The organism is Dokdonella ginsengisoli (genome assembly GCF_042652785.1).
Lineage (GTDB): Bacteria > Pseudomonadota > Gammaproteobacteria > Xanthomonadales > Rhodanobacteraceae > Dokdonella_A > Dokdonella_A ginsengisoli.
In genome coordinates this window covers 173,015-229,671 of the sequence record NZ_JBHSHD010000005.1, presented here as the reverse complement: position 1 = coordinate 229,671, position 56,657 = coordinate 173,015, and the positions used below count along the sequence as shown (strand labels likewise).

49 protein-coding genes (2 of these 49 running past the window's edge) are annotated in these 56,657 nt (G+C 70.1%); 30 read left to right on the top strand and 19 right to left on the bottom strand.

The genetic code is table 11. The annotated features are described in order from the left end of the window. A protein-coding gene (locus ACFO6Q_RS05535; RefSeq protein ID WP_380019568.1) for a hypothetical protein crosses the window boundary here: on the bottom strand, window positions 1–313 show its 5' portion. 395 nt of this gene lie to the left of the window's left edge; the window shows 313 of its 708 coding nt (coding positions 1–313); the start codon lies at window positions 311–313; its stop codon lies off the left edge, out of view. Window positions 314–435: 122 nt separating this feature from the next. Further along, entirely contained in the window at window positions 436–987 is a 552-nt protein-coding gene (locus tag ACFO6Q_RS05530; RefSeq protein WP_380019567.1) for a DUF4124 domain-containing protein, read from the bottom strand. A 157-nt stretch (window positions 988–1,144) separates the two neighbouring features. On the opposite strand from ACFO6Q_RS05530, the gene dinB reads away from it, so the two are divergent. Both dinB and ACFO6Q_RS05520 read left to right on the top strand, forming a co-directional pair. Next, entirely contained in the window at window positions 1,145–2,224 is a 1,080-nt protein-coding gene (dinB, locus tag ACFO6Q_RS05525; protein WP_380019566.1) for a DNA polymerase IV, read from the top strand. Between the two features lie 195 nt (window positions 2,225–2,419). Then, window positions 2,420–3,001, top strand: coding sequence for a hypothetical protein (locus ACFO6Q_RS05520; protein WP_380019565.1), 582 nt, complete (start codon window positions 2,420–2,422; stop codon window positions 2,999–3,001). Window positions 3,002–3,076: 75 nt separating this feature from the next. Here the strand turns inward: ACFO6Q_RS05520 and ACFO6Q_RS05515 are convergent, their stop codons facing one another. The 3 genes from ACFO6Q_RS05515 to ACFO6Q_RS05505 form a co-directional block, all read right to left on the bottom strand. Beyond that, a complete protein-coding gene (locus ACFO6Q_RS05515; RefSeq protein ID WP_380019564.1) occupies window positions 3,077–3,676 on the bottom strand; it encodes a gamma carbonic anhydrase family protein in 600 nt (199 codons plus the stop codon). A gap of 157 nt (window positions 3,677–3,833) precedes the next feature. Then, window positions 3,834–4,766 carry a DMT family transporter gene (locus ACFO6Q_RS05510; protein WP_380019563.1) on the bottom strand — a complete coding sequence of 311 codons (933 nt, stop codon included), beginning with the start codon at window positions 4,764–4,766 and terminating at the stop codon, window positions 3,834–3,836. Window positions 4,767–4,779: 13 nt separating this feature from the next. Beyond that, on the bottom strand, window positions 4,780–4,992 hold the full coding sequence (locus tag ACFO6Q_RS05505; protein WP_380019562.1) for a hypothetical protein: 213 nt from the start codon (window positions 4,990–4,992) through the stop codon (window positions 4,780–4,782). A 108-nt stretch (window positions 4,993–5,100) separates the two neighbouring features. Between ACFO6Q_RS05505 and ACFO6Q_RS05500 the strand changes: the two genes are divergently transcribed. Both ACFO6Q_RS05500 and ACFO6Q_RS05495 read left to right on the top strand, forming a co-directional pair. Then, complete coding sequence (locus ACFO6Q_RS05500; RefSeq protein ID WP_380019561.1) at window positions 5,101–6,084, top strand: LysR substrate-binding domain-containing protein; 984 nt, start codon at window positions 5,101–5,103, stop codon at window positions 6,082–6,084. A gap of 108 nt (window positions 6,085–6,192) precedes the next feature. After that, complete coding sequence (locus tag ACFO6Q_RS05495; RefSeq protein WP_380019560.1) at window positions 6,193–7,818, top strand: pyrroloquinoline quinone-dependent dehydrogenase; 1,626 nt, start codon at window positions 6,193–6,195, stop codon at window positions 7,816–7,818. A gap of 29 nt (window positions 7,819–7,847) precedes the next feature. Here the strand turns inward: ACFO6Q_RS05495 and ACFO6Q_RS05490 are convergent, their stop codons facing one another. The 11 genes from ACFO6Q_RS05490 to ACFO6Q_RS05440 form a co-directional block, all read right to left on the bottom strand. Continuing rightward, window positions 7,848–9,650: a hypothetical protein gene (locus ACFO6Q_RS05490; RefSeq protein ID WP_380019559.1), complete on the bottom strand. Its 1,803-nt coding sequence runs from the start codon at window positions 9,648–9,650 to the stop codon at window positions 7,848–7,850. A 120-nt stretch (window positions 9,651–9,770) separates the two neighbouring features. Next, window positions 9,771–11,594 (bottom strand): DUF885 domain-containing protein, encoded by a 1,824-nt coding sequence (locus ACFO6Q_RS05485; protein WP_380019558.1) that lies wholly within the window; start codon window positions 11,592–11,594, stop codon window positions 9,771–9,773. A 137-nt stretch (window positions 11,595–11,731) separates the two neighbouring features. Next, on the bottom strand, window positions 11,732–13,459 hold the full coding sequence (locus ACFO6Q_RS05480; RefSeq protein WP_380019557.1) for a carboxypeptidase regulatory-like domain-containing protein: 1,728 nt from the start codon (window positions 13,457–13,459) through the stop codon (window positions 11,732–11,734). Beyond that, the gene (locus ACFO6Q_RS05475) at window positions 13,456–15,639 is read right to left on the bottom strand and encodes a hypothetical protein (RefSeq protein ID WP_380019556.1); all 2,184 of its coding nucleotides are present in this window, start codon (window positions 15,637–15,639) and stop codon (window positions 13,456–13,458) included. The genes ACFO6Q_RS05480 and ACFO6Q_RS05475 overlap by 4 nt, the downstream gene beginning before the upstream one ends. Continuing rightward, window positions 15,636–16,847, bottom strand: a complete 1,212-nt coding sequence (locus ACFO6Q_RS05470) for a BatA domain-containing protein (protein WP_380019555.1) — start codon at window positions 16,845–16,847, stop codon at window positions 15,636–15,638. The genes ACFO6Q_RS05475 and ACFO6Q_RS05470 overlap by 4 nt, the downstream gene beginning before the upstream one ends. After that, window positions 16,844–17,737: a DUF58 domain-containing protein gene (locus tag ACFO6Q_RS05465; protein ID WP_380019554.1), complete on the bottom strand. Its 894-nt coding sequence runs from the start codon at window positions 17,735–17,737 to the stop codon at window positions 16,844–16,846. The genes ACFO6Q_RS05470 and ACFO6Q_RS05465 overlap by 4 nt, the downstream gene beginning before the upstream one ends. Window positions 17,738–17,748: 11 nt before the next feature. Then, window positions 17,749–18,744: an AAA family ATPase gene (locus ACFO6Q_RS05460; RefSeq protein WP_380019553.1), complete on the bottom strand. Its 996-nt coding sequence runs from the start codon at window positions 18,742–18,744 to the stop codon at window positions 17,749–17,751. A gap of 133 nt (window positions 18,745–18,877) precedes the next feature. Further along, a complete protein-coding gene (locus ACFO6Q_RS05455) occupies window positions 18,878–19,594 on the bottom strand; it encodes a DUF4159 domain-containing protein (protein WP_380019552.1) in 717 nt (238 codons plus the stop codon). 96 nt (window positions 19,595–19,690) lie between these two features. Continuing rightward, complete coding sequence (locus ACFO6Q_RS05450) at window positions 19,691–21,031, bottom strand: TldD/PmbA family protein (protein WP_380019551.1); 1,341 nt, start codon at window positions 21,029–21,031, stop codon at window positions 19,691–19,693. A 40-nt stretch (window positions 21,032–21,071) separates the two neighbouring features. Then, window positions 21,072–22,406 carry a TldD/PmbA family protein gene (locus ACFO6Q_RS05445; protein ID WP_380019550.1) on the bottom strand — a complete coding sequence of 445 codons (1,335 nt, stop codon included), beginning with the start codon at window positions 22,404–22,406 and terminating at the stop codon, window positions 21,072–21,074. Between the two features lie 123 nt (window positions 22,407–22,529). Then, a complete protein-coding gene (locus tag ACFO6Q_RS05440; RefSeq protein WP_380019549.1) occupies window positions 22,530–24,164 on the bottom strand; it encodes a TldD/PmbA family protein in 1,635 nt (544 codons plus the stop codon). A 496-nt stretch (window positions 24,165–24,660) separates the two neighbouring features. Here ACFO6Q_RS05440 and queD point away from each other — a divergent pair, with 496 nt between their 5' ends. The 13 genes from queD to ACFO6Q_RS05375 all read left to right on the top strand — a co-directional run bounded on the left by queD (window position 24,661) and on the right by ACFO6Q_RS05375 (window position 36,196). Continuing rightward, a complete protein-coding gene (gene queD / locus ACFO6Q_RS05435) occupies window positions 24,661–25,026 on the top strand; it encodes a 6-carboxytetrahydropterin synthase QueD (protein WP_380019548.1) in 366 nt (121 codons plus the stop codon). 236 nt (window positions 25,027–25,262) lie between these two features. Then, window positions 25,263–25,655, top strand: coding sequence for a phasin family protein (locus ACFO6Q_RS05430; protein ID WP_380019547.1), 393 nt, complete (start codon window positions 25,263–25,265; stop codon window positions 25,653–25,655). Window positions 25,656–26,115: 460 nt separating this feature from the next. Then, window positions 26,116–26,484, top strand: a complete 369-nt coding sequence (locus ACFO6Q_RS05425; RefSeq protein ID WP_380019546.1) for an ATP synthase subunit I — start codon at window positions 26,116–26,118, stop codon at window positions 26,482–26,484. Window positions 26,485–26,488: 4 nt separating this feature from the next. Next, the gene (atpB, locus tag ACFO6Q_RS05420) at window positions 26,489–27,337 is read left to right on the top strand and encodes a F0F1 ATP synthase subunit A (protein ID WP_380019545.1); all 849 of its coding nucleotides are present in this window, start codon (window positions 26,489–26,491) and stop codon (window positions 27,335–27,337) included. Window positions 27,338–27,505: 168 nt separating this feature from the next. Continuing rightward, window positions 27,506–27,784, top strand: a complete 279-nt coding sequence (gene atpE, locus ACFO6Q_RS05415; protein ID WP_380019544.1) for a F0F1 ATP synthase subunit C — start codon at window positions 27,506–27,508, stop codon at window positions 27,782–27,784. Window positions 27,785–27,847: 63 nt separating this feature from the next. Beyond that, entirely contained in the window at window positions 27,848–28,318 is a 471-nt protein-coding gene (locus ACFO6Q_RS05410) for a F0F1 ATP synthase subunit B (RefSeq protein ID WP_380019543.1), read from the top strand. Window position 28,319: 1 nt separating this feature from the next. Next, entirely contained in the window at window positions 28,320–28,853 is a 534-nt protein-coding gene (locus ACFO6Q_RS05405) for a F0F1 ATP synthase subunit delta (protein ID WP_380019542.1), read from the top strand. 177 nt (window positions 28,854–29,030) lie between these two features. Further along, window positions 29,031–30,578: a F0F1 ATP synthase subunit alpha gene (gene atpA / locus ACFO6Q_RS05400; RefSeq protein ID WP_380019541.1), complete on the top strand. Its 1,548-nt coding sequence runs from the start codon at window positions 29,031–29,033 to the stop codon at window positions 30,576–30,578. A gap of 110 nt (window positions 30,579–30,688) precedes the next feature. Further along, on the top strand, window positions 30,689–31,552 hold the full coding sequence (gene atpG, locus ACFO6Q_RS05395) for a F0F1 ATP synthase subunit gamma (RefSeq protein ID WP_380019540.1): 864 nt from the start codon (window positions 30,689–30,691) through the stop codon (window positions 31,550–31,552). A 2-nt stretch (window positions 31,553–31,554) separates the two neighbouring features. Further along, window positions 31,555–32,070: a hypothetical protein gene (locus ACFO6Q_RS05390; protein ID WP_380019539.1), complete on the top strand. Its 516-nt coding sequence runs from the start codon at window positions 31,555–31,557 to the stop codon at window positions 32,068–32,070. A 51-nt stretch (window positions 32,071–32,121) separates the two neighbouring features. Further along, on the top strand, window positions 32,122–33,558 hold the full coding sequence (atpD, locus tag ACFO6Q_RS05385; protein ID WP_380019538.1) for a F0F1 ATP synthase subunit beta: 1,437 nt from the start codon (window positions 32,122–32,124) through the stop codon (window positions 33,556–33,558). A gap of 132 nt (window positions 33,559–33,690) precedes the next feature. Continuing rightward, on the top strand, window positions 33,691–34,113 hold the full coding sequence (locus ACFO6Q_RS05380) for a F0F1 ATP synthase subunit epsilon (protein ID WP_380019537.1): 423 nt from the start codon (window positions 33,691–33,693) through the stop codon (window positions 34,111–34,113). Window positions 34,114–34,246: 133 nt separating this feature from the next. Then, window positions 34,247–36,196 (top strand): right-handed parallel beta-helix repeat-containing protein, encoded by a 1,950-nt coding sequence (locus tag ACFO6Q_RS05375; RefSeq protein ID WP_380019536.1) that lies wholly within the window; start codon window positions 34,247–34,249, stop codon window positions 36,194–36,196. A 33-nt stretch (window positions 36,197–36,229) separates the two neighbouring features. On the opposite strand, the gene ACFO6Q_RS05370 is transcribed toward ACFO6Q_RS05375, so the two are convergent. Together ACFO6Q_RS05370 and ACFO6Q_RS05365 are read right to left on the bottom strand one after the other, a co-directional pair. Then, the gene (locus tag ACFO6Q_RS05370) at window positions 36,230–36,763 is read right to left on the bottom strand and encodes a hypothetical protein (RefSeq protein WP_380019535.1); all 534 of its coding nucleotides are present in this window, start codon (window positions 36,761–36,763) and stop codon (window positions 36,230–36,232) included. 86 nt (window positions 36,764–36,849) lie between these two features. Then, a complete protein-coding gene (locus ACFO6Q_RS05365) occupies window positions 36,850–38,475 on the bottom strand; it encodes a hypothetical protein (protein ID WP_380019534.1) in 1,626 nt (541 codons plus the stop codon). Between the two features lie 207 nt (window positions 38,476–38,682). Here ACFO6Q_RS05365 and asnB point away from each other — a divergent pair, with 207 nt between their 5' ends. Beyond that, the gene (gene asnB / locus ACFO6Q_RS05360) at window positions 38,683–40,377 is read left to right on the top strand and encodes an asparagine synthase B (protein WP_380019533.1); all 1,695 of its coding nucleotides are present in this window, start codon (window positions 38,683–38,685) and stop codon (window positions 40,375–40,377) included. 313 nt (window positions 40,378–40,690) lie between these two features. Here the strand turns inward: asnB and ACFO6Q_RS05355 are convergent, their stop codons facing one another. Continuing rightward, window positions 40,691–42,286 (bottom strand): tetratricopeptide repeat-containing sulfotransferase family protein, encoded by a 1,596-nt coding sequence (locus tag ACFO6Q_RS05355; RefSeq protein WP_380019532.1) that lies wholly within the window; start codon window positions 42,284–42,286, stop codon window positions 40,691–40,693. A 167-nt stretch (window positions 42,287–42,453) separates the two neighbouring features. Here ACFO6Q_RS05355 and glmU point away from each other — a divergent pair, with 167 nt between their 5' ends. From glmU to ACFO6Q_RS05295, 12 genes are all read left to right on the top strand, one after another. After that, entirely contained in the window at window positions 42,454–43,818 is a 1,365-nt protein-coding gene (gene glmU / locus ACFO6Q_RS05350) for a bifunctional UDP-N-acetylglucosamine diphosphorylase/glucosamine-1-phosphate N-acetyltransferase GlmU (protein WP_380019531.1), read from the top strand. Between the two features lie 145 nt (window positions 43,819–43,963). Then, window positions 43,964–45,256: a Vi polysaccharide biosynthesis UDP-N-acetylglucosamine C-6 dehydrogenase TviB gene (tviB, locus tag ACFO6Q_RS05345; protein ID WP_380019530.1), complete on the top strand. Its 1,293-nt coding sequence runs from the start codon at window positions 43,964–43,966 to the stop codon at window positions 45,254–45,256. 144 nt (window positions 45,257–45,400) lie between these two features. After that, on the top strand, window positions 45,401–46,408 hold the full coding sequence (locus tag ACFO6Q_RS05340; protein ID WP_380019529.1) for an NAD-dependent epimerase: 1,008 nt from the start codon (window positions 45,401–45,403) through the stop codon (window positions 46,406–46,408). Between the two features lie 105 nt (window positions 46,409–46,513). After that, the gene (locus ACFO6Q_RS05335) at window positions 46,514–47,140 is read left to right on the top strand and encodes an XrtA/PEP-CTERM system exopolysaccharide export protein (protein WP_380019528.1); all 627 of its coding nucleotides are present in this window, start codon (window positions 46,514–46,516) and stop codon (window positions 47,138–47,140) included. Window positions 47,141–47,182: 42 nt separating this feature from the next. Continuing rightward, on the top strand, window positions 47,183–48,736 hold the full coding sequence (locus ACFO6Q_RS05330) for an XrtA system polysaccharide chain length determinant (RefSeq protein WP_380019527.1): 1,554 nt from the start codon (window positions 47,183–47,185) through the stop codon (window positions 48,734–48,736). Continuing rightward, window positions 48,733–49,497, top strand: a complete 765-nt coding sequence (locus ACFO6Q_RS05325; protein WP_380019526.1) for a P-loop NTPase family protein — start codon at window positions 48,733–48,735, stop codon at window positions 49,495–49,497. Before ACFO6Q_RS05330 ends, ACFO6Q_RS05325 begins: the two co-directional genes overlap by 4 nt. A 71-nt stretch (window positions 49,498–49,568) precedes the next feature. Continuing rightward, window positions 49,569–50,879, top strand: coding sequence for an outer membrane beta-barrel protein (locus tag ACFO6Q_RS05320; protein WP_380019525.1), 1,311 nt, complete (start codon window positions 49,569–49,571; stop codon window positions 50,877–50,879). Between the two features lie 12 nt (window positions 50,880–50,891). Beyond that, window positions 50,892–51,683 carry a polysaccharide deacetylase family protein gene (locus ACFO6Q_RS05315; RefSeq protein ID WP_380019524.1) on the top strand — a complete coding sequence of 264 codons (792 nt, stop codon included), beginning with the start codon at window positions 50,892–50,894 and terminating at the stop codon, window positions 51,681–51,683. Next, the gene (locus tag ACFO6Q_RS05310) at window positions 51,680–52,837 is read left to right on the top strand and encodes a glycosyltransferase (protein WP_380019523.1); all 1,158 of its coding nucleotides are present in this window, start codon (window positions 51,680–51,682) and stop codon (window positions 52,835–52,837) included. The genes ACFO6Q_RS05315 and ACFO6Q_RS05310 overlap by 4 nt, the downstream gene beginning before the upstream one ends. Beyond that, entirely contained in the window at window positions 52,834–54,063 is a 1,230-nt protein-coding gene (locus tag ACFO6Q_RS05305; RefSeq protein ID WP_380019522.1) for a glycosyltransferase, read from the top strand. The genes ACFO6Q_RS05310 and ACFO6Q_RS05305 overlap by 4 nt, the downstream gene beginning before the upstream one ends. Further along, complete coding sequence (locus ACFO6Q_RS05300) at window positions 54,053–55,237, top strand: glycosyltransferase family 4 protein (RefSeq protein WP_380019521.1); 1,185 nt, start codon at window positions 54,053–54,055, stop codon at window positions 55,235–55,237. The genes ACFO6Q_RS05305 and ACFO6Q_RS05300 overlap by 11 nt, the downstream gene beginning before the upstream one ends. A gap of 67 nt (window positions 55,238–55,304) precedes the next feature. Continuing rightward, window positions 55,305–56,657, top strand: partial view of an asparagine synthetase B family protein gene (locus tag ACFO6Q_RS05295; protein ID WP_380019520.1) — the 5' portion only. It continues 456 nt past the right edge of the window; 1,353 of the gene's 1,809 nt are visible here — the first part of the coding sequence; it begins with the start codon at window positions 55,305–55,307; the stop codon falls past the right edge of the window.

Below are 56,657 nucleotides of genomic sequence, written 5' to 3'. Positions count from 1 at the left end.
ACGACCACAGCCTTTCCAGCCGCCGTCGCGTCGTCAGCGCGGTGGCCTTGGCAGTGGTGTCGGCGAGCGTTTCCTGGACTTCCTTGGCGGCCTGGCTCTGCGGATATTTCGCCACGATCTCGGCGCCGATCGGCGCGGCCAGCTCGTAGGATTTTTCCTGCTGCAACTGGCGGTACAGCCCCAGTTCCTTCTGACCCTGCGTCTGCGCCGCAGGCACGCTCGGCGCGGCCGGTGCCGGCGGCGTCGACTGCGAGCACGCGGCGGGCAAGGCGGCGGCGAGGATCAGCGCCAGGGCGCGATGAATCGGATGCATCGGCACGCTCCACGGAAAAGCCGCGGAATCCTAAACGCCGGCGCGTTACATATCCGCAAAACAGCCCGCGGATTCGGCCGAAAGCCGAACGCGACGGCCCGGCGCCGTCCGCGCCCGGCCCCTCACCGGCACGGATCGCGGCCGGCGTTGCGCTCGTAGGTGGTCACGTTCTCGTCGCGATCGCGCCCGCGGCGCCCGATCGAGCCGGCCGCGGTGAGCCGCCGGCAGGCTTCCGCGCGCGTCAGCGGCGCCGCCGTCACGGCGACCGAGGAGGCCTCGCCGCTGCGTCGGCGACCGCCGGCGCCGGGCGCCGGTATCGACTTCGGACAGGCCCAATGCCGGTAGAACACCTCGCCGTTCGCACCGCGGCATTCGTAGGAGGAAGACTCCCCACGTGCCCCGGCGCGACCGGCCGTGCGCGAACCGCGCGACGGCGACTTCGGCCGTGCGGCCGCCGTCAAGGCGTAGTCCGGCGAGGCGGCCGGCGCTGGCGGCGTGGCCAGCTCGATCCGCGTCTGCTGCTGCGCGCCGGTGCAGGGGCGATCCTGGTAGGCGACGTGGCCGTCCGTGCCGCCGCAGCGGTAGACCGATCCGGCCTGTGCGGAAGCGGCCGCGAGCAGCAGCCATCCACTGAGCACCACCGTCAGAAATCGCCTGGCTGCTCCACTGCGCATGATCGTGCTCCGGACGAAGATGTCGCAGGGTCGCCGTTCGCTCGCGCAGTGACGATGCGCGATCGCCGCATCGTCGCGTAGGAAAACGCCGTTCCCGTGCCTGCCGGCGCGCGGCCGGGCGGAGTACGATTCCGGCGATCGCCCCCCTCGCCCCCGCATGCGCAAGATCATCCACGTCGACATGGACGCGTTCTACGCGTCGGTCGAGCAGCGCGACGACCCGTCCCTGCGCGGACGCCCGGTCGTGGTCGCCTGGCGCGGCCAGCGCTCGGTGGTCTGCGCGGCGAGCTACGAGGCGCGCCGCTACGGCGTGCGTTCGGCGATGCCGGCGATGCGCGCGGAGCGGCTGTGTCCGGATGCGGTGTTCGTCGCGCCGGACTTCACGCGCTACCGCGCCGTCTCGCGCCAGGTGCGCGAGATCCTGCTGCGCCACACCGACCTGGTCGAGCCGCTGTCGCTGGACGAGGCCTACCTCGACGTGACCGAGCCGAAGACCGACCTGCCCTCGGCCACGGCGATCGCGCGCCGCGTGCGCGAGCAGATCCGCGAGGAGACCCAGCTGACCGCCTCGGCCGGCGTCGCGCCGTCGAAGTTCCTCGCCAAGATCGCCTCGGACTGGCGCAAGCCGGACGGACTGTTCGTGATCCGTCCGCACGAGGTCGAGGCGTTCCTCGAGCCGCTGCCGGTGTCGCGCATCCACGGCGTCGGCAAGGTCATGGATGCAAGGCTCGCCGCGCTCGGCCTGCGCACGGTCGGCGAGCTGCGCCGCTGCGACGTCGGCGAGCTGGAAGCGCGCTTCGGCCGCTACGGCCGGCGCCTGTCCGAGCTGGCGCACGGCATCGACCGCGGCGAGGTCAGGCCGGACCGGCCGACGCAGTCGATCTCGGCGGAGGACACCTTCGCCACCGACCAGCCGCTGTCGACGACCGAGCCGATGATCCGCGAGCTGGCGGCGAAGGTGTGGGCGGCGACGCGCAAGACCGAACGCATCGGCCGCACCGTAGTGCTGAAGCTGAAGACGAAGGAATTCCGCATTCTCACGCGCAGCCGCACGCCGCCGCTGCCGCCGCGCTCGGCCGCGGAGCTGACCGATCTCGCACTGGAGCTGCGCGGCCACGTCGACGCGCCGTCCTCGACGCTGTACCGCCTGGTCGGCGTCGGTCTGGCGAACTTCGTCGGCGCGGACGACATGCCGCAATCGCAGTTGTTCGGCGACATCGAGCGCGATCGGACCTAGCGCCCTGCGCGCCGGAAATCCGCTTCGGCAGACTCCCGAAAAATACCGAATACGTCACCTTTCCACGACCTGTAAGAAAGAACGAACATTTTCGTGGTAGGTTGAAAAACGGGCGGGCGAAACGCCCGTTCTGGCAATGGAATATCTGTAGAGAGAGAAAGAAAAAATATACCTTTCACTCAAGGAGTAACATCCATGCAGAAGCGCAAGTTCAACGCGAGCGTACTCGCGATGATGTTGGCCTGGACGGCAGCCGCGACGACGGCGAACGAAGCGTCGGCGGCAGGTTACACGGTGGCCCCCGGAGGCCTCACCACGCTGGCCGGCGAGATCCAGTGGGCGCACCGCTCTCACGACGAATGGGAGCCCAGCCTGCAGGGCGCCTGCGTCATGAACATGAAGGTGAACCTGAACCCGTCGGACGCTTCGTTCACGGTGGGCTACAACGACGTGGAAATCGTCTGCTCGACGCCGTCGCAGGGATACATGACGACCGCGGCCATCTATCCGGAGAATCTGCCCTGGACCGGAACCACCGAGACGGGCAGCGGATACGTCATCGGAAAGATTCCGAATTTCAGCATTTCCATTTACGACACTTCCGGCTTCGGCCCGCCTCTTCTGATCGAATGCGAAGCGCCGAGCTATTGGTATTTCCGCTGGCTCACCGGCTATGCGCAGACTTTCGCGGTCCCTCTCGAATCGAGCAGCGGCCCGTGCGACATCGGCTTCACGCTGTACGAAAGCCCGAATCAGACGTTCACGAAAAAGCCCTGAGCGCACGCAGCCACCGGGGCGCGACGCCCCGGTGGTTTTCGGAATCGCCTTTCGCGGGATTTTCCTGACGGCCGACTACGGCGCCTTCACGTATCCGCTGTGACGGTCGTGTTCGCGGATAACGCTGCTTTGAGCGGCCGCCTGCGCGTCGCGGTACTGCGCGGCGAGCTTCACGTACTGGCGCGCGGCGTAGAGGATCTGCTGGATCTCCTCGTTGCTGAGCATGCGCACGCAGCGCGCCGGATTGCCCAGCCACAGCTCGCCGGTGCCGACGATCTTGCCGTGCGTGACCACCGCACCGGCGCCGACGATGCTGTGCTTCTTGACCAGCGCGCCGTCGAGGATCGTCGCGTGCATGCCGATCAGGCTGGCTTCCTGCACCGTGCAACCGTGCAGCACGGCGCCGTGGCCGATGGTGACGTCGTCGCCGAGCGTCAGCGCGAAACCGCCGAGCGTGTACTGCGCGTCGTGGGTGACGTGCAGCTGCGCGCCGTCCTGCACGTTGCTGCGCGCGCCGATGCGGATCGCGTGCGCATCCCCGCGCACCACCGCGCAGGGCCAGATCGAGCTGTCCTCGCCGACGCTGACGTTGCCGATGACGTGCGCCGCCGGATCGACGTAGGCCCGCGCGGACACCAGCGGAGTGAAGCCGTGGAAAGGCCGGATGTTGGTCAAGGCAGTGTCCCCGCAAGGTTCCGGGCGACAGCATCGTCGATCCGGCGGGGTCGACGCCAGCTGCACGTTCTTGCAGGTCCGCCGCGCGCGCGATTAGACATCGGCTTCACGCGTGCCGGCGCAACGTTCCGGGTCGACTGCGACCGCCTGCGCCGTCTTAGCCGGCGCAGGCGGCCCGCTCGTCGCGCGGCAACGGCGGCGGCGACGATGCGCGCGAGCCGCGGATCGTCAGCACCACGCCGCCGATCGCCAGCGCGCCGCCGGCCACGGCGAGCGCGCCGAGCGTCTGGCCGAGCCACAGCCAGGCGATGAGGCCGGCGAGCAGCGGCTGCACGTAGAGGAAGCTCGACACCGTCGAGGCCGACGCGCGCGACAGCGCCCAGTTCCAGCACACGTAGCCGAACACGGTCGGCACCAGCCCGAGATACGCCGCCGAGACGAGCTGCGCGGTCGAGGCGAGCGCGATCTTCTCCGGCAGGTGCAGGCCGAACGGCAGCAGGCCGAGCGTGGCGGCGAAGATGCTGGCGGTGGTGAAGCCGAGCGCGTCGGTGCGCGCCAGCAGCGGCTTCTGCCAGACGAAGTACACGCTGGTGGCGAACACGGCGACCAGCACCAGCAGCGCCATCGGCTCGAAGCGCAGCTCGCGCCCGGAGCCGAGGGTGACCAGCACCACGCCGGCGAAGGCGACCGCGAGGCCGACGCCCATGCGCGCCGTCAGGGTCTCGCCCAGGCGCAGCGCCGCCAGCGCCGAGGTGACGCCGGGCGCCAGCGCGATGATCACCGCCGCCGCGCCGGCCGGAATGCGCGTCATGGCATAGCCCAGGCTCAGCTGATACACCGTCATGCCGATCAGCGCGAGCACCGCCACGGCGGGCCAGTCGCGCCGCGGCGGCAGGCGGATCGCGCCGAGCGCGACCGGAATCGCCAGCACGGCCGAGGCGATGCCGAAACGCAGCAGGGACAGCTCCGCCGGCGAGAACGCGCGCAGGCCGTAGGCGATCGCAGCGAACGCCGACGACCAGAACACCAGCGCCAGCCCCGCCGCGAACAGCGGCAGGACGGCGGGGGATTGGCGGAAGGGAAGATTCATCGTGCGTGTCCGTTCACCAGTGGACGTGTCCCATCGCGGAAGGACCGAGCGCGACCTTGGCCAATACCAGCACCCTGCGCGCCAGACGCGAGCGCGACGGCGCCGCCTTTTCCGGTTCGCCCGCATGGGGCTTGTGCGACGGCGGCGCGGACGGGTGGACCGGCGCCACCGGATAGCCGTGCAGACCCAGCAGGTCGCGCACGATGCCGTTCAATTCGTTCAACATGGCGTTTGCTCCTCTGCTTGCGGCGTGACCGCTTCAGCCAGAAGATAGAGCCGTCTCGCCCGCTCCGGTAGCGAGATGTTTGATAGCCAGGCTTGAGGGATTTCGAACATGGAACGCGCTCCGCTGAACGCCCTGCAAGTCTTCGTCACGGCGGCGCGCACGCAGAACCTGACGCGCGCGGCCGAGCGCCTGCACCTGACCGTCAGCGCGCTGAGCCATCAGGTGCGCCTGCTCGAACAGAGGCTCGGCTGCACCCTGTTCGTGCGCGGCCCGCGCGGACTGCGGCCGACCGCCGAGGGCGCGCTGCTGCTGCAGCGCATCGGCCCGCACCTGGACGCCATCGACGCCGCCCTGCGCCCGCTGTGCGCGCGGCGCGATTCCGCGCTCAGCCTCAGCGCGCTGCCGTCGATGGCCTCGAGCTGGCTGGTGCCGCGGCTGCCGCGCTTCTTCGCGCGCCATCCGGAATTCGAATTCAATCTCGATTCGTCGATCGAGCTGGTCGACTTCGCCGACGGCCGCTTCGACGGCGCGTTGCGCTACGGCCCCGGCCGCTGGGGCGAACTGGAAACCGAGCTGCTGTTCGAAGAATGGCTGACGCCGGTGGCCAGCCCGCGTCTGCTCGCCGGCCGCAAGCGACCGCGCCTGGACCGGCTCGGCGACTGGCCGCTGCTGTGTCCGGACGATCCGTGGCCGCGCTGGTTCGAGCAGTTCGGCGGCACCGAGCCGACCCGCTACGTGGCGACCTTCAGCGACTCGGAGACGCTGCAGCGCGCCGCGCTGGAAGGCATGGGCGTCGCGCTCGGGCGTCTGACGATGGCGCGTCCGCTGCTGGAGAGCGGACGCCTCGTCGCGCTGTTTCCCGAGCGCATGCGGGCGCGCTACGCGCATTACCTGGTCTACCCGAAGCGTTCGCTCGAACACGCCGGCTTCAAGGCGTTCCGCACCTGGCTGCTGAGCGAGGCGGCGGCGTTCCGCGCCGAAGCGGAGGCCGGAACCGGCCGCGCCGCCGCTGTGCCACGGCGCCGGTCCGCCGCTCGCGCGACCTCCGCTTCGACGCGACCGCGCGCAAACGGCGGCCGCCGGTCACGCTGAACGGTGGCCTCGCCGCGGCCCGCCATCGCGCACTCGCGCAACGGAGCCGGGTATACCATCGAGCGTTGTCGCCGGACGGCGGCCGTTTTCTCTTTCCGGAGGACCTTCATGCTGCGCCACCTCGCGATCGCCACCGCAACCGCCCTGTCGGCCGCCGCGGCGCACGCCGCCACCGACTGGCCGAGCTACAACCGCACGCCCAGTTCGGAGCGCTACGTCGTGCTCGACGCGATCGACGCGAAGAACGTGGGCGGCCTGAAGACGCTGTGCGAATACGACACCGGCCAGCAGGTCAGTTTCCAGAGCGGCCTGATCCAGGTCGACGGCGCGCTGCTGGGCACCACCGAGCAGGACACGTTCTCGATCGATCCGGACACCTGCAAGGAGAACTGGCGCGCGCACGAGGTCTTCGAGTCCGGCGCGCTGAAGGTCAATCGCGGCCTGGCCTGGGCCGACGGCCGCGTGTTCCGCGGCAGCGCCGACGGCCGCGTGCTCGCCTACGAGGCGCGCACCGGCAAGCGCCTGTGGGCCACCACGATCGCCGACGCCGCCCGGGGCGAATCGGTGCCGGCCGCCCCGATCGCCTGGGACGGCCTGGTCTTCGTCGGCAACGCCGGCGGCGACAACAAGGGCGTCAAGGGCCGCATCTACGCGCTCGACGCGAAGGACGGCCGCATCGTGTGGGAGTTCTACCTGGTGCCCAAGGAAGCCGGCGACTTCGCGCGCGGACCGTCCGCGCCGGCGGCCGCCGACGACGTCGCCGCGACGTGGAAGAACGAAGCCGGCTTTCCGATCAGCGGCGGTGCCAACTGGACCTCGTACTCGCTGGACGCGATCAACGGCCTGCTCTACGTGCCGGCCGGCAACCCGGCGCCGGATTTCGTCGGCGCGGCGCGCGGCGGCGCCAATCTCTACAGCGGCTCGGTCGTCGTGCTCGACGCGAAGACCGGCGCCTACCAGCGGCATTTCCAGCTGGTTCCGCGCGACGTCCACGACTGGGACGTGTCGGCGCCGCCGGCGCTGATCACCAGCAAGGCCGGCCGCAAGCTGATGGCGGTCACGCCGAAGGACGGCCACCTCTACGCGATCGACCTGGGCAGCGGCAAGACGCTCTACCGCAAGCCGATGACGCGCGTGTTCAACACCGACTCGCCGTTCACGCCGCAGGGCACGCGCTTCTGTCCGGGCACGCAGGGCGGCGCCGAGTGGAACGGCCCGGCCTACGATCCGGAGCACAACCTGCTGTTCACCGGCCAGGTCGACTGGTGCGCCACGGTGCGCGTCGAGGCCGATGCGCCGCAGACGCTGGCGAACGCTCCGTCGGGCAAGCCGTGGAGCGGTTCGCCCGACGGTTTCGGCCAGATGGACGACGCGCAGAAGTGGGCCGGCTGGATGACCGCCAGCGACGCCGACAGCGGCAAGCGCCGCTGGCAGTTCAAGGCGCCGTTCCCGCTGCTCGGCGGCACCACGCCGACCTCGGGCGGCCTGCTGTTCTTCGGCGACATGGGCGGCAACCTGTACGCGCTCGACGCCGCCAGCGGCAAGAAGCTGTGGTCGCAGGATCTGGGCGGCGCGGTCGGCGGCGGCGTGATCAGCTACGACACCGGCCGCGGCCAGCGCATCGCCGTCGCCGCCGGCATGACTTCGCCGATCTGGCCGACGCCGAAGGTCAACGCCAAGATCGTCGTGCTCGGCCTCGACGCGGCGCCCGCCGAATCCGCGTCGCAGCCCTGATCGCGCAGCTCTGATCGCGCGGTCCGCGATCAGCGCGCGGAGCCGTCGACCGCCGCCGCGGCCTGGCGCCAGTCGCGCAGCGGCGCCGAGTTCAGCGCGGCCAGCGGCACCACCGCGCGCTCCTCGCGCATCGGCTTGCCGTCGTGCCAGGTGCGGATCAGGAACGTCGCCGTGTCGGGCGGCGAAGGCTCGTCGACGCGCGTCACCGCGATGCGGTCCTGCGTGGACGACTCGAGCGTTTCCTTTCCGGCCAGCACGAACACGAAGCCTTCCAGCCGCTTACGCCACGACAGCCCGCGCAGCAGGTACTGCGGGAACTCGTGCACCGCGACGCCGTGCGCGCGCGCGACGGGCCGGTTCGCCAGGGCCATCGCCAGGGTCACGGCGCGCTGCTCGCCGAGACCGCGCACGCCCCAGGCGAGCAGCGGACAGCCGCCTGCGGCGTCGCCCGTCTCGTAGCGGCGCAGCAGTTCCGCCGGCGTGAACGCCTCCACGCGCCGCTGCGGCACGTAGTAGCCGTGGTAGTGGCGCTCGGCCAGCATGCGCAGGTCGGCCTCCTGGCCGCTGTAGGCTTCTGCCATCACCACCGCCGGTATCGCGCCGCTGCAGGACGTCTGCGCGAGCACGTCCCCGGCCGACGCGCGCCACGGCTCGTTGCGCTGCAGGAACCGCCCCGGCGCGAGCGCGATCTGCTGCGCCGCCAGCACCAGCGCGATCAGCACCGCCGCGACCGCGCCGCGCCGCGTCGACGCGCGCGGACCGGCCGCGTCGTACAGCCGCGCCAGCAGCAGCCAGCCGAACGGCGCGAAGGTCAGCACGTTGCGGAACGAGAACGACGGCGCGAACAGCTGGGTCACCGCCACCCCGCCGGCGATACCGCCGACGATCACGAAGGCGGCCAAGCCGGCGGCCCAGTCCGCATCGTCCGCGGCGCGACGCGGTCCGTCGGCGCTGCGGCGCGCACGCCGCCAGGCCAGCGCGACCAGCAGCGCGGCGACGACGACGGCGGCCGGATGGCTCAGGCCGGCGCCCAGCGCACGCAGCAGATGCTGGCCGATGAAGCGCAGGTCGCTGCGGAACCAGTCGGCCGAGAAATCGCGCTCCATCGCGTGCAGCTGGAACCACGCGAAGACCAGGTACGCACCTAGGATCGCCGCGCCCGACAGCGCCAGCGCCGCGCGAAGGCGCAGGTCCGGCAAGGTCGCGATCAGGTACAGCAGCAGCATGCCGGTGCCGAGCAGCAGGTACGAATGGCTCAGGCTGGCCGCCGCGCCGAGCAGGCTCAGCAGCAGCCAGGTGGCGAACGGAAATCCCGCCGCCTCGCGCACGCGCCGGCGCAGCTGCAGCGCGGCGGCGAGCAGGGCCGAGGTCAGCAGCATCAGCCAGGTGTAGTTGCGCGCGTTCTGCGCCTGCTCGAACCAGAACGTGGAGGTCGCCGCGACGGCGCAGGCGAAGGCGATCGCGGCCGGCCGCGCCACGCGGCGCATGCCGGCGGCGAAGACCAGCAGCGCCGTGCTCGCGCACAACGCGCTGAACGCGCGCAGCGCCGCCTCCGAGCGGCCGAACACGTCGGCCCAGCCGTGCAGTGCGAGGTAGTACAGCGGAGGATGCACGTCGCGCAGGATGCGCTGCATCCGCTGCGCCAGATCGGCGCCCGGGTCGATCAGGTACGCGGTGAACAGTTCGTCGATCCAGTAGCTGCTGGTCGACAGGCCGACGAAGGCGAACGCGACCGCCGCCAGCGCGATCAGGCCGTAAAGCATCGCCGGCCAGCGCGGATCGTCCGGGCCTTCCTGCCCCGGAGCCGCTGCGGATTCCGCAGGAGACTGCATGCGCTTCCCTTCCTCGACCGCGATTTCCGTCGTCGAGGGCGAAGACGCACGACCGCGCGCAATCGTCGCGCGCGGCCCAGGACAGGTCCGGACCTTCCCGGTCCGGACCCCGCTGCGCGCCTACTTGCGCGCGCGCGCCTGCGGCACGAACTGCTCGCGCACGGCCTTGGCCAGCTGGTCGGGCGGCAGCAGGCCCTGGTCGAGCAGGAAGTTGTTGTAGGCCAGGCGGTCGAACTGCTTGCCCAGCGCCAGCTCCGTTTCCATGCGCAGCTCCAGGATCCGGCTGTAGCCATAGAAGTAGCTGCCGGCCTGGCCGGGCATGTTGAACGTGTAGCGGTCCAGCTCCTGCCGCGCCATCGGCTCGGACAGCATGACGTCCTCGGTCAGCACCTGGCCGGCACGCTCGCGGTCGGTCAGGCCGAGGTTGAGCATGGGATCGAGCATCGCGCGCGCCGCGCGCAGCAGGCGCAGCTGCAGCGCGATCAGCTGGCCGTCGAGCGGCTCGTACGGAACCATCTCGGCCTCGGCGTACAGCGCCCAGCCCTCGACGTTGACGCTGTTGAACGCGAACAGCGTGCGTGCCAGCGAGATGCCGCGCTCGACCATCGCGGTGAACTGCAGCTCGTGGCCCGGCCGGCCCTCGTGCGCGGTCAAGGTCCACGCGCCGGCCTCGTAGGTGAAGTCGTCGTAGGCAGCGCTCTTGCCGTCCTTGCCGGCCGAGGCCGGATTGCCCAGCGGCAGCACGAACTGGCCCTGCTGGCCGGTGTTGCCGATCAGCGGCGCCGGCAGGAAGTGCGGCGCCGGCTGCGCGGCCGATTCGGCTTCGGACGCCAGGCGCATCACCATCGGCCGCTGCGGCAGGTCGACGACCTTGTTCGCGGCGATCTGCTTCTCCAGCTCCGGCATCACCGTGTTGCGGTAGTAGCCCTCGATCGAGTTCTTGTCGAGCTGCTTCTTCTTCAGCGCGCGGATCACCTCGCGGTAATCGGTGGCCTGAATGCCCTTGGCCTTGGCCACCAGCGGCGCGAGCTGCTGCATCGCGTTGCGCGTTTCCATGAATTCCAGCTGCGCGCGCTGGATCAGCTGTTCGGGCGCGATGTCGATGCCGACCTGCTTGAGCTGGAACGCATACAGCTCCGGCGGCAGGCGCGTGTCGCTGCGCGCATTCGGCAGCACTTCCTTGCGCATCCAGTCGGCGTACTCGCGGAACTGCTGGTCGACCGCGGCGAGCGCGGCGTCGCCGCCTTCGATCTTGTATTTCTCGAACAGCTTGCGGATGCCGGCCGCGTAGGTGTCGACGTTGCGCAGCGCCTGCTCGACCTCGAGCCTGGTCGGCTTGAGCAGCGCCGGATTGCTGAGCTTCTCCTCGTAGCGCTGGCGCGCCAGCGTCGCGATCGACGTGCTGCCCGGCGTGAGGCCGACGTAACGCTGCAGGCGGTCCAGCGCCTTGGCGCGGCGCGCCGGATCGGTCTGGTCCTGCAACAGGGCCTGCTCGCCCTGGAACACCAGCTGGCCGACGTCGGTGAACGGCAGCAGGAACTTCTCGTTCAGCTCGCTGCCTTCGATCTGCCGGTCGGCCGCGCCGAGCATGATGTCGATGTCCTGGCGGACGTTCGGGTTCTCTTCGGTCTTCAGGTCCTTCTGCAGCGTGTCCTTCGCGCTGCGCAGCGCGGTGCGCTGCCGCTCACCGGCGTTCGGACCGAGGTCGGCGACGCGGTCGTCGTAGCCGGGCAGGCCGAAGAACGACGCGAACTCGGGCGCGAACTCGGCCTGCGCCTTCAGCAGCGGCTGCGCCAGATCGTTGCTGCGCTTGACCCAGTCCGGCGCCGTGCGCACAGCCGCGGCGGACTTCGCCGGCGGCGCGGCGTCCTTGGCGGAAACGAACGGAGCCGCAATCGAAACAAACGCGAGCGCACACGCGCTGACCAACAGCAGACGACGCATCGGAACTCTCCCTGGGTATGGATCGAGCGACCCTAGCGCCTCGTGCGCAAGGCGGCAATGTGCGGATCGTCATCCCGAGGCGCCGACTGGACACGGCCGTCCTGCGCGTACAGCGTGCGCGAACGGATGCGTCCGCCTCACGCGGAGCGCGGCGGGCTTCCCGTCGTGTCGCGCTCGAACCACCACAGCAGCGCGGCCAGCGCGAGCCAGGCGAGGAAGAACGGCCAGCGCGGCAGCGGCAGGCTGCGCGTCTGCGCGTCTGCGGAGGACGACGGCGCGACGAGCAGGGCGCGCGTCGCCCGCTGCGTCAGGCCGGCGGCGAGCGCGGGCGCCTCGTCGCGCGCACGCACGTGGAACGGCCAGCGCTGGCCGCCGCTGGACAGCACGTGCCAGCCCGGCGCCTCGGGCCAGTAGGCGGCGCAGCCGCCGGCGTCGACGAGCAGTTCCGAACGCGCGCCAGTTTCGGTCTCGACCGCGGCGTCCGGCGCGACCGCACAGAACGTCGCACGTTCGTCGACGCGCGCCTCGCCCGGCAGCGACGGCGGCGTCTCGCCGCGCGCACGCGCGACGGTCGCGGTTGCCTCGCTCCACAGCGTGCCGAACGCGGACGCGGCGCCGGCCAGGCCGAGCCGGTAGCTGTCGGCGAGCAGCCACAAGGCCACGCGGCCGCGGCCGAGATTGCGCGACCAGGCCAGCGGCGAACCGTCGTCGGCGCGCAGCAACGGCGCCGCGTCGGGCGCGTCGACGGTCAGCGCGCGACGCGCCAGCGCGGGAGCGGCATCACCCAGGCCGAGCATGCGGTCGAGCCTGACCGCGGCACCGGGTTCGGACGGCGTCACGCGATAGCCCAGCTCGGCCCATTGCGCGGCGACCGGTTCGGCGATCGGTCCGGTCACGCGCAGCAGCAGTCCGAGGCCGCCGCGCACGGCGTCGATCAGCACCTGCCTGCCTTGCGCATCGAGCGCTGCCCACGAGCGCTCGTCGAGCACGGCGAGATCGACCGACTGCAGCGCCTGCGCGTCGAGCGCGGGCGCGCCTTCGGTCAGCGCGACGCCGTCGCTCAGCGCCAGGCGGCTGTCGAGCGCGAGGCCGGCATCGGCGGCCCAGCGGCGCAGGTATTTCAGCTCCGGATCCGGTGCGCCGGCGAGCAGCAGGATCTTCAGCGGCGCGCCGGCGCGCGCGGCCAGCGGCACGGCGAGCGAATCGACGCGCGCGCCGTCGGCGCCGAGCACATTCAGCGCGAAGCGCGCCACGCCCTCGCCTTTCGCCACGGCCTGCAGCGAGAAGCGCCCCTGCGCGTCCGGCGCCTGCGCAGCGACGACCGCACCGGACGGATCGCGCAGCTCGACGCGCGCGTCCGGCACGCCGTCGACGCGGCCGTCGACGCGGAAGACGCCGCCGACCGGCACCGACACCGGCGCGTCCAGCTCGACCACGCCGCCGGGCAACGGCGCCGCGTCGAATTCGACCACCCGCCCGCGCGCAGCGTCACGATCGCGCTGCGGCAGGCCGCCGCCGACGATGCGCAGGCGCTGCGCCTGCGCGTGGCGGCGCAGCGCTGTGCCCAGATCGGGAACGCGCTCGACCGCCGCGTCGGCGGCGACGCCGGGCAGCGCGACCGCTTTCGCGGCGAGCGGCAGGGCGGCGAGCTGCGCCGCCGTCGCGCCCGGCGTCAGCACGACCAGTTCGTCCGCGGCGAAGTCCTCGCGGGTGTGCGGCGGAAACAGGCAGGCGTACAGCGCGGCGGCGGCGAGGATCTGCAAGCCGATGCGCGCGAGGCGACGGCGCGGCGCGCGACGGCTGCGCACGATGCCGGCGAGCGCGGCGAGCGCGATCACGACGGCGGCGATCAGCGGCAGGTTCATCGCGTGGCTCCCGCTTCCGGCCGCAGCGCATCCAGATAGGCGCGGCCGGCGGCGTCCGGTGCCGCGCGCGGCGCGCCGGCGGTCGCCGGCACCGGCAGCAGCGGCCACAGCTGGTCGCGCAACGAGGCCCGGCACGACGCGCAGGCCGGATCGCGGCGCGCGCGATCGATCGCCGCGAGCACGCCCAGTGCGTCGGGCAGGCTCGCCTCCCGCTCGCGCAGCCAGGCGACCGACGCGTCCCAGTCCGGCTCGCCGCCGGCGGACAACGCGCGCCACAGCGACGCGATCGCCGCATCGTCGACCGTCGCCGCCGCCAGCGAACCGACGCGATCCTCGACGCCCTTGCGCTCGCCGCTGAGGCGGCGCGCCTCGTCCGGCGGCGGCAGCTCGAGGCCGACGCGCGCGAGATAGATGCGCGTGGACTGCTGCACCTGCTTGATGAATTCGAGCGCGCGGTGTTCGTACGGCAAAGCCTCGTCCGGCCGTCCCTGGCGCAAATGCAGCTCGGCCTGCCACATCTCGGCCAGCGCGGATTTCAGTATCCCTTTCGTTTCCGGGTCGAGCAGGGTCGCCGCTTCGGCGATGTCGTGCACGTGGCCGTACTCGGCCAGCGTGTTGCCCTCGGCGCCGAACTTCGCCGGCGCCTGCGGCGCGCCGTGCGCGTGCGGATCGGCGGCGCCGTGCGCGTGCTCGTCGCCACCAGCATGCTCGTCGTGCGACTCGTCGTGTCCGTCGGCGGACGCCGCCGCCTGCTCCTCGGCCTGCGCGTGCTGCGCATGGGTTTCCGATTCCTCGCCGAGGAACTGGCCGTAGCGCAAACGCAGGATCTTCTGGTCGACGCCGATCGCGTCCGAGCGCGACAGGAACGTGTCGTCGTCGAGCTTGCCGCGCTCGGCCAGCAGCGCCTCGCTGTCGATGATGATCTGGCGCTGGCTGCGGAAGTACGCCGGCATCGTCTTCTGCACGATGCCCTCCAGCCCTGCGCTGTCGCTGGACGCCTCGGCCGGCCAGCGCAGGATGAAGCTCGCGCTGCGCGTGGTGTTCGGCGTCGGCTGGCGGTTGTCGCCGACGACCAGGCGCACGATCACGTCGTCGCCCTGCGCGATGCCCAGCGCAGCCAGATCCAGCCCGTGGCGGAAGCGCCGATGCCGGGCGCCGGCGTCGGCATCGACGGCCTCGCCCTGCAGCGCGATCGTCTGCTCCTTGAACGTGACGTTCTCGCCGCCGCCCTGGGCCAGCGTGACCTGCAGCTCGGCCGAGCCGATGCCGTAGTCGTCCTCGGCTTCGAAGACGAGGTTCCACACGTCCTGGCGTGCTTCGAGCAGGGTCAGCGTCTTTTCCGGTTCGAGCACGCGCACCTCCGGCGCGCGATCGACGATCGCGTCGAGCCGGTGCAGGCGGTCGTCGGCCGGCGGCGGCGCACCTTGCAGCTCGATGCGGTACAGGCTCGACGCCGCCAGCACGCGTTCGCCGCGCCAGTCGGCGCCGTCACGGACCAGGGCCAGGCGGCTGCCGTCGTGGAAGGCCAGCGCGGCGGCCTGCGGTTGCGGATCGAAGCGCAGGCTCCAGCGCAGGCGCGATCCTTCCGGCGCCTTCGCGTCGAGCGCGGCTTCCGCCCGCGGCGCGACGCCGGTGTAGGCCGGCGCCTCGATGTCGAGCCGCACCTGCGCCAGCGCGGTCGCGTCGCCGCTGCGCGCTCCCGCTTCAGGCTGCGCCGCGTCGCGGCCGGTTCCCTGCGGTCGCCAGGCGAGCGTCGCGAGCAGCAGCACGATGGCGAGCGCGGCCGAGGCCAGCAGCGGCGAGCGCGGCCACGCCGGACGCGGATCGGCCGCGGACGCGGCCAGACGCGAGAGCACGCGCTCGCGCTGCAGACGCTGCAGCGCCGACAGCGCGGCCGCGTCGCGAAACAGCAGCGCCGAACTGTCGTCGAGCTGCGGCTCGGCCGCGTCGAGGCGGCGCGCCAGCCAGGCGTCGTCGACACCGCGCCAGGCACGCCAGGCGATTGCAACAACGACGGCGAGCGCGACGGCGGCGACGACGATCGCAGCGGACGTGCCGGCGAGGCGCGCCGCGAGCGCGACCGTCGCGACGGCGAGCGGCAGCGCACCCGCTGCGACGATCGCCAGGCGCCGCCGGGCGGCGGCGCGGCGCAAGCGGTGAAGCTGCGGATCGAGCGTCACGGCAATGGCTCCCGCTGCGCGGCGACCGATCCGCCGGCAACGGCGCTCTCGTCCGCCGGTGTTCCGGTGCGCGTCGCGACGAGGCGTTCGAGCAGGAACAGCGCGGCGACCAGCGCGGCGAGCCACGCATCGAGCGGACGCGCGTTCGCCGTCGAACGCAGCCAGGAGCCGTGCACCTGCGCGTCGTGGCACGGCTGCGCCATAGCCGCCGTCGCGCGCGTCGGCGCGGGCGGCGGACCGTCGAAGGCGGCGCGCAGACGGTCAGGGAAATCCGCATCGAGCAGCAGCGGCAGCGCGGCCGGCGTCAGCGCGCCGGAAAGGCCGATGCGGCGGCCGCGGCCTTCGCTCGCGCTGCGCGCGAGCACGCGCCCGGCCGCATCGCGCCACAGCGGTTCGCCGCCGTCGCCGGCCTCGGCGACGAGCGCCGTGCCGCCACGTTCGAACCAGCGCTCCAGCGCGGGTGATCGCGGCGCCAGCCAGACGAGCCAGGTCGATGCGTCGTCGAGCGGCACGTCGGCGGGCTGCGCGTCGAGCACGTAGCGGTCGGCTTCGCGCTGGTTCCAGGCAGCGACCGCGGCGCGCAGGTAGCGCAGCGAGGATTCGGCTTCCGGCGTGTAGCGCACTGCGAGACGGATCGGTGCGGGTGACGGAGCCGAGGGTGACGCCGCCTGTCCCGGCACGACGCGCCAGTCGACCTTGCGCGACAGCCGCGGCCGTTCGCCGTCGAGTCCGTCGAGCCGCTCCGGCACGATCGCGGCGAGGGCCTGTCCGGACGGCAGTTGCGCATCGAGTTCGCGCAACAGGCTGGCGACCGGCGCGGCGGCGGACGGCGCCGCTTCGTCGGTGTGCGGAAAGCCCGGCGCGAGCCAGTGCCATTCCGCATCGAGGCCGCCCGCGGCCGCACGCGCAGCCGACAGCTCGACACCCGGCGCCACCACCGCCCACGGCCGCGACGCCGGCACGCCGCCGTCCCACACCGGCCGCGCCAGCAGCACGGCGAGCAGCGCCAGCAGGAGCAGGCGCAAGAGCAGCAGCCACGGCCGCTCGACGCGCAGGCGGCGCTGCGGCCGCACGCGCTCGGCGATCCAGCGCAGCGCGGCGAATTCGGTGGTAGCCAGTTCGAGCCGGCGCACCAGATGGATCAGCAGCGGCACCGCCAGTGCGGCGAGCGCGACGAGTCCGAACGGCGCGAGCAGGGCCAGGTTCATGCCGCGGCTCCGGCGCGCGGTGCGAACAGCGCGCGCAGCGGCTCGTCGAGCGGCCGGTCGAGCACGTGTTCGACGTGGCGGATTCCGGCGGCGGCGAAGCGTCGCGCGAGTTCGGCGCGCGCGGCGGCGAAGCGCTCGAGATAGTCCTTGCGCACCGCGGCGGCTTCGACGCGGCGTTCGGCGCCGGATTCCGGATCGACGAAACGATGTCCGCCGGCGAACGGGAAATCGCGTTCCTCGGCGCTCAGCAGCTGGATCGTCAGCACCTCGCGGCGCGCCGCGGCCAGGCGCAGGGCCAGCTCGACCGCGGAATCGTCGAAGAAATCCGACAGCAGCAGCACCACCGCCGGCGGCTGCACGCGCTCCCACAGCGGTTGCAACGCCGCCGTGTCCGGCCAGCTTCCGCCGGCGTCCAGGCGCGCCAGCTCGAGCAGGCAGCGATCGCGCTGGCGCGGGCCGGCGGCGGCCGGCACGAAGAGCGGATTCGCGCCGGCCAGCGCGAGCAGGCCGAAACGATCGCCCTGGCGCAGGGCGAGTTCGAACAGGCAGGCCGTCAGCGTGCACGCGGCGTCGAGCTTGCGCAGGTGCGGCCGCGCGGCGTCGGCCTGGCGCATCGATGCGCTCGCGTCGACGATCGCCCACGCCGTCAGCGGGCTGTCGCGCTCGGCCTCGCGCACGAAGTAGCGGTCCGAACGCGCGTAGAGCTTCCAGTCGATGCGGCGCAGCTCGTCGCCGGGCTCGTAGGCGCGGTACTGCGCGAACTCCAGCCCGGCGCCGCGGCTGCGGCTGGTGTGCTGGCCGAGCCCGTCGCCGCCGGCGCCGCTGCGCGCGGTCAGGCGCAACTCGCGCAGGCGTGCGCGCAGCGGCGGCGGAATCAGGGAAACGGCCATCGCGGCGGTACCTAGGCCGGGAACGGCACCGACTTCAGCAGCGCCTCGACGACGTCGTCGGTGCTGCGCTGCTCGGCTTCCGCGGCGAACGAGAGCAGCAGGCGATGACGCAGTACCGGCCCGGCCAGCGCCCGCACGTCCTCGCGCGTGGCGGCCAGGCGCCCCTGGATCAGCGCGCGCGCCTTCGCCGCCAGCACCAGCGACTGGCCCGCACGCGGACCGGCGCCCCAGCGCACCCATTCGCGCACCTCGGCCACCGCGCTGGTCTGCGGACGCGAGGCGCGCACGAGCTGCGTGATCCAGCCCAGCACGTCGTCGCCGACGTGGACCTCGCGCGTCAGGCGCTGCAGCGCGAGGACTTCCTCGCCGGCCATCACCGGCGCGATGTCCGACGTCGCGCGACCGGTGGTCTGCGCCAGGATCGCGCGCTCCTCGGCCTCGTCCGGATAGTCGACGCGGATGTGCAGCAGGAAACGGTCGAGCTGCGCCTCCGGCAGCGGATAGGTGCCGGCCTGCTCCAGCGGATTCTGCGTCGCCAGCACGAAGAACGGCCGCGGCAACGCGTGGGTGTGGCCGGCGTAGCTGATCGTGCGCTCCTGCATCGCCTCGAGCAGGGCCGACTGCGTCTTCGGCGGCGTGCGGTTGAGCTCGTCGGCGAGCAGCAGGTTGGTGAACACCGGTCCCTGCTGGAACTTGAAGTAGCGCTTGCCGGTGCCGTGGTCCTCTTCGAGGATCTCGGTACCGACGATGTCGCTCGGCATCAGGTCCGGCGTGAACTGGATGCGGCGGAAGTCGAGCGCGAGCGCCTGGCCGAGCGAACGCACCAGCAGCGTCTTGCCGAGCCCGGGCACGCCTTCGAGCAGGCAGTGACCGCCGGCGAGCAGGCCGATCAGCAGCTGCTCGACGACGTCGCGCTGGCCGACGACGACCTGCGCGATGGCGTCGCGCAACGCGGCGAGCCTGCCGAGCTGGTGCTGGATGGAGTGTTCGGTGATGGTGTCGTTCATGCGGAGAATTCCAACGTTTTCGTGCCGTCATCCCCGCACGAGCGGGGATCTGTCTTGATCCGGAAGGCTTCGGGCGATGGCCAATGGATTCCGGCCTGCGCGGGAATGACGGGGTTTCGGCAGGCTCGTGTGGTCACGCCGTCAGCGCGTAGATCGCGATGTTGACCGCGAACTTCGTGTTGTCTTCGGCGAGAAAGCGTTTGTTGCGCCAGTCGTAGTCCCATTCGCAGCCGTAGTCCTTGTTGCTGTAGAGCACGCCGAGGCGGCCGCCGACCTCGATGCCCTTGAGGTACTCGTGGACGATGTCGTCGCCCCAGCCGTTGAGCTCGAACGCGGTGTTGGGCGGGCCGTCGAACTTGAAGAACGCATCGAACAGCGGATGCTTCTTCGGCAGCTTCTTCAGCGCGTCGGCGCCGAAGATCGACGCCATCTCGCGCTCGAAGGATTTCGCGAACAGCCCGTCGATGTCGTGGTTGCAGTCGTCGACGAGGACGAAGCCGCCGTTCCTCACGTAGCGCTCGAAGTTGCGCCGCTCGTCGGGGTTGAACTCCACCAGCTTGTGCCCGGCGAGGTAGCAGAACGGCTGGGTCAGCATGCGCGCGTCCGCCAGCGGCAGCACGCGCTCCTTCGGATCGACGCGCAGGGTCGTGTACTGGATCAGCGCGTCGAGCAGGTTCGACGGCATGCGCTGGTCGACGTCCCAGTCGCCGGACTCGTACATCAGCCGCGTGAACCAGAAGTCGTAGACGGAGGGCTGAGAGCCGAGGGCCGAGGGCTGAGCCGCCACGCGCGCGACGGGCGCGAGCAGCGTGCCGGCGAGCATCAGGCGGAGGAATTCGGCGCGGGTCATGGGGGAGCCGGGATTGGGGATTGGGGATTGGAATGACGCGAAGGCTCGATCGGACGGGACTGTGGATTTTCCGAATCCCCCAATCCCCTATTCCGGCTACACCGCATCCGACAACGACGTGAACGTGAAGTCGCGCACCTTCACCGCCGGCAGCATCATCGGGAACGCGAGGTCGAAGAAGAACACCGTGCGTTCCGGCGTGCCGATGTCCTCGATGTTGTTGAGCATGACGACGACCGATTCGTTGAAGCGGAAGTTCTTGACCGGATACTTGATCTCGCCGTTTTCGACGTAGAACGTGCCGTCGCGCGTGAGCCCGGTCAGCTGCATGGTCTGCGGATCGACCATGTTGACGTAGTGCGTGCGCGTGACGAGCAGGCCCTTGCGGGTCGACTTGACCAGCTCGGCGGTGGACTTGCCGCCGCCGGCCATGATCACGTTGCCGACGCCGCCGCCCGGCGGCTTGCCCTTCACGCCGGCCCAGTAGCGCGAATAGCGAAGCGAATCGACGCGGCCGCCGGTCACCACCGGTACGCGCCGGCGCGGCACGTCTTCCTCGTCCCACGGCAGCACCGGCGCGAGGGCGTCGCGCGGATCGGAGTGGATGGTCACGCGTTCGTCGAACAGCTTGTCGCCGAGCCGGTTGCCGCCGCCCTTCCTGGACAGGAAGCTGCGGCCCTCGTCGGCTTCGCGTGCGTCGAAGCCGCCGTTGAGCAGGAAGTACATGATCGGCATCATCGCCTGCGGCTCGAGGATCACCGTGTACTTGCCCGGCTCGAGCGCGCGCGCCTGGACCGACTCCTTCGCCTTGCGCGCGGCGATGGCGACGGCTTCGTTCGCGTCGAAGGTCGACACGTCCGCGGTGTTGCGCGCGACGTAGCCGGAGCCGCGCCCGTCGGCGGTGCGCACGGTGCAGGTGAAGTCGATCGTCGAGCGTTGCTGGTAGCCGAAGTTGCCCTGGCTGTTGGCCACCCCGGCGAACGCGTGCACGTCGGTGAAGAAGCCGGCGGCGACCAGCCCCTGCTTGCGGCAGTGGCCGATGCAGTCCGCCGCGACGCGGCTGCGGTACTCGGGCGTGACCGTGGCGCTCGCCGCGATCAGCGTCCGGCTCGGCTCGTAGGTCTGCCTCTCGATCGCCGGCACGAATTCCGGGTTCTCCGGCGCCAGCCGCGCCAGTTCCTCGGCACGCCGCACGGCCGCGGCCAGCGAGGCGTCGTCGAACTGGTTCACGGTCGAGGTGCCCACGCGCTTGCCGAACGCGACCTCGACCGCAAGCTCGGCGTCGAACACCGAGCCGCTGGTCGAGACCGCGTTGGCGGCGTAGCGGATGTTGCCGGTCCGCGAACCGCTCAGCCTCGCCACGCACTGGTCGGCCCTGGAATGGCCGATCGCCTTGTCGAGGATCGCCTTCGCCTGGCTTTCGCTGATCACGTCCACGGCGCCGTTCTCCGCTTCGATCCGGACAGCCTTCCGGCCGTCAGACCGCGTCCGACAGCGACGAGAACGTGAAGTCGCGGATCTTCATCGGCGGGATCATCATCACGAACGGCGATTCGTCGTCGCCCACGCGCACCGGCTTGCCGATCTCCTCGATGTTGTTGAGCATGATCGCCGGCGACTCGTTGAAGCGGAAGTTCTTGATCGGGTACTTGATCTCGCCGTTCTCGACGTAGAAGGTGCCGTCGCGCGTCAGGCCGGTGAGCAGCACGGTCTGCGGATCGACCATGCGGATGTACCAGGTGCGCGTGACGAGGATGCCCTTCTTGGTCGACTTGACCAGGTCCATCGTCGACTTGTCGCCGCCGACCATGATCAGGTTGCCGGGCTGGCCGACCGCCTTCTTGCCCTGCTTCTGCGCCCAGTAGCGCGAGTACTGCAGGTATTCGACCTTGCCCTTGGTGACGATCGGCGTGCGCTCGCGCGCCAGGCCGTCGCTGTCCCACGGCAGCACCGCGGCATTGGTGTCCCACGGATCGGCGTAGATCGTCACGCGGTCGTCGAACATCTTCTCGCCGACCTTGTTGCCGCCGCCCTTCTTGGACAGGAAGCTGCGGCCTTCGTCGGCGCGGCGCGCGTCGAAGCCGAACATCATGAACGAGATCAGGCCGGCGGTCGCGGCCGGTTCCATGATCACGGTGTATTTGCCCGGTTCCAGCGCCTTCGCGTCGACCGAGCCCTTGGCCTTCTGGATCGCCGTCTTGATCTCGGCCTTCGCGTCGAACTTCGACACGTCGGCGAGGTTGCGCGCGACCCAGCCCGAACCCTTGCCGTCCTCGGTGCGCACCGTGCAGGTGAAGTCCATGCCGCTGGACTTCTGGCAGCCGAAGTTGCCCTTGCTGTTGGCGATCGCCGAGAACGTCTGCGCGTCGCTGAAGAAGCCGGCCGCGACGAGCTTGTCCTTGCGGCACGGCTCGATGCAGTCGGCCGCCACCTGCGCGCGGTATTCGGGCGTGATCGCCGCGGTCTTGTCGAGGAAGGTGGTGCTCGACTTGTAAGCCTGCTTGTCGATCGCCGGCACGAATTCGGGATTCTCCGGCGCCAGCCGCGCCAGCTCCTCGGCGCGGCGCACCACCGCCTCGATCGACTTGTCGTCGAACGCGTTGATCGTCGCGGTGCCGACGCGCTTGCCGAACGCGACCTCGATGGCGAGGTCGGCGTCGCTGACGTAGCCGCTGGTCGACACGTTGTTCAACGCGTAGCGCACGTTGCCGCCGCTGGAGCCCGACAGCGTCGCGCTGCACTCGTCCGCCTTGGAGAACTTGATCGCCTTGTCGAGGATCGCGCGGGCCTGTTCTTCGGTATAGATGGTCATGTGTGATGCTCCGAATTCTTGGATTCCAGGAAGAGAGGGCTGAGAGCCAAGGGCCTAGGGCTGAAGGGCGAAAAGCGACATGCGACGCTTCCAGCCCTGGGCCCCCAGCCCTCAGCCCTGTTCTCAACCCAGGCTGCGCGCGGTGTTGATGACGTTGACGCCGTTGAAGCGCGCCGTGCTCGAACCGTGCGAGACGGCCGAGACCTGGCCGGGCTGGCCCTTGCCGTCGAAGAACGAGCCGCCGAGGCGGTAGTCGCTCTCGTCGCAGACGGCGACGCAGGAGTTCCAGAATTCCGGCGTGCGGATCTGGTAGGCGACGTCCTCGATCTGCTGCGTGACCTTGCCGTTCTTGATTTCGTAGAACAGCTGGCCGCCGAACTGCGCGTTGTAGCGCTGCTGGTCGATCGAGAACGAGCCGTCGCCGACGATGTAGATGCCGTTCTCGATGCCCTTGATCATCTCGGCCGGCGACAGCTTGTCCTTGCCCGATGCAAGCGAGACGTTGGCCATGCGCTGGAACTGCACGCTCGACCACGAGTCGGCGTAGCAGCAGCCCTGCGACTCCTTCAGGCCGAGGATGTGCGCCTGGTCGCGGATGACCTGGTAGTTGACCAGCACGCCGTCCTTGATCAGGTCCCACTTCTGCGTCTTCACGCCTTCGTCGTCGTAGCCGACCGCGCCGAGCGAGCCCGGCTGCACCTTGTCGGCGAAGATCGTGACCTTGTCGCTGCCGTACTTGAACTTGTCCTTGAGCTTGTCCAGCGTGGCGAAGCTGGTACCGGCGTAGTTCGCCTCGTAGCCAAGCACGCGGTCGAGTTCGAGCGGATGGCCGACCGACTCGTGGATCGTCAGCCAGGTGTGCGAGGGATCGAGCATCAGGTCGTACTTGCCCGGCTTGACCGACGGCGCGGTCAGCTTCTCCTTGGCCTGCTTCGCCGCGGCGATCGCGTCGGCCTTCATGTCGTAGGAGTCGCGGTAGACGACCGCGCCACCCGGCAGCTCGACCTTGTCCGCCGCCTTCGCGTCGAGGTACTCGAAGCCCATGCCGCGCGGCGCCGACAGGCCCGAGCGCGTACGGAACTTGCCGCTCTGCTGGTCGACCGCGGTCACCTGCATCGGTGCCCAGATGCGGTGCACGTCCTGGTCGATGTAGGAGCCGTCGGTGGAAGCGAAGTACTTCTGCTCGTTGACCAGGAACAGGGTCGAGTTGACGAAGCTGGCGCCGGCCTTCATCGCTTCGGCGTTGACGCCGAGCAGCAGGTCGACCTTGTCCTTGATCGGCACGGCCATCGAGTTCTTGACGATCGGCGTCTTCCAGGAGACCTCGCCGACACCCTTGACCGGCGCCAGCTGAACCGGCTCGGTGCGCAGGCGCGCGTTGGCCTTGGCGATCGCGACCGCCTGCGCCGCCGCCTTCGCCACCGCGTCGGCCGACAGGTCGCTGGTCGCGGCGAAGCCCCACGAACCCTTGGCGATCACGCGGATGCCGATGCCGGTGGACTCGGTGTTGACGACGTTCTGCACCTTGTCTTCGCGCGTGACCACGAACTGGCGCAGGTAGCGGCCGATGCGCACGTCGCAGTAGCTGGCGCCGCCGGACTTCGCCGCGTTCAGGGCGACGTCGGCGAGGCGCTTCTTGGTCGCGCCGTCGATCTGGCTGAGCAGTTCCTCGGCCGCGATCGCGCGTCCGTAGAATGCGGGAATCACCAGGCCGCCGAGGCTCACGCCGGTGATCTTGAGGAAATCGCGTCTGTCCATTCTCCCTCCGAGTGTGTTTTCGCGGGCCGAAGGCGCGCGACCGGTCGATGTTGTCGAAGCCCGCCGGCCAAGTCACGTGACAAAGGGCATGGTCGCGCCCGCCCCTCCGGGCGGGCGCGGGCGAGGCAGGAGCCGAGCGGCTGCGCGCCATGGATGGCTGCTTGTACCTGACTTCCGCGCCCCTCCGGGCGGGCGCGGGCGAGGCATGGATGCCGAGCGGCTGCGCTCCAGGGACGGTTGCTTGCGCCGAACTTCGCCGCCCCTCCGGGCGGGCGCGGGCGAGGCAGGAGCCGAGCGGCTGCGCGCCATGGATGGCTGCTTGTACCTGACTTCCGCGCCCCTCCGGGCGGGCGCGGGCGAGGCATGGATGCCGGGCGGCTGCGCTCCAGGGACGGTTGCTTGTGCCGAACTTCGCCGCCCCTCCGGGCGGACGCGGGCGAAGCATGGAGGCAGGTCGAGCATCCACTCCCCGCCCCCTGAAGTAGACTGCGCGCCCATGGAGATCTCCAAGACCTTCCACATCGAAGCCGCGCACCGCCTGCCGAACGTGCCGGAAGGGCACAAGTGCGCGCGCCTGCACGGGCATTCGTTCCGTGTCGAGGTGCACGTGCGTGGCCCGCTCGATCCGCAGCTCGGCTGGGTCATGGATTTCGCCGACATCAAGAGCGCGTTCGCGCCGCTGTTCGAGCAGCTCGACCACCGCTACCTCAACGAGGTGCCCGGCCTGGACAACCCGACCAGCGAGAATCTCGCGCGCTGGATCTGGGAACGACTGCAGCCGCGCCTGCCCCTGCTCGCGCGCATCGTCGTGCAGGAGACCTGCACCTCGACCTGCAGCTACGGCGGACCGGCGGACGCGTAGAGGCCGGTTCGCACCCTGGTGGCAACGCCATGTGCAGGTGCCGCATCGCCGGCGGACGGGAAATCCGTGGCCGATGTCGCGATTCCCGCCACGTTCACGCCAAAGTAACTGATTGGTAACCCGTTTCGCGCGAAGCTCCGGGCTGTCGGCGCGGCTTCCGACGAAACTTGTTGCAACGCAACAAAAGCGCTGCTAGGATGCTTGCCACATCCCCCATTCCTTCCGAGGCAACACCCATGTTCGAGCAGATCAATTCGCAGTCGCTGGCTCTGGGCAAGAGCTACGCCGATACCTTCGTCAAGGCTCAGGGTCTGGCCCTGGCCGGTTTCGAGCGCATCACCGAGCTGAACCTGAAGACCTTCGAGGAGCGCATCAAGGCCTCCGTCGATTTCTGGTCCGAAGCCGCCGAAGTGCGCGACCTCGACGGCGCCAAGGCGATCTGGCCGAAGGGCGTGCAGCTGGCCAAGGAAAACGCCGAGAAGTTCTACGCCAACACGCAGGAAGTCCTCGGCGTCTCGCTGAAGACCTCCGAGGCGATCGGCGCGCTGGCCAAGGGCTCGTTCGAGACCACCAACGAGACCATCACCAAGCAGGTCAATGCCGCCAAGAAGGCGACCGGCGCGCGCTGAGCCTCACCGCACAACGTCAGACCGCGCAGCCGCAACCCCCTCCCCCGCGGCTGCGCCGATTCCAGGCCGGGCTTTTTGCCCGGCCTTTTTTTATGGTTTGCTTTTGCGGTCGTCCTTGACCGCTGCTGCCTGAAGGCCAACGCGAGCCGCCACCGCCGGTTTCTTCGATGGGGTCCAACGCGGCCGTCCCTGGCCGCACTTTTCATCAAGAGCATTTCAGGCCGACGCTTTGCGGGCGGTCTGAGCGGGTATTTTTGCTGCGCCGCAGCGCATGCGGCGATTTGCCGCGAAGCTGTGCGAACGCGGAAACCGCATGGCGGCGCGGTTCGCGCGGCGCGGCCGGTTGCCTGCGTTGCAGCGGGGCTGCGGGCATTGATAAACTCGAAAGCCTTTTGGAGAGGTGGCCGCGCCGGGAGAGACGCGCGCCGCAGCCCCCTCTCCCGTCCGCGGGAACGTCACAGTGCGCAATTCCATCGCCCATGGCTGGCACATGGCGCTGCGCACGGCGCTCCTGCAGGTGGGTGCAAGCTTGGTGACCGCGCTGGCAGCGACGCCCTGGGGCTGGCGCGCCGGCGCAGCGGCGGCGATCGGAGGCCTGATCATCGCCGCGGGCAACGGGTTGTTCGCATTGCGATTGTTCGGCCGGGGCGTAGTCCCCGCCCGCAGTGCGCTGCGCTCCGCATACGCCGCGGAGGCGCTGAAGTGGTTCTGGCTGTGCGCGATGCTGTACCTCGCCATCGCCGTGTGGAAGCTGCCGTTTCCGGGCCTGATCGCCGGAATCCTGGCGGCGCAAGTCGCTTTTTGGATCGCCCTCATCGCAACCAGGTAGAACGATGGCCGCCGAGCAAGCCGAATCGGTCAACATGACCGGATACATCCAGCATCACCTGCATCACCTGCAGCTGAGCATCGGCGATGGTCCGTTCATGAAGATCAACCTCGACACGCTGTTCTTCACGGCGCTGACCAGCCTGATCTTCCTGTTCCTGTTCCTGCGCGTCTCGCGCAAGGCCACCGTCGGCGTGCCGGGCAAGCTGCAGTGCGCGATCGAGATGGTCGTGCTGTTCGTCGACGGCCTGGTCAAGGAAACCTTCCACGGCAACAGCAAGATCATCGCGCCGCTCGCGATCACGATCTTCTGCCTCGTGTTCCTGATGAATTTCATGGACATGATCCCGGTCGACTTCCTGCCCTGGCTGTGGGGCAGCGGCCACGCGCTGGCCGGCCACGATCCGGCGCACGCCTACCTGCGCGTGGTGCCGACCGCCGATTTCAACACCACGCTCGGCATGGCGCTGACCGTGTTCCTGCTGATCCAGTACGTCGGCATCAAGCACAAGGGCGTCGGCGGTTTCTTCAAGGAATGGTTCACCGCGCCGTTCGGCAAGTACGCCTTCCCCGCCAACCTGCTGCTGCGCGTGATCGAGGAATGCGTGCGCCCGGTCAGCCTGAGCCTGCGACTGTTCGGCAACATGTACGCCGGCGAGCTGATCTTCATCCTGATCGCGGTGATGACGCTCGGCGCGGGCCTGGCACACGTCTCCACGTACCTGCTCGGCTTCGGGCAGTTCATCGCCGGATTCGCATGGACCGCGTTCCACATCCTCGTCATCACGCTGCAGGCGTTCATCTTCATGACGCTGACGATCGTCTACCTCAGCATGGCGGCGGAGCATCACTAAAAGCTTTAAGAGCAGGCCGTCACAAGGGTTTCGTTGCTTGTGCGATCGTCCTTGATCGCGAAGGTCAAAAAGCGGCCATCCATGGCCGCACTGTTCGACTGACAGCAGTCTTTGTTGGAACGTTTCACCAGTTTTCTTTCACCTAGCCTAGAACTTCCGGAGAACACCATGGAAAACATCGCCCAGGTCGGCAATCTGCTTAGCATGACCGTCATCGCCGCCGGCCTCCTGATCGGCCTCGGCGCGCTCGGCACCGCGATCGGCTTCGCGCTGCTCGGCGGCAAGTTCATCGAAGGCGCTTCGCGTCAGCCGGAACTGACCCCGATGCTGCAGACCAAGATGTTCATCGTCGCCGGCCTGCTCGACGCGGTGCCGATCATCGGCGTCGCCATCGCCCTGCTGCTGCTGTTCGCCAACCCGCTGCTCGCCATCCTCGGCGTCAAGTAAGGCGACGACGAAACCGCAGTTGTGCGCGGCGGCCGCGATGCCGCCGCGATGCAGGAGCATTCCATGATTCCGAACATCACTCTGGTCATCCAGGGCTTCGCGTTCTTCGCGGTGGTCTGGCTCGTCATGAAATTCGGCTGGCCGCACATCATCGCGGCGATCGAAGACCGCCAGAACAAGATCGCCGAGGGACTGTCGCAGGCGGAGAAGGCGCGCAAGGAGCTCGCCGACGCCGACGCGCGCGTCGCCGAAGAGATCAAGAAGGCCCGCGCCGAAGCCGTCGCGATCGTCGACAAGGCGCACGTCCAGGCCGCGCAGATCGTCGACAAGGCCAAGCAGGATGCGATCGTCGAAGCCACCAAGCAGAAGGCGATCGCCGCGGCCGACATCGAGGCGCAGGCGCACAGGGCGCGCGAGGAACTGCGCGGCAAGGTGGCCGCCCTGGCGGTGGCCGGTGCCGAGAAGATCTTGAAGCGCGAGATCGACGCGAACGCGCACAAGGCGCTGATCGACCAGCTCGTCACCGAGATCTGACATGTCCAGCGCACTGACATTGGCACGCCCCTACGCGCGCGCCGCGTTCGAACTGGCGCGCTCGGCCAACACGCTCGGCGAATGGGCCGGCAAGCTCGCCTTCGCCGCGCAGGTCGCGGCCGATCCGCGCGTCGTCGCGCTGTTCGGCGACCCGCGCGTCGCGGCGAAGGACCTCGCCGCGCTCGTCACGCCCGAGGGCGAGGCCGCCGACTCGGCGTTCTCCGGCTTCGTGCGCGTGCTGGCCGACAACCGTCGCCTGCCGGTACTGCCGGAGATCGGCGCGCTGTTCGAAGAGCTCAAGCACGAGGCGGAGCGCGTGCTGAAGGTCAACCTGCGCTCGGCCACGCCGATCGACGCGACCGAAACCGCCAAGCTCAAGGAAGCGCTGAAGCGCCGCTTCGGCCGCGACATCGAGATCGAGCAGTCGATCGACGAAGGCATGCTCGGTGGCGTCGTGATCGACGCCGGCGAGGTGGTCATCGACGGCTCCGTACGCGGCCGGCTGGCGCGGCTGGAACAGGCGCTGGCGCATTGATTCCGGGCCCGCCGGCGCAGGACGCGCCGGCGGGTCTTCCGTTGCATCGACGTCGGAGGTCAAAAGTCCAAGATCAACCGCAGCGGCCGATGCCCTCCGTTTGATCTTCGACTTTTCACTTTCGACCCCTTGGACCCACGTCGCACTCTCACCGGTGCGCGAGCAGGAACCACGACCATGGCTACTACGATCAATCCGTCCGAAATCAGCGAACTCATCAAGAGTCGCATCGAGCAGTTCAAGCTGTCCGCCGAGGCGCGCAACGAAGGCACATTGACCTCCGTGTCGGACGGCATCGTGCGCGTGCACGGCCTCAACGACGTGATGTCGGGCGAAATGATCGAGCTGCCCGGCAACACGTTCGCGCTGGCGCTGAACCTCGAGCGCGACTCGGTCGGCGCGGTCGTGCTCGGCGACTACGAGCACCTGCGCGAGGGCGATACCGCCAAGACCACCGGCCGCATCCTCGAGGTGCCGGTCGGCCGCGAGCTGCTCGGCCGCGTCGTCGACGCGCTCGGCAACCCGATCGACGGCAAGGGCCCGATCAACGCGGCGCAGACCTCGCCGGTCGAGAAGGTCGCGCCGGGCGTGATCTGGCGCAAGTCCGTCGACCAGCCGGTGCAGACCGGCTACAAGTCGGTCGACTCGATGATCCCGATCGGCCGCGGCCAGCGCGAGCTGATCATCGGCGACCGCCAGACCGGCAAGACCGCTCTGGCCGTCGACGCGATCATCAACCAGAAGGGCTCCGGCATTAAGTGCATCTATGTCGCGATCGGCCAGAAGCAGTCGTCGATCGCCAACGTGGTACGCAAGCTGGAAGAGAACGACGCGCTGGCGCACACGATCATCGTCGCCGCCTCGGCCTCCGAATCGGCCGCGATGCAGTACCTCGCGCCGTACTCCGGCTGCGCGATGGGCGAGTTCTTCCGCGACAACGGCGAAGATGCGCTGATCATCTACGACGACCTCACCAAGCAGGCCTGGGCCTACCGCCAGATCTCGCTGCTGCTGCGCCGTCCGCCGGGTCGCGAAGCGTATCCGGGCGACGTGTTCTACCTGCACAGCCGCCTGCTCGAGCGCGCCGCACGCGTCAACGAGGAGTACGTCGAGAAGCACACCAACGGCGCCGTCAAGGGCAAGACCGGCTCGCTCACCGCGCTGCCGATCATCGAGACGCAGGCGGGCGACGTGTCCGCGTTCGTGCCGACCAACGTGATCTCGATCACCGACGGCCAGATCTTCCTCGAGACCGACCTGTTCAACGCCGGCATCCGCCCGGCCGTGAACGCCGGCGTCTCGGTGTCGCGCGTCGGCGGCGCGGCGCAGACCAAGATCGTCAAGAAGCTGTCCGGCGGCGTGAAGCTGGCGCTGGCGCAGTTCCGCGAGCTGGCCGCGTTCGCGCAGTTCGCCTCCGACCTGGACGCCGCCACGCGCGCCCAGCTGGAGCGCGGCCAGCGCGTGACCGAGCTGATGAAGCAGAAGCAGTACGCGCCGCTGTCGATCGCCGAGCTGGCGCTGTCGGTCTACGCCGCCGAGAAGGGCTACCTGGACGACCTGCCGCTGAACAAGGTGCTGGCGTTCGAGAGCGCGCTGCACGCGCACTTCCACAGCAACTACGGCGACCTGATGAAGAAGATCGTCGACAGCGGCGACTGGAACAACGACATCGAGGCCGCGTTCAAGAAGGGCCTGGAAGAGTTCAAGAAGACGGGAAGTTGGTGAGGGAAGCAGGGCTGAGGGCTAAGGGCAAGGGGCTGCAAGGCCCGCAACCACGACGCTCTTCCAGCCCTCAGCCCTAGGCCCTCAGCCCTCAACAAGAAACTGGAACCGCAATGGCTGGTGCACGCGAAATCCGCACGAAGATCAAGAGCGTCGCGAACACGCGCAAGGTGACGCGCGCGCTCGAAATGGTCTCGGCGTCGAAGATCCGCAAGGCGCAGGACCTGATGAAGGCCTCGCGCCCGTACGCGCGCCTGATGCGCCAGGTCATCGGCCACATCGCGCACGCGAACGTCGAGTTCAAGCATCCGTTCCTGGTCGAGCGCAGCGAGGTCAGGCGCGTCGGCTACATCGTCGTGTCGACCGACCGCGGCCTGTGCGGCGGCCTCAACACGAACCTGTTCCGCCGGCTGCTGACCGAGATCCGCGACTGGCAGAACAAGGGCGTGGAGGTCGACGTCGTCTGCATCGGCCAGAAGGCCACGCAGTTCTTCCGCCGCCTCAAGGTCAACATGGTCGGTTCGGTCACGCATCTGGGCGAGAAGCCGCAGATCGCCGAGCTGATCGGCGTGATCAAGGTGATGCTCGACGAGTACACCGCCGGTCGCGTCGACCGCCTGAACCTGGCCTACAACGACTTCGTCAACACGATGTCGCAGAAGCCGACGATCGACGTGCTGCTGCCGCTGCCGCCCTCGGACCAGCTGGCCAGCACGCACGCGTGGGACTACATCTACGAGCCGGACGCGGCGACCGTGCTGGAGCACGTGCTGACGCGCTACATCGAGTCGCTGGTCTACCAGGCCGTGCTCGAGAATCTCGCCAGCGAGCACGCCGCGCGCATGGTCGCGATGAAGAGCGCCTCGGACAACGCGACCAAGGCGATCGGTTCGCTGACCCTGGTCTACAACAAGGCCCGCCAGGCCGCGATCACGCAGGAAATCTCCGAGATCGTCGGCGGCGCGGCGGCCGTGTAGGAATGAAGGCGCGACGGCTCGCGCTGGTGTGCACGCTCGCGCTGGCAGGCGCGAGCCTCGCCGGTGCGACACGGGCCGCGGAAGGAAAGCTGTCGCGCGCCGACGTCGAAGGCGTCGTCGCCGCGATGGAGGAAGCCGCCAGGAACGGCGATGCGCGTACGGTGGCGTCGTACATGTCGGAGGACTGCGTCGTCACGACGAGCTTTCCCGGCAAGGACGGCGCCAAGAAGGTGACGAAGAAGGACAAGCGGCAGTACGTGGCGGACGAGATCGCCGGCGCCGGCAAGCGCAGCGATCGCGAGTACGAGACGGCCAAGCCGTCGGTCGAACTCGACGCTACGGGCAAGCTCGGCAGGGCCAGCTACAAGGTGCGGGAAACCTACACCGAAGCAGGCCGGCGCGTGCAGGTTGTCGCGTACGAGATCGCCACGGTGGAGCTGCGCGACGGCGCTCCGGCGGTCACCGCGATGGACGTCGACGCGGTCGCCATGACGATCGACGACCGCAGGATTTTCTGACCGCCCGCGCGCGGTCGACAACGAACATGCAGTTTCATTGAGGATCCACACATGAGCTCAGGCAAAGTCGTTCAGATCATCGGCGCCGTGGTCGACGTCGAATTCCCGCGCGAGTCCGTGCCGAAGGTGTACGACGCGCTGAAGGTCGAGGGCGCCGCCGCGCCGATCACGCTCGAAGTGCAGCAGCAGCTGGGCGACGGCGTCGTGCGCACCATCGCGCTCGGCTCCACCGACGGCCTGAAGCGCGGCCTGGTCGCCAACAACACCGGCGAAGGCATCAAGGTGCCGGTTGGCAAGGCCACGCTCGGCCGCATCATGGACGTGCTCGGCAATCCGATCGACGAAGCCGGCCCGATCGGCGAGCAGGACCGCTGGGTCATCCACCGCGGCGCACCGTCCTACGACGACCAGGCCGCGGCCAACGAGCTGCTGGAGACCGGCATCAAGGTCATCGACCTGGTCTGCCCGTTCGCCAAGGGCGGCAAGGTCGGCCTGTTCGGCGGCGCCGGCGTCGGCAAGACCGTCAACATGCTCGAGCTGATCAACAACATCGCGACCCAGCACTCGGGCCTGTCGGTGTTCGCCGGCGTGGGCGAGCGCACCCGCGAGGGCAACGACTTCTATCACGAGATGATCGACGCGGGCGTGGTCAAGCTCGACGACAAGACGCAGTCGAAGGTGGCGATGGTGTACGGCCAGATGAACGAGCCGCCGGGCAACCGCCTGCGCGTCGCGCTCACCGGCCTGACCATGGCCGAGTACTTCCGCGACGAGAAGGACGAGACCGGCAAGGGCAAGGACGTGCTGTTCTTCGTCGACAACATCTACCGCTACACGCTGGCCGGTACCGAAGTGTCGGCGCTGCTCGGCCGCATGCCGTCGGCGGTGGGCTACCAGCCGACGCTGGCCGAGGAAATGGGCGTGCTGCAGGAGCGCATCACCTCGACCAAGACCGGCTCGATCACCTCGATCCAGGCCGTGTACGTGCCGGCCGACGACTACACCGACCCGTCGCCGGCGACCACGTTCGCGCATCTGGACTCCACCGTGGCGCTGTCGCGCGACATCGCCTCGCTCGGCATCTATCCGGCGGTGGACCCGCTGGCTTCGACCAGCCGCCAGCTCGATCCGCTGGTGATCGGCACCGAGCACTACGAAGTCGCGCGCCGCGTGCAGGGCACGCTGCAGCGCTACAAGGAGCTCAAGGACATCATCGCCATCCTCGGCATGGACGAGCTCAGCGAAGACGACCGCAACACGGTCTACCGCGCGCGCAAGATCGAGCGCTTCTTCTCGCAGCCGTTCACGGTGGCGCAGGTGTTCACCGGCGCGCCGGGCAAGTACGTCACGCTGAAGGAGACCATCCGCGGCTTCAAGATGATCTGCGACGGCGAATGCGACCACCTGCCGGAGCAGGCGTTCTACATGGTCGGCGGCATCGACGAGGCGTTCGAGAAGGCCAAGGCGATGGAGAAGAAGGCCGCCTGACCGGAGCAGGGCCGAGGACGAAGGGCTGAGGGCTGAGATCGAAAGCCGTCAGTACCGCCCGCTCTCGGCCCTCAGCCCTCAGCCCTCAGCCCTCAGCCCTCAGCCCTCAGCCCTCAAAAGGCTTTCACGATCATGACTACTATTCACTGTGACATCGTCAGCGCCGAGGAAGAGATCTTCAGCGGCGAGGCGCAAATGGTCATCGCGACCGGCGAGATGGGCGAACTCGGCATCGCGCCGCGTCACGCGCCGCTGATCACGCGACTCAAGCCCGGACAGGTGCGCGTGCAGCTGGCCGGCGGCGAGGAGCAGTTCTTCTACGTCTCCGGCGGCATGCTCGAAGTGCAGCCGAACGTGGTGACCGTGCTCGCCGACACCGCGATCCGCGCCAAGGATCTGGACGAGTCCGCCGCGCGCAAGGCCAAGGACGAGGCGGAACGCGCCCTGTCCAACCGCACCGACGCGCTCGAAGTCGCCCAGGCGCAGGCCCAGCTGGCCCAGGCCCTGGCCCAGCTGCAGGCGCTGGAGAAGCTGCGCCAGTCGCTCAAGCACTGAGCGGCGCGCCATCCCGATCGACGAACGCCGGCGCGATGCCGGCGTTTTCGTTTGCGCACCGCTAACGCGCGCCTCACACCGCCGGCACAGCGCCGTGGCACCATCGCCGCGCCTTCCGCTGCTGCGCCGCTGCATGTTCCGACGTTTCCTCGCCGCGCTCCTCTGCGCGGCCTGCCCTCCGCTCCTCGCCCAGAACGCGATCGGCTTCGGCCCGCTCGACGCCTACGGCACGCTGCAGGCCGGCGGCGTGGTCGCCAGCGTCAGCGGCGATGCGAACCGCAACGCCAGCGCGCGCCTGGAATGGCGGATGCAGGGCGAATCCTCGTTCCGCGCCGGCCATCCGCTGGCGCGCGTCGACGCGACGCACTTCGTCGGCAGCCTGTTCCAGCTGGCGCCGGGACGCACCTACGAGGTGCGCGTCACCCTCGCCGATCCCGACGGCACCGGCGCGACGCCGACGCGCACGGGCACCTTCGCCACGCGCGCGGAAGCCGGCGCGTTCGCGCCGCTGCGCACGCTGTACGTGGCGCCGAACGGCTCCGACGCGAACGACGGCACCGCTCCGGCGCGGGCGGTGAAGACGGTCCAGCGCGCCGCCGATCTCGCGCGCGCGGGCGACCTCGTCTCGATCGCCGCCGGCGTCTACCGCGAAAGCGTGCGCGTGCCGGTTTCCGGCACGGCGGCGCAGCCGATCGTGTTCCGCGGCGCCGCCGGTGCGGTGCTCGACGGCGCCGACGCGGCGATCGCCGCCGGCGCCGCCTGGAACGACGCCGGCAGCGGCGTCTGGTCGCGCGCGACCGGCTTCGCCACCGCGCACGTGGTCAGCGACCAGGGGCGCCTGTTCCGCTACGCGAGCCTGGCCGAACTGCGCACGCTGGCGGCCGGCGCACCCGGCGGTTTCTTCTTCGACGGCACCACGCTGTGGCTGAAGTTCGCCGACGGCTCGCGCCCGGCGCAGCGGCAGATCCACGTCGCGCGGCTCAACGAGGGCTTCAACCTCGCCGGCCTGAATCACGTGCGCGTGGAGAACCTGGAGATCCGCCACTACGGCGCGGATACCTACGGCAAGGGCGTCTACCTGCGCTACAGCAGCGACTGCAGCGTCGCCGGCAACCGCATCCACGACATCGGCTCCGCCGGCGTGTGGATCAAGGGCGGCGAGCGCAACCTGGTCGAACACAACGAGATCGCCGACACCTCGATCGCGAACTGGCCGTGGGGCCTGACCAAGGGCGGCAGCGCGGAGAACAACGCGGTGGCGTTCACCGACGATGTCGGCCGCGGCAACGTGATCCGCCGCAACACCTTCCACGGCACCTTCAACGGCATCGGCTCGTGCGGCAGCGCGCCGCCGCCGAACGGCTTCAGCAACGAGACCGACATCTACGAGAACACCTTCGCCGACCACGCCGACGACGCCACCGAAACCGAGGGCTACTGCGCCAACGTGCGCCTGTGGGGCAACCGCATCCGCGATTCGCTGATGGCGTTCGCGATCGCACCGGCCGGCACCGGACCGGTGTGGATCGTGCGCAACGTCGCCTACGACATCGGCAATACGCGCTCGGCCCTCGTCGACGGCCAGTCCGCCAGCGGCATCAAGATCAACAGCGGCTATTCGACGCCGGTCGGGCCGACCTTCGTCTACCACAACACCTTCCTAACCACGGCGCCGGCCACCGACGCGATCTGGCTGATGTCGCCCGGATACAGCAGCGGCATGGTCAGCCGCAACAACATCTACGCCGGCACCGATCGCGCCTTCGTCAAGGACAATCCGATCGCGCTCGACCTCGACTACGACGCGCTCGACGCCGGTGGCCAGACCCTGGTCTGGTGGCAGGGCACGCGCTACGCGAACCTCGCCGCACTGCAGGCCGGCACCGCCCAGGAACTGCACGGCATCGAAGCGGCGCCGGCGCTGGCCGCTCCGGCGGACGGCGACTTCACGCCGATGCAATCCAGCGCACTGATCGACCGCGGCCTCGCCCTGCCCGGCATCAACGACGGCTACGGCGGCGCCGCGCCCGACATCGGCGCGGTCGAGCGCAACGATCCGGTCTTCAGCGACGGCTTCGACTGAGCCCGCCCCGCGCCGGATAGGCGTCGGCGGTCGCTACTGCGCGCCGAGCGGTTCGCTGGCGACCGTCAGGCTTCCCTGTGCCGACAGGCTGGCCGACACGCGGAAGGGCTGGTCCGGCTCGTAGCGCACCGAGAAGAAGCGCAGCTGCGTCGAGTCGCCTGCCTGCTCCAGCTCGGGCTCGTGGAACTGCGCGCCGCGTTTTTCGATCTCGCCGACGTCGTGGGCTTCCTTGCGCGATTTCACCACCTTGCCGGTGGCCTTGCCGCTGAATCGCACGACGATCTCGGCCCACCAGTCCGCCGGCGCGCCCGTTCCGCACAACCGCAAGATGTCCGCCGCTGCGGCCACGTCGCCGCGCCCCGGGATGCCGGCGACGACGCGGCCATCGGGCAGCTGCGCCAGCTCGACGGTGGGACCGTCCATGCGCCGCCGGTGCACGGCGTTGTAGAACCGGCAGCCGCCGCGGTCGAGTGCGGGCTTGCCGAGTATCTCCACGTCCTGCGCCTGCCAGCCCGCCGCACCGGCGGCGGCGGCGGCGAGCGTGTCGTTCGCGTCTTTCGAATCCATGTGCGCTCCTTTTTCGGCCCGAGCATAGGAGCCGGCACAAAGAACCGCCACCATCAGCGCCGCAACCAGCCTGGCGGCCGAATGTCTCATTCGTTGGTGAGATTGCCCGGAGGCACCGGCGCCGGACCGGTGGGATCGGCGTAGTCCGACACCGGCAGGTCGAGCTGATCCTGGATGAACTGCTTCAGCTCGTCGTGGCTCGCGCCGGCCGGGACCGGCTTGCCGGTGATCAGCGACAGCTCCTCGGCGAACTTGCGTGCCTCGGTCGGGCTGGAGTCGATCGCGGCCTGGCTTCTCGCGCTGTAGGCGCCGTTGATCTGGTTGCGCCAGCGGCCCATCGCGTCCTCGTTGGTCGGCGGGTGGCCGAACTCGGCCTTGAAGCCGGTGTAGAAGGCGCGGTATTCCTGCTCGAGGTAGTTGTAGGTGTTCTCCACCTTGTCGCCGTTGACGTTGTGGTTGACCTCGTGCGCGATCGTGTGCAGCACGACGTGGCGCGAGTTGTAGGTCTCGGTCAGCGGATCGTTGCCGGCGTTGACCATGTTCGAGTTGAACGTGATATTGGTGCCGTCGGCGGTGCCGTACAGGCCGCCGCCGCTGTTGAGGTCGCCGTCGAAGCTCGCATCCCAGGCGAACACGTACTTCGAGCTCGGGTCGAGCACGCGGTTGAGCGTGTTCTTGTTGACCTCCGGATCGCCGGCGTCGTTCTGCGACATGAACGCGATCGACTTCAGCGTGCGCTGCTTGTCGGCCAGGTCGAAGTCGCCGAACCAGTCCTTCTGGATCAGGCGCTCGATGTTGGCCACCGAGCGCGAGTCGGGGTAGTTCTTCACCTGGCTCAGCACCGCGGTCTTCTCGTCCGCCGACAGCGCGGCGAACTTCGGATCCTCGATCAGCTTCTTGACGTTCTCGGCGACCTTCACGTCGTCGGGCTTGCGGTTCGTCACCGCGTCGCGGATCAGCGCCTGGTCCGAGGCCGGCAGCGCCTTGAACTCCGGCGTCTCCACCAGCGCAATCTCCGTCAGCGCCGCCGTGCGCTGCTCGGCGCTCATGCCCTTGAAGCGATCGCCGTCGAGCAGTTCGCGCAGCTTCGTGTTGGTCGCCAGATCGCCGCCGCTGTCGCGCACCGCCTCGGCCACCAGCCGCTTGTCGCTGCCCGACAGCGCCTGGAACTGCGGCAGCTTCGACAGCTCGCTGACCGCGCCCACTTCCTGCTCGGTGAAGCCTTGCAGCGTCTGGTGCAGGTCCTTGCTGCCGTCCGGCGCCGCCAGCAGCAGGTTCAGCGTGTCCTTCAGCTCCTGCGGCACGCCCGGATCGGCCAGCGCCGCGACGATGTCGTCGTTGCTGATGTTGCCGTCCTGGCCGCCGCGCCCGGCCGCCGTGTCGAGCAGTTCGTCGTAGTACGAACCCGACTCCAGCGTCTTCTGCGCCGCCGTCACGTCCTCGCGGCTGATGGTGCCGTCGACCTTGCCGCCGAAGATCAGGAACCCCTTGTCCGCGCTGACGTCCAGGAACGCCCGGCTGGCTTCGCTGTCGAGCAGGAAGCGCGCCGCGTCCTGCTGCTCCGCCGAGAACTTGCCGTTCTCGTTGCGCGAGACCGTTTCCAGGTCCTCGCGGCTGATCTTGCCGTCGGCCTTGGCGCTGTCGCCCTGCCGGGCCGTGTCGAAGGTCGTGAAATCGCGATCGACTACACCGGTAGCGGATTTGATGTCCATGTCGGGCTTCCATTGACGGGTACGCGCGCCACTGTAGGCCGACACGCAACCGTCCGCTGCTAGGGATAACCCCAGCAAGTTCGCGTTCCTGAACGAAAAACGGCATCGCCCGAACCGCCGCGGACAGCCGGCATATGGACACGCCTCATTTGACAGTACCCGCCGACGCATAGTGAGCTTGCGGTTCGACCGAGAGGGAAATTGCCCATGTGCGGCTTCTTCTGCATCTTCGACCCCGCCGGCGGCGCGCAGGCCCTGCGCCCCGTCGCGCTGCGCCAGGCGCGGCTGCTGCGCCATCGCGGCCCGGACTGGAGCGGCGTCCACGCCGACGACCGCGCGGTGCTCGCGCACGAACGCCTGGCCATCGTCGACGTCAACAACGGCGCGCAGCCGCTGCTGTCCAGCGACGGCGACCAGGTGCTCGCGGTCAACGGCGAGATCTACAACCACCGCGAGCTGCGCGCGCGCCTGGCCAGCGGCTATCCGTTCCGCACCGATTCGGACTGCGAGGTCATCCTGCCGCTGTACCGCGCACAAGGTCCGGAATTCCTCAACGAGCTGAAAGGCATGTTCGCCTTCGCGCTGTGGGACCGCGCGGCGGGCGACTGGCTGATCGCGCGCGACCCGATCGGTATCGTTCCGCTGTACACCGGCCGCGATGCGGATGGACGGCTGTACGTCTCCTCCGAGCTGAAGGGCCTGCAAGAGGTGTGCGTCAGCGTCGAGGAGTTCCCGCCCGGCAGCTACCAGACGCGCACGATGGCCGCGCCGGCGAAGTACTACCAGCCCGACTGGCGCGAGTTCGACGCGGTCGAGCACGGCCCGGCCGACGCCGGCGCGCTGCGTGGTGCGCTCGAGCGGGCGGTGCACAGCCACCTGATGACCGACGTGCCCTACGGCGTGCTGCTCTCCGGCGGCCTGGATTCCTCGCTGATCGCCGCGATCACCGCGCGCTTCGCCGCACGCCGCATCGAGGACGACGACCGCACCGAAGCCTGGTGGCCGCGCCTGCACACGTTCTCGATCGGCCTGGCCGGCTCGCCCGACCTCGCCGCGGCGCGCACCGTCGCCGAGCACCTGGGCACCGCGCACCACGAGTTCCATTTCACCGTGCAGGAAGGCCTCGACGCGCTGTCGGACGTAGTGCATCACATCGAGACCTACGACGTCACCACCATCCGCGCCTCCACGCCGATGTACCTGCTGGCGCGGCGCATCCGCGCGATGGGCATCAAGATGGTGCTGTCCGGCGAGGGCGCCGACGAGATCTTCGGCGGGTATCTGTATTTCCACATGGCACCGAACGATCGCGAGTTTCACGAAGAACTCGTGCGCAAGCTCGACGCGCTGCATTCCTACGACTGCCTGCGCGCGAACAAGTCGACCCTGGCCTGGGGCGTCGAGGCACGCGTGCCGTTCCTCGACCGCGACTTCCTCGACGCGGCGATGCGCACCGCGCCGTCGGCCAAGCGTCCGGTCGACGGCCGCATCGAGAAGCACATCCTGCGCGAGGCCGGCCGCGGCCTGCTGCCGGATGCGATCCTGTGGCGGCAGAAGGAACAGTTCTCCGACGGCGTCGGCTACGGCTGGATCGATTCGCTGAAGGCCCATGCCGAGGCGCAGGTCAGCGACGCGCAGATGGCGATCGCGGCGCAGCGCTTCCCGGTCAATCCGCCGGCGAGCAAGGAGGCGTATTTCTACCGCACCCTGTTCGACAAGCACTTCCCCGGCGAGAACGCCGCGCGCCTGGTGCCCGGCGGCCCGAGCATCGCCTGCTCGACGCCGACCGCCTACCGCTGGTCGCAGGAATTCGCCGGCAATGCCGATCCGTCCGGGCGCGCGATCCGGCGCGTGCACGTGGCCGAGCAGGGCGGCGCGGCGCCGGCGAAGGCCGCGTCGTGACGCGGCGCTGCGGCGACTGATCCGCACGCACGCCGCAGGCGGACGAGGGCGCGCGGGTGCGCGTACCCGGCTCCCTCACCCGCCGCGCGATGCGCGGCGACCTCTCCCGCGAGCGGGAGAGGTGAACGCTTCTTCCTTCCCCGCGCGACTTTCTTCCACGTGCGGCGCGAGATGTGCGAGCCCCTCCTTGCGGTGAGCGAGGAAGTTCCACGCCCCCTCTCCCGCTCGCGGGAGAGGGTCGGGGTGAGGGCGCTTTTTGCGCAATGCACGGGAGCGGCGAGCCGCCAGCGAACCCGCGCGAGTCGACGACGCCTCAGCGCGCCAGCGCGCGCCGCAGCGGATCGAGCAGCGCGCCGTAGCGCGCGGTGCGCGCGGTGTCGCGGTTCAGCGGTTGACGCACCTGCGCCGCGCTCGCGGTGCGCACGCTGCGCTCGGCTTCGTGGAAGCGCAGGCACGCCTCGTCGAACGGCAGGCCACAGAAATCGAGCAGCTCGCGCGTCTGCTGCTCCGGATCGGCCAGCAGCGCCTCGTAGACCTGCTCGCGCACGTGCTGCGGATGCGCCGCCGACCAGTGCCGCATCGCCGCGTCGTACACGTGCCAGTACGCGGCGAGGTCGCCGAGGTCGTAGCTGTACTCGTGCTCCCTCCAGAAGATCTGGCGGAAGCACGACCAGCACGTTTCCAGCGGATCGCGGCGGCAGTCGACGATGCGCGCGCCCGGCAGCATGCGCCGGATCGCCGCGGTCAGCATCCAGTTGGCCGGCGCCTTGTCGGTGAAGCGCGGGCGCCGTTCGCGCCAGCGCGCCGTGCGTTCGAGGTAGCGCTCGCCCAGGCGCCGCCAGTCGGCCGCGCCGGCGTCGGCGACCCAGTCGGGGAACGCGCGCGCGCGGCGCCGCGATTCCTCGCGGATGACCGCGCCCAGATCGCCCAGCTCGCTGGCGCCTTCCACCTGCGGATGCGCGGCGAGGATCTGTTCGGTCAGAGTCGAGGCCGAACGCGGCAGGCCGACGACGAAGATCGCCTCGGCGCCGAACTGCACGTCCGCCGGCACGAACGCGCTGCGCTCGAAAGTCGCCCGCAGGTGCTCCATCCAGCGCGCGAAGCCGGCGGCATCCCAGCGGAAGCCGCGCCGGGCGAGCGCGTTGGCGTCGACGTAGGCGTGGAAGGCCTCGGCGTGGCGTGCGGTGTCATCGAGCGCCTTGGCCAGGGCGAAGCGCGCGGTCAGCTGCTCGGCGTCGGGCAGGTCGCGGCGCCGCACGAGCGCCTGCAGGCGGCCCACGTCGTCGGCGTCCAGCCGCACCGACTTCAGGTTGGCCAGGCCCCACCACGCCTGCCCCGAATGCGGATGCTGCTGCAGCAGCTCGCGGTACTGCGCCGCCGATTCGTCGATGCGGCCGAGCATCATCAAGGCCTCGGCCAGCAGCAGGCGCGCGGACTCCAGCTGCGGTGCGAGTTCCAGCGCGCGCCGCAGCGGCGCTTCCGACTCCGCGGTGCGCCCGGCCATCGCCAGCGCGTTGCCGAGATTGGCCCAGGCCGGCGACAGGCCCGGATCGAGTTCGCAGGCGCGCCGCAGCGCCGCCAGCGCGGCCTCGCCCTGGCCGGTCTGGCCGAGCGCGCCACCGAGCGCGTTCTGGATCAGCGCATCGTCCGGCCGCTGCCGCGCGGCCTGCTGCAGCAGCGCGACCGCCTCCGCGGCGCGGCCGAGCTGGTGCAGGGCCAGCGCGTGCAGGCGCAGCGGCTCGGCATGCACGGGCGCCTCGCGCCGCGCCTGCGCGAAGCAGCGTTCGGCGGCGGCGAAGTCGCCGGCGTCGAAGCTGCGGTTGCCCTGCCGCAGGAACAGCAGCGCCGCGTCGCCGAGGCCGTGCAGGCGCTCGGGATCGGAGTCGGAGGAGGCGAGCGCCGGGGTCATCGCGCCGTGGGGTTCGCGTCGTGGAAAGCGTTCCAGCTTAGCAAGGGATCGCCGCGGGCTGGCAGGCGGCCGTTCCCGACGGGCGTCGCCGGCCGGCGGAGCGGCGGCGCGCGGAGGCGATCGTGCTGCGTCTAGAATTGAGGTCCGCGTCTCGACAGGGAATTCCCGTGAGCAGTCCGTTGCACGTCATCGTCCTCGCCGCCGGCGAGGGCAAGCGCATGAAGTCGGCCAAGCCGAAGGTCCTGATGCCGCTGGCCGGACGGCCGATGCTGGCGCACGTGCTGGACGCCGCACGCGCCCTGCAGCCGGCACGCATCCACCTGGTCTACGGCCATCTCGGCGAACAGGTGCGCGCGGCGCTGACCGACCTGGGTGACCTGGACTGGGTGCACCAGCCCGAGCAGCGCGGCACCGGCCACGCGGTGAAGCTGGCCATGCCCGGCGTGCCCGAGCAGGCGCGCGTGCTGATCCTCTACGGCGACGTGCCGCTGATCCGCGTCGACACCCTGCGCAAGCTGCTCGCGCTCGAATCGACGCTGGCCGCGCTGGTCACCCAGCTGGAGAGCCCGTACGGCTACGGCCGCGTCGTGCGCGACGGGCTGGGGCGCGTGCGCGCGATCGTCGAGGAGAAGGACGCCACGCCCGAGCAGCGCGCGATCACTTGGGTCAACAGCGGCATCCTCGCCGCCGACGCGCGCCGCCTGCGCGTGTGGATCGACAACCTGTCCGACGACAACGCGCAGCGCGAGTACTACCTGACCGACGTGTTCGCGCAGGCCAACGAGGAAGGCGAGCCGGCCGAGGCGAGCCTGTGCATCAACGCGCAGGAGGTGTTCGGCGCCAATGATCCGTGGCAGCTGGCCGCGCTGGAACGCACCTACCAGCGCCTGCGCGCCACGCACCTGGCGGCCGCCGGCGTACGCTTCGCCGATCCGGTGCGCTTCGACGTACGCGGCGACGTGCGCGTCGGCCGCGACGTCGAGATCGACGTCGACGTGATCCTCGAAGGCTTGGTCGAACTCGGCGACGAGGTGCGCATCGGGCCGTTCTGCCGCGTGCGCAACTCGACCCTGGCCGCCGGCACCGTGGTGCACTCGCACTGCAACCTCGACGGCGTGGTCACCCACGGTCCCTGCGACATCGGGCCGTTCGCGCGGCTGCGCCCGGGCACCGAGCTGGGCGCCGGCGCGCGCGTGGGCAACTTCGTCGAGACCAAGCAGGCGCGGCTCGGCGAGAACGCCAAGGCCAACCACCTTTCCTACCTCGGCGACGCCGAGGTCGGCGCCGGCGCCAACATCGGCGCCGGCACGATCACCTGCAACTACGACGGCGCGAACAAGCACGTCACGACGATCGAGGACGGCGCCTTCATCGGCTCGAACTCGTCGCTGGTGGCGCCGGTGAAGATCGGCAAGGACGCCACCATCGGCGCCGGCTCGGTGATCGGCCACGACGCGCCGGCCGGCGAGCTGACCGTTGCGCGCGCGCGCCAGACGACGGTGAGCGGCTGGCAGCGGCCGAAGAAGGGATAGACCGGCGGGCGGCGGCGGCCGCCCAAGCGTGGAATATTGTGCCGCCGCCCGTCCGGTTCGGGCGCGGCGGCCTCCGGCGCGCTTGCGCGCCGTCCGTACACATTTGGCTCTTGCTAGACTTGCGCCCCCTCATCCGGAGCAAGCGATGGACGCTGCTGCCCTGCCCCGTCCCGAAGACACTCGCGTCGCCGTCATCGGCCTCGGCTACGTCGGCCTGCCGCTGGCGGTCGGTTTCGGGCGCAAGCTGCCGACGCTCGGCTTCGACATCAACGCCGCGCGCATCGCCGAGCTGCGCTCGGGCCGCGACCACACGCTGGAGGTGTCGCCGCAGGAGCTGAAGGCCGCCGCGCAGCTGTCCTTCAGCGCCGACGCCGGCGACCTCGCCGCCTGCAACGTGTTCGTGGTCACCGTACCGACGCCGATCGACGACGCCAAGCGCCCGGACCTGCGCCCGCTCGAATCGGCCAGCCGCACGGTCGGCAAGGCGATCCGCCGCGGCGGCGTGGTGATCTTCGAATCGACCGTGTACCCGGGCGCGACCGAGGAGGTCTGCGTGCCGATCATCGAGCGCGAATCGGGCCTGAAATACAACGTCGACTTCTACGCCGGCTACAGCCCCGAGCGCATCAACCCGGGCGACAAGCAGCACCGCCTGGAGACGATCCTGAAGGTGACCTCCGGCTCGACGCCGCAGGCCGCCGACTTCGTCGACGCGCTGTACCGCCAGGTGGTCACCGCCGGCACGCACAAAGCCTCCAGCATCCGCGTCGCCGAGGCGGCCAAGGTCATCGAGAACACCCAGCGCGACCTCAACATCGCGCTGATCAACGAGCTGGCGCTGATCTTCCACCGCCTGGGCATCGACACCAGCGAGGTGCTCGCCGCGGCCGGCACCAAGTGGAACTTCCTGCCGTTCAAGCCCGGCCTGGTCGGCGGCCACTGCATCGGCGTGGACCCGTACTACCTGACGCACAAGGCGCAGCAGATCGGCTACCACCCCGAGGTGATCCTGTCCGGCCGCCGCATCAACGACGGCATGGGCGGCCACGTCGCCCACCGCGTGGTCAAGCTGATGACGCAGCGGCGCATCCACGCGGCCGGCTCGCGCATCCTGGTGCTCGGCCTGGCCTTCAAGGAGAACTGCCCGGACCTGCGCAACACGCGCGTGGTCGACGTGGTCGCCGAGCTGAACAGCTACCACGCCGAGGTCGAGATCCACGATCCGTGGGTCAGCGCCGAGGAAGCGCGTCACGAATACGGGCTGGATCTCGTATCGGAATTGAAGCCCGGCCATTACGACGCGGTGATCCTGGCCGTCGCCCATCACCAGTTCGTCGAGCTGGGCGCGGACGGCATCCGCGCGCTCGGCAAGCCCGGCAGCGTGCTGTTCGACGTCAAGCAGGCGCTGCCGCGCGAGAAGGTGGACGATCGCTTGTGATGATGGAGGGCTGAGGGCTGAGGGCTGAAAAAAGCTTCGCCGACGCCGCTTTTGTTCTTCAGCCCTCAGCCCTTCGCCCTCAGCCCTTTCCCCAGCCCTCAGCCCTCAGCTCTCAGCCCTTCCCCCAACAAAGGCCCCCGCTCCATGCGCATCCTCGTCACCGGCGCCGCCGGCTTCATCGGTTCGGCCCTGAGCGAACGCCTGCTCGCACGCGGCGACGAGGTGCTCGGCTACGACAACGTCAACGACTACTACGACCCGACGCTGAAGGAAGCGCGCCTGGCGCGCCTGACGCCGCAGCCGAAATTCGGCTTCGTGCGCGCCTCGCTGGAGGACCGCCCCGCGCTGGAAAAGGCCTTCGCCGAGTTCCGCCCGCAGCGCGTGGTCAACCTGGCCGCCCAGGCCGGCGTGCGCTACTCGCTGACCAATCCCTACGCCTACATCGAGGCCAACCTGGTCGGCTTCATCAACGTGCTCGAGGCCTGCCGCCACGGCGGCGTCGAGCACCTGGTCTACGCCTCGTCCAGCTCGGTCTACGGTGCCAACCGCAAGCTGCCGTTCTCGGTGCGCGATTCGGTCGACCATCCGGTCAGCCTGTACGCGGCGACCAAGAAGGCCAACGAGCTGATGGCGCACACCTACAGCCATCTTTACGCCCTGCCCACGACCGGGTTGCGATTCTTCACGGTCTATGGACCCTGGGGGCGGCCGGACATGGCATTGTTCCTGTTCACGCGCAAGATCCTCGCCGGCGAGCCGATCGAGGTGTTCAACCACGGCCGGCACACGCGCGACTTCACCTACGTCGACGACATCGTCGAGGGCGTCATCCGCACGCTGGACCGGGTTCCGGCGGCCGATCCGGCCTTCGACCCGCTGCAGCCGAACGCGGGTTCGTCGGCTGCGCCGTACCGGGTCTACAACATCGGCAACCACCAGCCGGTGGAGCTGGCGCACTACATCGAGGTGCTCGAGGCCAGGCTCGGCCGCAAGGCGGAGAAGATCCTCCTGCCGCTGCAGCCCGGCGACGTGCCGGACACCTACGCCGACGTCGAGGAGCTGTCGCGCGACACCGGCTACTCGCCGGCGACGCCGGTCGAGGTCGGCGTCGGGCGGTTCGTGGACTGGTACCGGGGTTTTTACGGGGTGTAGCCGCCGCCCTCGGCGCCTCCGGCCGGACCGTCCCGCTTGCGGGGCGGGACATTGAGGGTAAAATGTGATGCACTTCACACTTTTATGGGAACGGGGAGCCATGCCATGCGTTGCATCAGCCGAGTCCTGACCCTGCTGGCCGTCCTGCTGCTGAGCGCCTGCGCCAGCGGCGGCGGGACCACCGCAGCGCCGCCGCCGGTCAATCCGGAAGCCCAGGCGGTCAACCTCTACCGCATCGGCGTCGACGACATCCTCGAGGTGTCGGTCTGGCACAACCCCGATCTCAACGCGAAGGTGCCGGTACGCCCGGACGGCATGATCTCGGTGCCGCTGATCGGCGACGTCGCCGCCGGCGGCAAGACGCCGGAAGAGGTCTCCGCGGCGATCACCGACAAGCTCAAGGCCTACGTGCGCGACCCGCAGGTCGCGGTGATCCTGACCGAGCTGCGCAGCCACGAATACCTGTCGCGCGTGCGCGTGACCGGCGCCGTGCGGCAGCCGATCTCGGTGCCGTACCGCCAGGGCATGACCGTGCTCGACGCGGTACTCGCCGCCGGCGGCACCACCGATTTCGCCGCCGCCGACCGCACCGAGCTGTACCGCAAGGAAGCCGAAGGCGCGACGCGCTCCTACTCGGTGCGGCTGGACCGCATCCTGCAGAAGGGCGACCTGGCCACCAACTATCCGGCGCAGCCGGGCGACGTCATCACCGTTCCGGAACGCGTGTTCTAAGGCACGCATCCGATCGGCGACGGCACACCACGGCGGATTCCGATGGCCACCTCCCTGGCTCCTCTCAGCGAGCTCACCCCGATCCTCGTCACCGAGGCGCGCCGCCGCATGCTCACGCTCGGCACGCTGTTCGCGCTGATCGCGCTGGCCGCCCTGGTGATCGGCGCGACCTGGCCCAAGCGCTACGAATCGGCGACCACGATCCTGGTGCAGGAGAGCAACATCGTCACCGGCCTGATGGAAGGCCGCGCGGTGGCGACCACCGTGGCCGACCGCGCCTCGATCGCGCGCGAGGTGATCTTCAGCCGCAAGGTGATGGGCGACATCCTCGAGGTCGGCGGCTGGACGGCGCGGCAGCCGCCGCCGTCGCCGGTCGAGCAGGACCGCATCATCGAGACGATCACCAACCGCACCAAGATCACCAGCCCACGCGACAACCTGATCGAGATTTCCTACTCCGACGGCGACGCGGCGCGTTCCTACCGCGTCACGCAGCGGCTGGCCGAGTCGTTCATCCAGGAAAGCCTCGCCGCGAAGGAGCGCGAGAGCCGCAACGCGTTCGACTTCATCAACAGCCAGGTGGAGTCCTACCACAAGAAGCTGACCGACGCCGAGGACAAGCTGAAGGCCTACCGCGAGGCGAACGTCGACGCGCGCCCCGGCGGCGAGGCCGACAGCAACGCGCGCATCGCCCAGCTGCGCAGCCAGGTCGAGCAGGCGCGCATGGAGATGATGGAGCAGTCCTCGCGCGAGGGCGCGCTGGTGGCGCAGGTGTCGGGCGAATCGGAAGTCACCGCGGTGCAGACGCGCGACGGCCAGATCCGCGCCCAGCTGGCCGAACTGCAGGGCCAGCTCGACAAGCTGCTGCTGACCTACACCGACGACTATCCGGACGTGGTGCGCATCCGCCACCAGATGCAGGACCTGCAGGAATCGCTCAAGCGCAACGAGGCGCAGAAGGCGACCGCGAAGGCCGACAGCCCGTCGTCGATCGACAGCGCCGTGCAGTACAACCCGCTGTACACGGAACTGCGCAGCAAGCTCAACGAGGTGCGCCGCAACCGCGGCGCGACCGCCTCGCGCCTGGCCGCCAGCCAGACCATGCTCAACGACGAGCTGGAGCGCAGCAAGCGCATCGCCAGTTCCGAGAACGCGCTGTCGGAGCTGACGCGCGACTACGAAGTCAACCGCGACATCTACCAGGACCTGCTCAAGCGCCGCGAGAACGCGCGCGTGTCGATGGACCTCGACCAGAAGCAGCAGGGCCTGACCTTCCGCATCCAGGAGCCGGCGGTGATGCCGCTGCGCCCCTCCGGCCTGCGCCTGATGCATTTCGCGATGGCCGGCCTGGGCCTGGGCATCGTGCTGCCGCTGGGCCTGCTGTTCGGCTACGCGCGCTTCGACCCGCGCGCGCGCTCGGCGGCACAGATCGAGCGCATGGCCGGCGTGCCGGTGCTGGCGACGATCCCGGTCTACGCCACGCCCGGCGACCGCCGCCGCCACTTCATGCACGCGACACTGCTGCTGGCGATCATCGCCGCGGTCGGCGTCGCCTACGTCGCGATGTACTGGATCCGCCTGGAGGTTCTGCCGTGACGCCCGAGGACAACGCGCAGACTTCGTCCGAGCGCGGCGAAGCCGGCGTCGGCCAGCTCGCCGAGCGCCGCGCCGCCAGCCGCTCGATCGCGCGCATGGCCGAGACGCGCGAGCTGGCGCCGCGCCAGCTCGACGAGCGGCGCCTGATCCACCGCGACGATTCGGCGCGCGTGCAGGCCGACGCGTTCCGCGAGATCCGCACGCGCCTGCTCGCGCTCGGCGGCGAGCAGAACTTCGTCACCATGGTCGCGCCGGTCAGCTCCGGCTGCGGCGGCAGCTTCGTCGCGCGCAACCTCGCCGCGGCGTTCGCCTTCGACGAGGCCAAGACGGCGCTGCTGATCGACTGCAATCCGCGCCATCCGGCGCAGCAGAAGGCGCTGGGCATCGAAGCCGGCCCCGGCCTGATCGACTACCTCGACCATCCGGCGATCGGCGTCGAATCGATCATCTACCGCACCGGCATCCCGCGCCTGCGCCTGATCCCGGCCGGCAAGCCGCGCGAACTGAGCGGCGAGTATTTCTCCTCGTTCCGCATGCGCGCCGTGCTCGATTCGCTGCGCTGCCGCTATCCGGACCGCTACCTGTTCCTCGACGGTCCGGCGATCAAGGGTTCGCCGGACGCGCGCATCCTGTCCGAACTCGCCGACTTCGTGGTGCTGGTCGCCGGCTACGGCCGCGACACCCCGGCGGCGATCGCGCAGGCCACCGCGGCGTTCGATCCGAACCGCTTCGCCGGCGTCGTCTTCAACCAGCTGCCTTGAGCACCGGAGCATCCCGTCGGCGCGCGGAGCCGGGCCGCGGACGCCGAAGGGAAACCAGGGGGAGAACGGACATGCCCAAGCGCAGTGCCATCACCGCCGCCCTCGGTCTCGCGCTCGCCGCCTCGGCGGCCGCGGAACCGGCGCTCGACTATTCCGTCGGCGTATCGCTCAAGCACAGCGACAACATCAACTACAGCGAGCACGACCCGGTCAGCGAGGACGTGCTCGCGCCGCGCCTGGACTTCACCTTCACCCAGAAGGGCTCGACCCTGCAGGCCAACGCGGCCGGCTCGCTCGAATACCGCGACTACCTGCACGGCCGCTTCGGCAGCGAGCTGCACACCCTGCTCGCCGGCACGGCGGTGTGGACGCTGCTGCCCGAACGGCTGGACTGGTTCTTCCAGGACAACGCCGGCCGCGAGCCGATCAACGCGCTGCAGAGCAACGCGCCGTCGAACCAGCAGCAGACCAACGTCTTCACCACCGGCCCGACCCTGCACGCGCGCTTCAGCCAAACGCTGCAGGGGCAGTTCGACGCGCGCTACACCAACACCTACGCCGACACCAGCAGCCAGTTCAACAGCGACCGCTATTCCGCGCTCGGCGCGCTGCTCTACACGCTGACGCCGAGCGACACGCTCAGCGGCAACGTCAGCGGCTCGCAGGTGCGCTACGACCGCGCGCAGTCGCGCGGATTCGACTACGAGCGCCAGGACGCCTACCTCGGCTACCAGCGCACCAGCCGCGCGTTCACGCTCGAAGGCGCGGTCGGCTACAGCCATCTCGACCTGCAGGGCGGCAACGGCTCGCGCTCCGGATCGCTGCTGCGCGCCAGCGTGCGCTGGAACCCCAATCCGCGCACCAGCGTCGGCCTGTGGCTGGCGCGGCAGTACTCCGACGCGGCGCAGGACCTGGTCTTCAGCCCCGAGCAGATCCGCAACACCGGCATCGGCAGCGGCATCAACGGCTCGGTGCTGACGCCGCAGGTCTACGTCGAGAAGCGCGTCAACTTCGACGTGCGCCACCGCGAGGACCGCTTCTACTTCGACGTCGCGCCGTTCTGGCGCGAACTGGACTACGTGCTGGTCGACGGCAGCAGCGACGTCGGCCTCAACCAGCACTCGACCGGGTTCTACGCCGACGCCGGCTACTTCTTCCTGCCCACGCTGTGGCTGGAGGGCAACGTCGGCCGCGAACGCCGCCGCTACACCGACATCGCGCGCACCGACGACGACCTCGCCTACGGCGTGTCGCTCAACTACAAGCGCTCGCGCCACTGGCAGTGGGCGCTGCTGGCGCGGCACGAACGCCGCGACAGCGACACGCCCAACAACAGCTACGACGAGAACTCGGTCATGCTGACGGTGACCTTCCATCGCTAGCCGGCCGCCCGCATGACCTCCGCATCCCCACCGACCGCCGGCCGCCGCGTCGCGCTGATGTACCACGCGCTGACCGGCCCCGGCAGCCCGCCGGCCGGCCAGGACCTGCACTACAGCGTGCCGGCGCCGCGCTTCGACGCGCACCTGCGCCTGCTCGCCGCGCACGGCGGCGGATCGAGCGCGCGCGACTGGCTCGGCGGCGCACGGCCCGGCGCGATCGTGCTGACCTTCGACGACGGCCACCTCAGCAACTACGCGCTCGCCCTGCCGTCGCTGCTCGAGCACGGCGCGAGCGCGGACTTCTTCGTCAATCCCGCGCGCGTGGGCACGGACGGCTTCGCCGACTGGGCGCAGCTGCGCGAAATGGCGCGCCTGGGCATGTCGATCCAGTCGCACGGCTGGGACCATCGCTATTTCACCGCGCTGAGTCCGGCCGAGCTGCGCGAGGACCTGCACCGCTCGCGCGCCTCGATCGAGGACGCGATCGGCCAGCCGGTGCGCCTGCTCGCCCCGCCCGGCGGTCGCATGCCGGCCGACCTGCCCGCGCTCGCCGCGGAAGCCGGCTACAGCCACGTGCTCAATTCGCAGCCCGGCTTCCTGTCCGCCGGGGTTGCGCTGCTGCCGCGCATGGCGGTCACCGCGCAGCTCGACGAGGACGGCCTGCGCGCCTGGCTCGACGGCCGCGGCGTGGCCCGCGCGCAGCTGCGCTACGCAGTGCTCGGCCTGGCCAAGCGCGCGCTCGGCGACCGCGCCTACGAGCGCGCGCGGGCGCGCCTGCTCGGCCCGCAGCGGAGCGGCGCATGAGCCCGCGCCTGTGGTTCGCGGTGAGCTTCCTCGCCCTGGCCTACACCTTCGTCGGCTACGCCGTGGCGATGTGGCTGCGCGCGCGCCTGACGCCGCGCGCGATCGACGCGGCGGCGATCGAACCGGACGTGGACATCGTGCTGGTCGTGCACAACGCCGCCGCCGACCTCGCCGCCAAGCTCGACAACCTGCGCGCGCTGGACTATCCGCCCGAACGCCTGCGCTTCCACGTCGCCTCCGACGGCTCGGAGGACCTGACCGCCACCGTGCTGCACGACTGCGACGATCCGCGTCTGCAGCGCTACGTGTTCCCGATCCGACGCGGCAAGTCCGCGTGCCTGGGCGACGTGGTGCCGCAGCTGCGCGCCGAGGTGGTGGTCTTCGTCGACGTGCGCCAGCGCCTGGAGCCGGACGCGCTCCGCGCCCTGCTGCGCCCGCTCGCCGATCCCGCCGTCGGCGCGGTCAGCGGCGAGCTGATGTTCGAGCGCGAGGAAGGCGGCATCGCCGGCGGCGTGGACTTCTACTGGCGCTACGAGAAACAGATCCGCCGCGCCGAATCGGAAAGCGGCTCGGTCGTCGGCGTCAGCGGCGCGCTGTACGCCGCGCGGCGCGCGCTGCTGCCGCCGATTCCGCCGGGCCTGATCCTCGACGACCTGTGGATTCCGCTGCGCATCGCACGCGGCGGCGCGCGCGTGGTGTTCGCCGCCGACGCGCGCGCCTGGGACCGTCCCTCGCGCGACGCCGCGCTCGAAGCCGGGCGCAAGCGCCGCACGCTGGCCGGCAACTTCCAGCTGATCGCGCGCGAGCCGGCGCTGCTGCTGCCGTGGGCGCATCCGCTCGGCTGGCGTCTGTGGGGCCACAAGTGGCTGCGCCTGCTGGCGCCGTGGCTGATGCTGATCCTGTTCGCCAGCAACCTCGTGCTGGCGCCGACCTCGCCGAAGTGGGCGCTGCTGCTGCTCGCGCAGCTCGCCTTCTACGCCGCCGCGCTGGCCGGCATCGCCCGTCCCGCGCTGCTGCGCCACCTGCCGCTGCGCATCGCCGCGACCTTCGTGCGCATGAACGGCTACGCGGTGCTGGGCCTGGTCGATTTCCTGCGCGGACGCCAGACCCACCTGTGGTCGGTGACGCGGCCTTCGGACACGGTCTCGCCATGAGCGCCGAGCGGCCGCTGCGCGTGCTGTACGTGGTGTCGCTGTTTCCGTGCTGGTCGGAAACCTTCATCGCGCGCGAGATCGCCACCCTGGTCGCCGCCGGCGTCGACGTGCGCATCCTGTCGCTGAAGCCGCCGGGCGAGAAATTCGTGCAGCCGCAGGCCGCCGAGCTGCTGCCGCGCGTGCGCCATCCGGGCGGCACGCTGCGCGACGCGGCGGCCGCGTTCGGCGCCTGGCTGCGCCATCCGCGCGTGTTCGGCGGCGCCGCGCTGCGCATCGCCTGGCGCCTGCGCGCGCAGCCGGCGGCGCTGGCCAAGTCGCTGGTCGCGCTGATGCGCGGCATGGCGCAGCTGCGCTGGATCGGCGCGTTCGATCCGGACCTGCTGCACGCGCACTGGGCCACCTATCCGTCGACCGTGGCGATGAGCCTGGCGGCAGCGCTGCGCAAGCCGTTCGGCTTCACCGCGCACGCGCACGACATCTTCGTCGACGATCATCTGCTGCTGGAGAAACTGGGCAGGGCCGATCTTCCGGTGACGATCTCGCGCTACGGCGTCGACTGGCTCAGCGAGCGCGTCACCCCGCTGGCACGCGAGCGGCTGCACGTCGTGCACTGCGGCGTCGACCTGCCGGCCTTCGCCTTCCGCCGCGACGGCCGCGCCGGCGACCTGATCGCCGCCGTCGGCCGGCTCGACCCGATCAAGGGCTTCGACGTGCTGGTCGAGGCGCTCGCCCTGCTCGCCGCCGACGGCGTGCGCTTCCGCTGCCGCATCGTCGGCGAAGGCCCGCAGCAGGCCGCGCTGGAAGCGGCGATTGCGCGCCACGGCCTGCGCGACCGCATCGAGCTGCTCGGCGCGCGCCCGCAGGCCGAGGTGCGCGCGCTGCTGCACGAGGCCGCCTGCTTCGTGCTGCCCAGCGTGGTCACCGACGACGGCAACCGCGACGGCATCCCGGTCGCGCTGATGGAGGCGATGGCGGTCGGCGCGCCGGTGGTCAGCACCTTCGTCTCCGGCATCCCGGAACTGGTCGCCGACGGCCGCGACGGCCTGCTCGTGGCCGAGCGCGACCCCGCCGCGCTCGCCGCCGCCCTGCGCCGCCTGCTCGCCGACGCCGACCTGCGCGACGCCGTGGCCGCCGCCGCGCGCACGCGCGTGGAACGCGAGTTCGACGCGCGCATCGAGGCCGGCAAGCTGCTCGACCTGTTCCGGCAGGTGGCCCATGCGCGCTGAGACGCCCGTGCCGCTGTCGCCGCTGCCGCGCGAATCCGCACCGGAGTCCCTCGCCGGCGCGCGCGAGGCCACCCGCGTCGCGGTGAAGAAGCTGCTGGTGGTCACCGACGAGATGGAAGTGGGCGGCAGCCAGCGCCAGATCACGCATTTTTTGAAGAACCTCGACCGCACGCGCTGGCAGCCGACGCTGATCTACTTCCGCAAGCGCTCGTTCCTCGTCGACGAGCTGCTCGCCGCCGGCGTCGAGGTGATCGAGCTGCCCAAGCGCGGCCGCATCGATGCGGCGTTCGCGTGGCGTCTGGCCCGCGCGCTGCGCAGCGGGCGCTACGACGTCGTGCACTGCTTTTCGTTCACCGCCGAGCTGTGGGTGCGCGCGGTGCTGTGGGCGGCGCGTGACAGCGCGTTCGTCGCCTCGGTGCGCGGCCTGTGCCTGGACTACTCGCCGACCCAGTGGCGCTTCAAGCGCTGGATCCTCGGCCGCGCCGACGCGGTCGTGTCCAACGCGCGCGCCGGCGCGCAGGAGACCGCGCGGCGCACCGGCTTCCCGCTCGAGCGCATCGAGGTGATCCCGAACGGCATCGAGCCGCTGGCGCAGCCGGTCGACCGCGACGCGCTGCGCGGGCAGCTCGGCGCGACGCCGGGACGCAGCCTGGGCCTGTTCGTCGGCCGCCTGGTGGTCGAGAAGAACCTGCCGCTGCTGCTCGACGCGCTGGCGCGCATCGCACCGGGGCGGCGGCCGCTGTTCCTGCTCGCCGGCGGCGGTCCGCTCGAAGCCGACCTGCGTGCGCGCAGCACGGCGCTCGGGCTGGACGACGACCTGCGCCTGCTCGGCGAGCGCAGCGACAGCCGCCGGCTGATGGCCGCGGCCGACTTCCTGGTGCTGCCCTCGCGCGAGGAAGGCCTTTCCAACGTGCTGCTCGAGGCGATGGACGCCGGCTGCGCGACCTTGGCCTCCGACGTCGGCGGCAATCCCGAGATCGTCGACGACGGCCGCACCGGGCTGCTGTTCCGCTCCGGCGACGCGGCGCAGCTGGCCGAACGCATGCAGTCGCTCAGCTCTGACGCTACCCTGCGCGCTCGGCTCGCCGCCGCCGCATCCGAACAGGTGCGCACGCAATACCGTATCGAAACGCTGGTCCGCCGCACCGAGGCGGTCTACGCGAAGATTTGCTGAATCATCACCGACGCACGGCGGGCGACCGCCGCGCGACGAACGACCCGCCGCAGGCCCAGGATTGCACGTGTCCAACCCCACTCCCCCGCCCATCAGCGTCATCGGCGACCTGCTGCTCGCGATCGGCACGGCCGCGGCGCCCGCCCTGGCGGTTCCGGACGGCTACACGCGCCTGCCGAGCGGGGACGAACGCATCGCCATCGCGGTGCGCGGCGCGGTGCGCCACGGCGTGACAGCCGACGGCACGCACTGGCTGGCCGTGGCCGACCTGGTCGACGGCGACCTCGCCGAAGGCGCCGCCGCCTACGCCGGCCCGGTCGTCCAGAACGGCTGGCGCGGCCGCTTCGCGCAGCTGCTGTGGCAGCCCGGCCGCGAACGCCTGGTCGCCGTGACCGACCACTTCTCGACCCTGCCGCTGTACGTGTTCCGCCACGCCGACGGCCTCTACGTGGCCAGCGACCTGCGTCTGCTCGCGGCGCTGCCGCAGTGCGCGCGCACGATCGACAAGGTGGCGGTCTACCACTACCTCAACTTCGGCTGCATCCCGGCGCCGCACACGATCTGCCGCGAGATCGCCCACGTCGAACCCGGCACCCGCGCGAGCTGGGAGGCCGGCACGCTGCATCTGGAGCGCTACTTCCTGCCCGAGTATCCGCAGGACCTGCACGGCGACGAGGACCGGCTCGCCGCCGACCTGCGCGAACGCATCGTCGAGACGGTGCACGACTACCGCCCCGGCGGCGAGGCCGATTCGTGGGGCTGCTTCCTGTCCGGCGGCACCGACAGCTCCAGCATCGTGTCGATCCTCGCGCACCAGCAGCCGCCGCGGCGCGTGCGCAGCTTCTCGATCGGCTTCGCCGAGGCCGGCTACGACGAGCTGGATTTCGCGCGGCTCGCCGCCGAAGCCTGCGGCGCGGAGCCGTCCTTCGCCACGGTCGGCCGCGAGCAGACGACCTCGCTGGTCGACTCCATCGTGCGCCACTACGACCAGCCGTTCGGCAACGCCTCGGCGGTGCCGACCCTGGCCTGCGCCGACCTCGCGCGCCGCCACGGCGTCGACGTGCTGCTCGCCGGCGACGGCGGCGACGAGATCTTCGGCGGCAACCAGCGCTACGCCAAGGACTGGGTGATGGAATCGTTCTATCGCCTGCCGCCGCCGCTGAAGGCGCTCGGCCGCGCCGTCGGCCGCGGCGCCGGGCGCAGCGCGAACCATTTCCTGCAGCGAGTGGACAACTTCTTCCGCCGCTCCTCGCTGCCCAATCCGGACCGCTTCTACACCGACGATTCGTTCGCCTCGGACTACTACGAGAAGCTGCTCACCCCGGCGTTCCGCGCCGAGGTCGGCCGCGATGCCTCGCTGGAGTTCATGCGCGAGCTGTACGCGCGCGGCGGCGAGGCCAGCCCGCTGCACCGGATCATG

Excerpts from the sequence above, each read along its gene's own strand:
- ACFO6Q_RS05530 (WP_380019567.1), bottom strand. The coding sequence starts at position 987 with ATGCGCAGTGGAGCAGCCAGGCGATTTCTGACGGTGGTGCTCAGTGGA.
- dinB (WP_380019566.1), top strand. The coding sequence starts at position 1,145 with ATGCGCAAGATCATCCACGTCGACATGGACGCGTTCTACGCGTCGGTC.
- ACFO6Q_RS05520 (WP_380019565.1), top strand. The coding sequence starts at position 2,420 with ATGCAGAAGCGCAAGTTCAACGCGAGCGTACTCGCGATGATGTTGGCC.
- ACFO6Q_RS05510 (WP_380019563.1), bottom strand. The coding sequence starts at position 4,766 with ATGAATCTTCCCTTCCGCCAATCCCCCGCCGTCCTGCCGCTGTTCGCG.
- ACFO6Q_RS05505 (WP_380019562.1), bottom strand. The coding sequence starts at position 4,992 with ATGTTGAACGAATTGAACGGCATCGTGCGCGACCTGCTGGGTCTGCAC.
- ACFO6Q_RS05500 (WP_380019561.1), top strand. The coding sequence starts at position 5,101 with ATGGAACGCGCTCCGCTGAACGCCCTGCAAGTCTTCGTCACGGCGGCG.
- ACFO6Q_RS05495 (WP_380019560.1), top strand. The coding sequence starts at position 6,193 with ATGCTGCGCCACCTCGCGATCGCCACCGCAACCGCCCTGTCGGCCGCC.
- ACFO6Q_RS05490 (WP_380019559.1), bottom strand. The coding sequence starts at position 9,650 with ATGCAGTCTCCTGCGGAATCCGCAGCGGCTCCGGGGCAGGAAGGCCCG.
- ACFO6Q_RS05485 (WP_380019558.1), bottom strand. The coding sequence starts at position 11,594 with ATGCGTCGTCTGCTGTTGGTCAGCGCGTGTGCGCTCGCGTTTGTTTCG.
- ACFO6Q_RS05480 (WP_380019557.1), bottom strand. The coding sequence starts at position 13,459 with ATGAACCTGCCGCTGATCGCCGCCGTCGTGATCGCGCTCGCCGCGCTC.
- ACFO6Q_RS05470 (WP_380019555.1), bottom strand. The coding sequence starts at position 16,847 with ATGAACCTGGCCCTGCTCGCGCCGTTCGGACTCGTCGCGCTCGCCGCA.
- ACFO6Q_RS05465 (WP_380019554.1), bottom strand. The coding sequence starts at position 17,737 with ATGGCCGTTTCCCTGATTCCGCCGCCGCTGCGCGCACGCCTGCGCGAG.
- ACFO6Q_RS05460 (WP_380019553.1), bottom strand. The coding sequence starts at position 18,744 with ATGAACGACACCATCACCGAACACTCCATCCAGCACCAGCTCGGCAGG.
- ACFO6Q_RS05455 (WP_380019552.1), bottom strand. The coding sequence starts at position 19,594 with ATGACCCGCGCCGAATTCCTCCGCCTGATGCTCGCCGGCACGCTGCTC.
- ACFO6Q_RS05445 (WP_380019550.1), bottom strand. The coding sequence starts at position 22,406 with ATGACCATCTATACCGAAGAACAGGCCCGCGCGATCCTCGACAAGGCG.
- ACFO6Q_RS05440 (WP_380019549.1), bottom strand. The coding sequence starts at position 24,164 with ATGGACAGACGCGATTTCCTCAAGATCACCGGCGTGAGCCTCGGCGGC.
- queD (WP_380019548.1), top strand. The coding sequence starts at position 24,661 with ATGGAGATCTCCAAGACCTTCCACATCGAAGCCGCGCACCGCCTGCCG.
- ACFO6Q_RS05430 (WP_380019547.1), top strand. The coding sequence starts at position 25,263 with ATGTTCGAGCAGATCAATTCGCAGTCGCTGGCTCTGGGCAAGAGCTAC.
- atpB (WP_380019545.1), top strand. The coding sequence starts at position 26,489 with ATGGCCGCCGAGCAAGCCGAATCGGTCAACATGACCGGATACATCCAG.
- atpE (WP_380019544.1), top strand. The coding sequence starts at position 27,506 with ATGGAAAACATCGCCCAGGTCGGCAATCTGCTTAGCATGACCGTCATC.
- ACFO6Q_RS05410 (WP_380019543.1), top strand. The coding sequence starts at position 27,848 with ATGATTCCGAACATCACTCTGGTCATCCAGGGCTTCGCGTTCTTCGCG.
- ACFO6Q_RS05405 (WP_380019542.1), top strand. The coding sequence starts at position 28,320 with ATGTCCAGCGCACTGACATTGGCACGCCCCTACGCGCGCGCCGCGTTC.
- atpA (WP_380019541.1), top strand. The coding sequence starts at position 29,031 with ATGGCTACTACGATCAATCCGTCCGAAATCAGCGAACTCATCAAGAGT.
- atpG (WP_380019540.1), top strand. The coding sequence starts at position 30,689 with ATGGCTGGTGCACGCGAAATCCGCACGAAGATCAAGAGCGTCGCGAAC.
- ACFO6Q_RS05390 (WP_380019539.1), top strand. The coding sequence starts at position 31,555 with ATGAAGGCGCGACGGCTCGCGCTGGTGTGCACGCTCGCGCTGGCAGGC.
- atpD (WP_380019538.1), top strand. The coding sequence starts at position 32,122 with ATGAGCTCAGGCAAAGTCGTTCAGATCATCGGCGCCGTGGTCGACGTC.
- ACFO6Q_RS05380 (WP_380019537.1), top strand. The coding sequence starts at position 33,691 with ATGACTACTATTCACTGTGACATCGTCAGCGCCGAGGAAGAGATCTTC.
- ACFO6Q_RS05375 (WP_380019536.1), top strand. The coding sequence starts at position 34,247 with ATGTTCCGACGTTTCCTCGCCGCGCTCCTCTGCGCGGCCTGCCCTCCG.
- ACFO6Q_RS05370 (WP_380019535.1), bottom strand. The coding sequence starts at position 36,763 with ATGGATTCGAAAGACGCGAACGACACGCTCGCCGCCGCCGCCGCCGGT.
- ACFO6Q_RS05365 (WP_380019534.1), bottom strand. The coding sequence starts at position 38,475 with ATGGACATCAAATCCGCTACCGGTGTAGTCGATCGCGATTTCACGACC.
- asnB (WP_380019533.1), top strand. The coding sequence starts at position 38,683 with ATGTGCGGCTTCTTCTGCATCTTCGACCCCGCCGGCGGCGCGCAGGCC.
- ACFO6Q_RS05355 (WP_380019532.1), bottom strand. The coding sequence starts at position 42,286 with ATGACCCCGGCGCTCGCCTCCTCCGACTCCGATCCCGAGCGCCTGCAC.
- tviB (WP_380019530.1), top strand. The coding sequence starts at position 43,964 with ATGGACGCTGCTGCCCTGCCCCGTCCCGAAGACACTCGCGTCGCCGTC.
- ACFO6Q_RS05340 (WP_380019529.1), top strand. The coding sequence starts at position 45,401 with ATGCGCATCCTCGTCACCGGCGCCGCCGGCTTCATCGGTTCGGCCCTG.
- ACFO6Q_RS05335 (WP_380019528.1), top strand. The coding sequence starts at position 46,514 with ATGCGTTGCATCAGCCGAGTCCTGACCCTGCTGGCCGTCCTGCTGCTG.
- ACFO6Q_RS05330 (WP_380019527.1), top strand. The coding sequence starts at position 47,183 with ATGGCCACCTCCCTGGCTCCTCTCAGCGAGCTCACCCCGATCCTCGTC.
- ACFO6Q_RS05320 (WP_380019525.1), top strand. The coding sequence starts at position 49,569 with ATGCCCAAGCGCAGTGCCATCACCGCCGCCCTCGGTCTCGCGCTCGCC.
- ACFO6Q_RS05315 (WP_380019524.1), top strand. The coding sequence starts at position 50,892 with ATGACCTCCGCATCCCCACCGACCGCCGGCCGCCGCGTCGCGCTGATG.
- ACFO6Q_RS05310 (WP_380019523.1), top strand. The coding sequence starts at position 51,680 with ATGAGCCCGCGCCTGTGGTTCGCGGTGAGCTTCCTCGCCCTGGCCTAC.
- ACFO6Q_RS05305 (WP_380019522.1), top strand. The coding sequence starts at position 52,834 with ATGAGCGCCGAGCGGCCGCTGCGCGTGCTGTACGTGGTGTCGCTGTTT.
- ACFO6Q_RS05300 (WP_380019521.1), top strand. The coding sequence starts at position 54,053 with ATGCGCGCTGAGACGCCCGTGCCGCTGTCGCCGCTGCCGCGCGAATCC.